Origin of the sequence: Enterobacter sp. JJBC (assembly GCF_036936505.1) — a bacterium.
Taxonomy (GTDB): domain Bacteria; phylum Pseudomonadota; class Gammaproteobacteria; order Enterobacterales; family Enterobacteriaceae; genus Enterobacter; species Enterobacter hormaechei_C.
Genome location: NZ_CP136935.1, coordinates 402,808 through 459,906, shown reverse-complemented (window position 1 = coordinate 459,906; position 57,099 = coordinate 402,808). Strand labels below are relative to the sequence as shown.

Sequence of the window (57,099 nt, the reverse complement as noted above, 5' to 3'; positions counted from 1 at the left end):
ATTACAGGCTGGGTTTCTGCTGGAGATGGTCCCGTACGCGTTATCTTCCCCTCACGGAGTGAACCACAATGGAAAAAATGCCTGACGGTACACCAGTCACATGGCAGCTTCTGTATGACGAACATGCTTTCACCCATGAGCACTATACAAGGCTGAATCAGTTGAGCACAGACACGCTACGTGAACTCATTCCTGAACTGGCCACCCATCATCCCGCGGTCAGCGTACTGCTGAGGAATAAGTGGCTGACGTCACCTGAGAACATCCTTGCACAGGTCTCCCACGAATATGAAGAAAGAACGCGGAACACGCAGGATTTTCGACGGGAATCAGATGCAAAGGCATGGCTCAATGAGCTTTCCGGAGCTGTTATTGCGCCAGTTGACAACGTAGTTCAGGAGCAGCTTGACCAGGCTGAGCAGTTTATTCTTTATCTTATTAGCGATCAGGAACGTCTGTCAGAAGTGACCGGAATGGGGGACGGCTGGTCATGGCATAGCGATCTTTATGCAGCTTTTTTCAGAACCGTGCTGAGGAATGCCAGGAACAGACCGGATTACTTAAGACGACGCATAACGGAAATGCTGAATGATCCCGACCTCGATTTTTCATTAATGGATATAAATTGGCGGGTAAATTTCCCGCTCGACAGTGAGCTAAAAGCAGTGTTACTGGAATTCGTTCGCTGATGCCAGTACACATAGATCATTACCTGGCACCAGACAGTTTAAAAAACACTCAAATATTTGCCTGTTTCGCACTTTTTTAGTAGCTTATTTCCACGATGGCAAATGATTCATCCGGGAGTACCTGATGGGAAATCTGAAAAGGAAACTGACGAGCATGCTTGGTTCAAAGCTAAAAGAAGCATTGACCAGTGATGCTAAACTCCTTAAGAAATCTGTACCGTTCTTGATTGGTGCAGCTGGTACTTGGTGCACAATATGGGAAGAGCAAAAAGAAGAAGAGGAAGAGGAACGTCTTAGCCGTCGGGAGTTGTATCACTTGGATGATGATAAGAGATATTAACCACGCTATATATTCATATAGCGTGGTTACAACTTCTTATTTCCCTTTTATTTTGCCAACCGTTTCATTTAAAGCAAACTTCCCTCCATTATTTGCATGAGTTTGAGCCTGCTGTGAACCTACCGACAACGCGGAACTAACCGCACTTCCCAGATTTACCCCAACCCAGCTCATCATCCCGACCCAGAATGCCGGAAACACCAGATACATCATCCCCAGCACCAGGTTCATCAGCCAGCCGTCATAGGTGGACGAAACAAAATCTTCCAGCGGGACACTGCTGCCCATTCCCTGCTCCGAAAGGCCGGTATACAGAATAGTGATAAGCCGATCGTCCAGCCACCCGGCAAGTTCCCACCAGAATGTAAGAAACATCAGGGCAAAGAGTGCGAACGAGATAGTGACAACCGATTTGGGTTCGTAAGCACTGAACATCAGCAGCACGGGGATCACAATGATAACCATCATTTCCAGCAGAGCCTGAATCATGGGCAGCGCCTGCTTAATGGCATCAAAACCGGGTAAAGCGATAACTTGCCCCATCGCCAGCCCAACGCCTGACAGTGCACGGGGGATCAAACCATTTGCTGTGCCGACAAAATCACTGCTGCCAATACGGTATGTTGTCCCGGATTCAGACTGGCCAACGTTTCGGGGACTCACGAGCCAGCGCAAAGCCACCTCTTCCCACTGCTGTCCGGGGAACTGACGCTGTAGTGATTTACGGGTAACGTCGCTGAAGCTGGCCAGTACCCGCTCGCGTAAACCTGAAGAACCAGCAGACCACCAGGTCTTGCACGATGGATAACCACCTGCCCCCGTATCAGGATAACCACTGTCCCGACCGCTGTCGTAGGGCCACTGGCTGCGGGGCGTCATGGCCGTGTAGTAGTCATAATATCCTGAGGTATTCAGGAAGTAGCTGCTGCCGATCCAGCCTACCGAATTGATAGTGGCATCGCTGAGCTGGCTGTTACTGTTTTTCAGCCTGAAATACGCTCTCGAATAGCACTGCTCTGCAAACTCCTGTACCTCCTGGCGCAGCACGGGGTCACGCAGCTTCGTGTTCTGCACGTCGAAGCGCATCTGCCGCAGATTGGTGCCGCACGGGATCGAGGCAATCATGGCCTGCGTCGTGCCCTTCGACATCATATGCAGGAGATACCACCACACCGGTACCATTGCCGTACGACCATCAAAATCATTGACGAGTCCCTTGTACCCTGAGTTTTGTGGCGTTGGCACACTGACGCCGCACTGTTTAGCGCGAGAGCTGTCGAACTTAATCGCACTGATATCAACCGGCAGCAGCGGAATGCAGCAAAACAGCATGACAAGGTATGACACATACAGCGCATGCTCAATGCGCGGAAGTGCAAGAAGCCCTTTATTCCCTTCGTCAGCCCCCTCTTCCCTCACTTTCAGCCAGACACCCAGCACCCTGAATACCAGCGGCAGGGCAAAAAGACCGGTATTCCCCAGTATCCCCCAGAGGGCATTATTCATTACCCATCCGAAAAGAACGAGAAAGTATTCCAGAAAACTGTTTGCGGTCATCCCCCTCTCCTTATACAGCCGTTGTCCACGCCACATACTCTGTGGCCAGCAGGAAAAACACCCCGAGCAGTTCCATGCGTATCAGCCGTGGACGTGCACCGGACCAGCGCGTAACTGCCTGTGGACGTACCTTCCCAGTCCAGGCTGCAGCGAGGACACCATAAAGAGTCAGTCGCCAGGCAAACAGCCCCCACCGGCTGTCATGCAACCAGCGTCGCGTGATGTGGCCATCAGGGTCATACGCCATAAAGACCGCAGCGATGGCAAACATACCAGCCGTCATCAGCAGGATAAGTAATACCAGGAAGAGAATGCGGCCTGTACGGCCGCTGAAAGAAAAGAACCGCATATCATTGCGCTCCGGAAGACTGGGGCTGGCCCATCTGACTGAAGCCCTGATCCTCATTACCGACTTTCTGCTGCAGACGGTTATCCTGATTTCTTGCACCCTGTCGCTCCAGTGCCGTCAGCAGGCTGTTATTACTGATGGATTTACGTAATTCCATTTCGTTACGCAGCGCCGTCAGTTCGCGGTCAAGTGCATCGATGCGGCGATCGCCTTCCGCAATGGCTTCTGGCTGCTCTGCTGCATTCGGCTCCGACTCACCGGTAGTGAGCATCCTGCGCATGGTAAGTGCGGTTTCAACGGTATCTGACATCGCCAGTTCCCCGGCAAGTCGCTGAACCAGGGCTGCTTTGTCCGGATCGTCACGTAAAGCCTGAATCACCCCACGGGTAACAACCAGACTGCCGGTTTTGAGGGCGGCGAGATTATCAGTGGAGGGCGGCACCTGGCCGTTAACCAGCTTAGTCAGCTGCTCCAGGTTCTCTTTTGTGGCATCTTCAAGGATCGGAGAAAAGCCCGTGCCGGCGACGGCGCTGCCCGGCTGATTGTCTGTACCACCACTGGTGCACTCGCTGGTTTCCCGGCAGGTCCGAATCGAGCGATCGCCAAGCACTTTTACGACGGCCGCTGCGGCTTCTTCAGAGGACTTATAGCGCTGGCAGGCGGTACCATTGCATCCCGACGTGCCGACACTGCTGTTACTGGTTATCGGTAAATTATTCATCATGTTATAACCGGCTTTGGCCAGATCCCGTGTGGGCTGAATTGCCGGTTGTCCCTTACCTCCTCGTTTCTGCCCGCCGACCCATGTCACGCCTTCTTCGCCCGTAGCTTTCTGCAGTTTCTGATCGCTGGAAACCGCATCACCACCACTTGTGGCCACAATATCCTTGTATTCCTCGTTGACGGCTGCCTGCTGCCATTTACTGCCCATGGTGTAATCAGCCAACTTCTTCGACATGGTCTGACAGTTCAGCATCGCTTTATCAAAACTCAGCCCGGCCTGCATCACTCCATTGGTGAGCATTTCATACAACCCCGGATTCGCACGCTGAATGGCCATTGCCGGCATACTCATGACGGCACCAGTGGCTCCCTGCATGACATTTCCCATCAGATCTTTAAACCCGCTGGTGATACCGTTCAGTTGATTGCCCACCGTGGTTTTGATATCGAAGTTACCGCACATCAGGTCACTGCTGAGGCCACCATTAATGCCAATCCGGGACATGTTGTTACGGCTGGGAGGTGGTGAAATTACTGAACCGCCCCCAATGGAGTAGAAGAGCCCGTCGCTGATCGCATTGCCGCTGACTGATGCGCCTGCTGAGGACAAAGAGAGATCCGCAGCCAGTGCCGGCAGCGCAGCGAAAACCAGTAAAAGACCTGCTTTTTTCATGTTGTGAACCTTTATGAGAAATCGGTGCTGGAGAGGAAGGTCTGACCACGACGTTTGCAACAGCTGTACGGTTGCCACAACGCCCAGGCATAGTTACCGTCTAGGGCAATATTGCCTCCGGCATCAGGAAATACGGCGCAGTTCTGTGAGAGTTGCGGAGAAAGTCGCTGCCATTTATGGTTTTTCGTACCGGTATTTTCTTTTACTGGCTCAGGTGGCCAGTAGCCCGGCGACTTCTGTCCCGTAAGCGGGTTATAGACGTGGAGCTGACCGGAGCGGGTGATGACATCAGCGACACGCTGAACCACCACGGCAGCAGATTTATAACTGTCGGTCTGCGTGACAAACCCGCTTCGCGGGTAGACATTGCCCCACATATCACCGGACGTGGTCTTCCCAATCTCCCGTTGACCGGGAATGAGTGCTTCGGGATACAGGGTTTCCGGGACCCCGGTTCGCCAGACCAGCGCATCGAGTGAGCTGTTAAAATAAGACATAAACGGTGTTGCAGCGCTGTCGCAGGAGTACCCGGGAACCATACCGCCAATGACTTTTGTAGCCGGATGGCCATAAGCATCGCCATAGTAGAAATGCAGGTTCTGCTTACGTTCGCCGGGAACCTTCATTTCCTGACGACCACCACCCGTACTCACGCCTGTCACACTTTCCAGAAGTGAACCTTCCGCTCTGCTGGCGGCATCACTCACTGCAGCCATCTCAGTCCAGGGGTTATCCCCCGGATTGAGATATGCCGAAACCACGGCTTCCGGAATGAAATGCGTCACTTTTACAGAAGTTTTAACCGTGCAACCAAAGGGGGTGCACAACAGCCAGTAGCAGATACCGCTGACACGCCAGCTGATACAGTCAGGGCTTGCCGCACTGGCCAGAAGACCCGCCGTGTTAACGCTGGCCATGGTACCGGAACAAATGAACAGCGTGGCGATCGCAAGCCGGCGAGGACGAAAGGTGACGGGCTTCATTGGTTCTTCTCCCTCCAGGCGGTGAGCTGCCGGGCTGCCTCTTTGACATCCAGCGTGCCGTAGACAACAAACTGGTCGTCAAAAACCACAGCAGGGTATTTTTCCAGCCCAACAGACCAGGCCCGGGTGACTCCGGCATAAGCATCGGCCAGTTGCTGCTGACGCTGCCGGAAATCAGGGGACGCGATCACGGCACGGGCCCGGTACTCTGCAAGAGCGGGATCGGCAGACAGTTCGCCAAAAATAGTTGCCTGTACGCGTTCAGGAGCATCGAGTTCAACGATGGAGACCTCAGTCCCCGGGTTAACGGTTACGGCATGAGAGGAGTCGGTATATATCACGGTGCCGGCACGGGCGCCGGCTGAAAGGAACAGTGCTGCGAAGCAGCAAAATGGAATTTTCATGAAAAACACTCCCTGAGTGTGAAAAACTCACTCAGGGTGCGTTCTGCTTACGGAATGGTCAGTAATTAATTCTGACGGGAAAAATGATAATTAATCGGGCACCGACTTTTCAGCTTCCGCGCGCCAGCGCAGATAATCTGTTTCACGCATAAAACCCGCCGCCGCGTTACGTTCAATCATCCAGCGTGTCTCACCTTCTTTCACCAGGGACAGCCAGTCTGCCGGCATAGTGGCAATGGCGGCTTCTGTATCATTCTTAGTGCTCAGGTTTTCCCATGCGTGCAGCGATCAGGCTTCCAGCGTTATGCGTAAACTAATCCATATAGTATTCGGGTTACTGAAGCCAAACACGCCGTACATCTCCGCACAATTGTAAAACCTGCGGTCTCTGGCTGACAGCCATTGAGTTGTCAGGTATGCGACAAAGTAAAATGTGGCGGCTTTCGTCTGGTCGTTGGCTACTAAGCAGTCAGAAAAATTGAATGGGAGGAAGGGTAGCAGAAATTATTTGCGCAGTTGCCGACGATACTTAAACCAGCCGTGAAAACTCAGGGCTGGTTTATGAAAAAACACTATAAATTCTTAGCGTTAGTCTCTGGTGTTAAGATATTTGTATCCCATTAAACCTTCAATGTAAAGCGACTGATGTTGCCAGCGAGGGGCATCAATTTTACCCTGTTTAAATGCTTCAACAAGCAGCTGGAGCTGTTCCGGTGAATCAATACCCAGTACGCATTTCATTTTATCGAAATACAATGTTGATGATGCTCTGGCAAAAACCTCAAATGCATGATGTGAATGTGTAGCGTATAACAATGTAGTCGGATACCAGCCAAAATAATCAGCCTTTTCATCCAGAAGTGTGCGAACGTAGAGGATAAAATCAGCCTGCATAACATAACGAAAATCAATCCCTGTGCCCGTTGCACGATCATGCAACATATCGGCGTGGAGAGACAAGCGGTTCGTCTTCAGACGGCGGTTTCTATACTCCAGAGACTCGAGGTACTGCCGGAAGACTTTGTATCCCGTACTCGAACCTTCAGAAGGCGTTTCAGTATTTTTTCCAGTATAGTATCGGGTTTTAAGGAATGCATCCAGCTCACTGAAACGTTCATTTTTTATTAATAGTGCAACAAAGTATAAAAAAAGCTCATTAAGAATAAATTTAAAATTATCAAAATCCACAGCCCGATATTGCATTACGTTTTCAGGACGATACATATAAGGGATCTGTTTTTCAAAAAAACGGTGAATTTTTGTGATATATTCTTCCGTAGGCGAATATTGTATAACCGCTGTGAATATAGATACAATTTCATTACGGTAAGGAGCAAATTGTTCAATACTTGCCACTATTTGATCGTCGAAATCATCACCTTCAGTGACAACTCTGAAAAGCTCGAGTTTTTCACCAAACAGTGTTAAGTATTCATCCAGAGCCCCCGGAGCAAAAGGTTTGTGTTCTTTCAATGCAGAGAGTGTGCGCCTTGCAGCCGCCGTTGTCGCCATAGTAATGGATTCAGTATCATTCAGAAACGCCGGTTTGGTCCCTAATTCGGGTCGCACAAAAAGCGGTTTGTCATAAACCCAGCGCAGTAATTTTTCAAAATTATCGGCATACAAGCTCTCATCGCTAAGGTCAATGTAAATTCTGGATTTATAGTAAACCGGGAGATAAGGTTTTCCTTGCTCATCACGTTCAGTGATTACAGCAACAAATTTATTTTGTTGCTGATTCTCGTAGACTTCGCGTGAAATAATTTGGGTTTCGGTACCAACACCGCCAGATCGACCATCGGCCCTTTCCGCATAAAGTTTGTCACTTACAATGACAACTTTCTGGATCTCAGGCTCTGTAACCATTTTCTCCATGAATGCCACAGCATCATGACCTTCTTTTAGATCCCATTTATCTAAGATCACGTGAATACCGGACTCGGTCAGTTCCTCCGCAAGCTTAACCACTTTTTGTTCGTGATCGGGACTGGACCAACTATAAGATATAAATAATTTGGGATTTGACATTTTCAATTGCCTTACGTTGAATTGATGGTCAATTACCTTCTGATTCTACCCCGATTTATACCCGATAAGGCAAGAGTAAAGTCTGGAACAAAGGACGGTACAGATTCAGGAAAAGACGAAAGATAAAACCATAGCTTGCAGATATCTGGATTGGCAAAATTAACACAGCCACATCGCGGGCTCTTTGCCGCCCGCACCCGCAGCCTCCGCTCTTGCCAGACAGCGGAAAACAATACCGCTGCCTGACAATAACGGAGGGATGTTCATTAACATCCGGTTTCACTGGTTATCCTGTCAATTTCCTTCAGTACCCACAGCATGTCTGTTGCATCCGGCACACAGATATTCCACCTCAGACCCGACCGGTACTCCTGTTCCCCCGGCCACATCGTATTGCCGGTGACCGTGATCAGGATATCCAGAGTTTTCCCGTGCACGTCGCAGAAGTGTACTGCCACGCAGCTGCGCCGCCCGACACGATGTGGATAAACCGACAGCAATACCGGATGCTTCAGTCGCTTTACTATCTCCCCCTGCAGCTGTTTGAGCGACGCACTGTCAGCCATGCCGACTGAAGCCGCCCCCACAGGCGGAACGGTAAAAATAACAGAGGCAATCAGAGCTTTGTCCGGTACAACCACCGGCGGTGCCATAGTCAGTTTTTTCATAGGGTCCCCTGTACAGTACTCATGCCACGCTTCTCATCGAGACGCCGTGCAACATGAAATGCAGCCTCAAGCTCCGGACAATTTAATTCATTCATAATGGCCCGTCTTTCCGCTTTTTCCTCTTTTTCGGTCATACCAAGTGCCAGATAGAGACTGGGGGGAACGGCACGAAACAACGCCTGAACTTTTCGGGACAAAATAACGCCCTCTGTATACTTCCTCGGAAGTTTTGTTGCAGACAGCAGCATCGCTTTCTGTTCGTCAGTGAGTGTCTTAAAACGGGCTATCTGCTCGACTTCATCTGGCGGCATAACAAGGCAGATCCACCATTCCGCCATGTTGAGCATTTTTTTCGCTGTATCAGGGAAATCCTCAAGGTTCTGTGTGAACAGCCATAACCATGCCCCGAGTTTACGCCACATTTTCACAATTTTGGTCGCATAGGGACCCAGCAGCGGGTTTGCCGTCACAATATGTGCTTCGTCGATGGGCACAATGATATCCCTGTCGCTGAACTGATCCCTTTCCGCGATATTGTTAATGGTGTTAAGCAGTGAGATAACAGCAACCGCCATCTGGGCTTCATAGCCCTCACGCGCCAGTGTCCCCAGATCCACGATCGTCACATCTGCTTCCGGCCATTGCGTCCCGGGACGGTTAAACAACTCGCCTTCGAACCCTTCAGTGAACATCCGGAGCGCTTCAGCCATCTCTTCGGCGCGCGCACGTCGTGCTGGCGTACGTTTCTCCCGGCCATCTTCACCTGTACTCACATCGCGGGCAATATTCTCAAGCGAAAACATTAAGTCTTCTGGTAACATCTGGCGTCCTTCGTCGAACGCCGAGCGAGCTGCAATCAATATTGCTTCGCGGATCATACCCCGGTCGGCACGGGTCATTCGTGCATCTTCCGCAGCCTCACCACCGGTTATCATCAGACGAGCCGCAATTTCCATTTCCCCCAGGATGTCACGTTCTTCATCCCTGTCCTCATCATCGTCATCGATGTCTGGAAGAGCCTCCTCGCTGGTGACAAGCGCTTCAGGCTTAACCTGTAAAAGCAGATGTGAGTCGGCAAATGGAGCCAGGGAAATCACCTTACCGGGCTTGATGCTGACCCGGTGTACAGACAGTCCCAGAGAAGAACAGTAATCCCCAAACAATCCAAAGCTGTTACCGGCCTCAAGCAAGAAAATTCTGGGTCTGTAGACAGCTATCATCTGCGCCAGTTTGTCGAGCGCAGTAGCAGACTTACCGGCTCCTGTCGGCCCAAAAAGCAGCAGATGCGCGTTCTGGGTACGGTCATCTTTATTGAGCGGATCAACGGAAAGGGGGCCACCACCACGATTCCAGAACGTAAGCCCCGGGTGACCCGACCCCGTGTCCCGACCATAAAGGGGGGCAAGACAGGCAAAATGCTGTACGAACATGAGACGCGTATACCAGTTGTGTTTATCCATGTGAGGGTTAAAGCACATAGGCAAGGCGCGGATGTAAGTGCTGAGCGGTCCAATATCGTGTTCCGGATTCACCGGTTCCAGTCCACAGTTCAGCAACTTACTACTGAGGTCGAGGTACCGTTTATCCAGTGTTTCGAGGTCCTGAGCCCTGATGAGCAGCGTGATGGCCGCGCGATAAAGCTTGTGCTTGTTTCCCAGAAAACTGCGAGCTGTCGCAGCATCTTCGCGGGCACGCAGGGAATCAACATTCTCACCCATTGAATTACGGCTCAGGCTCGCAAAACTCTCTTCAAGCCTGTCCTGGGGCTGAACCACCAGGGTCATGGCCAGAACCGTGCCTTCCGGCAGCAAATCCATAATGGCATTCACATTATCGCCACGTTTGACCTCCCCCGTCAGATGACCGGTAGAGGGTGCCGTACGCAGGCGGGCAACCGGAACAGCTTTATGAACCACATTATCAAACCACCACACACCCTTTTCTGAATCGCTTCGCGGACGGGTAAACCACAGGCTTTCACTGAAATCATTCAGCAGGGGCAGGTCCCCAGGGGCATGATCGGTGTGCCTGGCACAGCGATAGAGTGTTTTCCTGTCAACCCACTCTGGAGCCGGATTGAACCAGCGCAGCAGCCAGCTGTGGATCTGCTCTCCGTTCTGCTTTTCACACCGGATACCTGCACCACTCAGTGCAGCAGTCAGACGATCACAAACCTGCTTCAGCAGCACTTCCGGCTGCATGGGATCACGGTATGGCGTCTCAACCCAGCGGTAAACCACCATACGAGTCCTGCGAATTTGCCCCCTCCAGGGTGCTCCTGTGACCTCTTCGTCCACAAAGAGCCCCTGCTCAACGGCCACGTTCTGCAAATGACGCTCCTGTTCCGCCAGCCAGGCTTTGGTAAACGCGGTCCCCTGTGCACGTGGTCTGACGTAACCTCTAATGGTGTCCATATACGCTGAGAGATCGGCGTCATCCTGACAGAAAAACTGGACAACCCACTGGTGATCATCAAGCTCGGGCAGGCTGTCCTGCAGGGCATTCTCAGCAATATTACGCATTTCCTCCAGACGGGATTCCGGGCGTCCTTCCGTACCGACAGGAATGATCTCGTACACGGCACCGACAGAAACACCGTCATCGAGCAGGATGCATTCATGCTCAGGCAGGTATTCCCCCCAGGGGACATGATCAATGATTGAGGGTGCAGTGGAATACAGTCTCGCTTCATCTGAATGCGTCAGGCGACCTTCACGGGTCAGCGGTTCATGTCCACTGATGGAAAACGGGCCATCACCGTACTGATGAGTTTCCGGAGACGTCTGGCGTTTGCGAAAAAGAGAAAAAGCCATCACAGTTCCTCCGTTCGCTCGCCAGGCAATGCGTACTGCACCTGACTGTAGAATGGAAAGACGGTGCTGTAGCCCGGAACCGGCGTGTTACCGACCGCCAGATGCGGGAAGACGTACATCACCATGTCTGGATTTGGCAGACGCGGAAACGTCTGCTGAACTTCATTTTCCTGGGTGCGGCTGTAACTGTCCCTGACCTGTTGATTAATCTCACGCTCACTGTCTGTAACGGGTCGACGAAGTGTGGTTCGGCTTTCACTGGTGGCATGTGTTGCCGATGCACCGTCGTTCCACAGCTCAAGCATGGTGCTGTCACCTGGCGGCAACATTTCCTCTTTCGAGGTACTACAGCCCGTGAGCGCAAGCGGTAACACGACCAGCATCATTCTGGCCATATGATTAAGACTGGACATCCTGCGCCCCCACGTCATTGCTTGCTGACAGACACACCACTCACCGGGCAGGATATAACCCACACGGAACCCAAGATCATTGTTTTGCATCAGAATCCCCGTCAGTCCATACCCGTGCTGCTGCCAGCCAGGCTGAAATCGTCGTATTTGACCTTACGGCCTTTTTCCTCATAATCGATCGCCAGCTGGCGTGTGATGTGTAACGCCACCTTCTGGCCTGGCGGAACATAAATCGCATCAAATGTCTGGCCATAACGCGCTTTAACCCAGTCAACGGTCTCACGCATACCGCCCGATAATGCCTTACCCAGAACAGCCTGCCCAGCATCACCGGTGAGTGTTGATGTCACGCCACCGTATCCGTTTGTCTGGCTGGTATTCTGATTTTCCGCCACGGCATCGCCTGCTGCGCTGGCGGCAGCAAGTGCAGCGATGGTAGGCAGATAGGTCGAAGCATTGGATTTGCGTGTACCTGAAATACAGGGAACGCCGCTGTCATCCGAGAGCCAGCCGATACTGTTGTTATTCACTCCCTGGTTGCTCTGGTTACCACCACTACCGTTCTGCCCCTGCCCGTCAGAGGAAGGAAGCGTCCGGATGGTACCATCAGAAAAGACGAAAGTGATGCTCGTAATGGCACCGCGTACGCACGAAAGCGTCCAGTCTCCTGTGGCGATACCGGACACAATCGCTCCCTGGACATCAGGTAATTCAATGCCGTTTGCTGTCAGGTTGTCTTTCCCGATCATCACTTTAAAGGGGTACGGATCGGTTACCTTACCATCGACGGGGATACGCCCGAGCAGTGCAGTCATGGCGCGGCTGCCAACAAGTGTGGCGTTTTCCGGCAGTGTATAAACAGGATCGGCAGTTTTATCCGCACCGGAAACCGTATTCTGCACCGTAGTACTGACTGCTGATACCGCCGGTCTGGCAGCATCACCTGCGGGGCCAAAAGAGGTGGCAAAAGAAAAGCCGGTGGCATTATTGCCGTTTTTATCCGAAACCGGACGTCCGTTCGCATCCGTGGCAATGCCGTCTTTCGGCTCCACCCACGTCAACCCGTTAGCGTCTGTCAGGGGGACGCTCCCCGCTCCGCCAGCCAGACCATTGTCATAACCCAGCCCCACAGGAATATCACTGCCTACAGGGGCATTTTTATTCCCTGCAGGTGATCCGGAAGTGCCGTTTTTGAGCTGTTCCAGAAGCAGGTTTACCTGCGAACTCAAATCGGTAACCTGAGCGCTCAGTTGAGCGCGCTTTCGGGCTTCGTCTGACCTAACCTGCCCCACGGCCTGGTCGATTTGTTGATCAACACTGGCATTCTTGTTTTTCAGCGCCCTGTTTTCATCAGAGAGGGTTTTATTATCGCTTTCAAGATTGTCGAGCCGTCCCTGCACCTTACGGTAACTACCAACAAGCGTACGCAGTGTATCCTGAGCGGTGTCACCCTCTACCCCCAGTGCTTTGAGATCTTCTGGTGTCAGATCCTTCAGGGCTATGTTCGTGTTATTCGAAACGCCGTCTTTCTGACTCCTGTTGTCAGAACAGGATTTAATGCCAATAACGATGGCCCCCGTAATAACGACAGGAACAGCAATCTTCACAATCAGGTTTGAAGCAGGCTTTTTCATTGAGGTGATCTCCGGTTGCTTCGCTTACTCCCCTTGCCTGTTTCGGTTGTGGGTAATGGTGGTTCAGCAATAAAGGCACCTTCCGGGCGACCTGTTGTGACCAGATACAACACCGTTGTGTCTTCCGGTGTACCGGCACGCCCAAGCCATCGATGCTGGAAAGTCGCCGTGGTAAACTGGCCTTCAAGCACACGCGGATCGAGAATAACTTTTCCGGCTGACCGGTTACGCACCTGCAGCGAAATAACGCTGCTGCCCTGAAGACTCCATGCAGCCATCGGTGTCACACTCACGGGCTCAGAGGGCATAATGGTGGTGATCCTGGCGGGAAGTTTCAGGGAGACAGGGCTTATCCCCGGCACTGGCTCAACTGTTCTCAGAGGACCATACATGTTCTGAGCGGCATAACGCGTCAGCACAACGGGCAGTGGAGCACTGAGCTTTACAGGTTTCCGGTTTTCGGTTTTAGTCCCGGCAGACGGCTGACGACCGGTGCTGTCCCCGTTGCTGCTTACCGTTTGTTTGTCGCTCGCGGAAGCGGTAGCCACCTCTCCGTCGTAAACAATTTTCACCGGTTCCCGGACTGTTTTCCCGCCTGAAGCAGAAACATCAAGGATAATGATCTCCCCGTTTTCCACGTTCTGCAGTTCCAGTCTCGTCACCGGAAACGCCTCCTTTGCATTGAGATAAACAGCACCGCTGTTGCTCTGAATACGCAGCCTGCCATTGAGCGATGGCGGGAACCCCACCCGCACGTTTTTATTCACAAAAACGATACGTTCTTGGCCGACAGTCAGGGGAACCTGTAACGGAATACGCTCCCATTTCACCAGTTCAACAGCACGGACTGCCCCCGATACCAGCATAAGGAGCAGCATAATCAGTGAGAATTTTTTCAATTGATTGCCCCCGATTTTTGGTCTGGCTCAGGCATAACCGCTTCAAGTCTTTGTGGTGCGCTGTCATAACAATCCAGTGCAAGTCCAAACGGATTTCGTTCAGGATCACCTTCCCAGCGCACCACTTTCATGGGATAACGCGCGAGAGCGCGCTTGACGGGTTCAGTGTGAAAATATTCATCCGCGACCAGGTCCAGACGTACCACCCAATGTTCCTGATCAATGATGGTCACACTACGGTTGCTGTAACCACGACGGGGGATCTCATACACCACCCGCACGCGATCGCGCAGCTCGTCATTGTTCTTACGCATCTCCGCGTCCTTATTGAGAAAATCCTGACAGGACGGCGTCAGATACGGGCTCATCTGGGCAATTTTCGATGGATAGTCAGCTTCCCCGTTTTTCGGCCAGGCGTTCAGTTGCTGAAAGATGTAGAAAGCAAAGCTGTAAACCGTTGATGGCGGTACTTCCCACCATTTACGGGTACTGCCGGAGCGCAGGTCCGGCGGGTTGTGGATTGTCATTTCCGAGGGGGCCCGCATCCATCCCAAACCCGTAACAAGCATCCCCAGAAAAAGCAGAACACAGGCAATACGCAATGAGAAAATATGGTTATCACGGGCAGTGATACCGTTACGAAAACGACTCATGTTTTCCCTCCGCGCGTAAACGGAACAGGCTTCGTTCGTTTCAGCTCCCATGCCCTGCTGTCCAGGATCATGGTTCGGGACAAACGGGCGCGGCAGCGCATTTCCTCCAGACGTTGCCAGATATAATTCTCGGGTTTCCCACGCTTGTAGCCTGCAATCCAGTTGCCACCAAAAAAGATGACGATGAGCGGCATCAGCAGCATGCACGTCGGAAAAGCCAGCCAGCCGATAAAAGGAACCAGCGCCAGTGGTACTGCCACAGGGATCCCGGCAATCACTCCGGTGGTGGCCGCCAGTACAAATTCCCCGGAAGTAAAACCTTTCCACACCACGGGGGGATTGTTCAGTCTGTCAGGCAGGAATTCAATGACAGCCATAGTCCCTCCCTTACAGAATATCTGAAGCTTTAGTTGCGAGGTAAATCACTACCAGGATGAGGATGATGCCCACGACACCGTAGAGCAGGAAATCCGTCCAGGTTCCTTTTCCTTTGCGGATATCATGGAAGGAGGTGATGACGGCGTGTGCTACGGCAATAAATGCCCCCACGCATACCAGAAGACCGAGAGCAAGCCCCCCCATTTTGGCGTACCCCATAAAGGTGTTATAAGTGCCGCCTCCCCCACCTGAAGTTGGTTGCTCGATATTCGGCAGATCCGCTATGGCCTGACCTGCTGTGAGCAGTCCGGTAAGTAACAAAGCTCCCGTACGGGAAAAAGCAGAACGAAAATACCTGAGAATCGAAAATTTCATTAAATTGTCCTTTCAGTGGAAAAACAGAAACAGGGTCAGCAGATAAAGCAAAATCAGTCGAATCAGCAATTCATTGAACTGTCGAAACGTCACCGATTTACTGGACAGGCCACGGTAGGCCTGGACCAGAGCCCATGAGATGAAAAGAAGAATGACGATGGAAAGAGTACCCAGGATCAGCAAGTTCAGTTGCGCCGGCGTCAGACCACTGCCAGTGCCCGCACTCCAGCCATTTAACTGAGCGCCATTCATCGCCATGACGGTTCCTCCGCACGGTACTGACCTGAGACTGAAGATGAGGGGGATGTCGGCTGTGCCCGTGAAGGTTCCAGATAAGTGGAGATACCCTGTTTCATCGTTGAGATATCGCGGGTCGCCTGCTGGTAATCAAAGTAAAAGCGGGCATCCTGATTCTGGTTTGCCACGACGCGGGCACGATCAAGACCGGCCTGAACCTGGTCCAGCTGGCGCATGACGAGCGCCAGCTCATCTTTTTCTGATGCCTGGCACGGCAGAACGGGCAACAGTATTGCCAGGATGATTATGGTGTGACGCATTAGCGACTCTCCCGTATAACGTGTCGTCAGGAGATTGACGCAAAGAGAAGATGCTGGCAGCAGGAAAATATTTATGAAGGTCAGAAGATTAAATACCTAAAAATAAGCCAGAACAGGGTCGGGACACGATAAATACGCAAAAAAAAGCCCGCGACATCGTGCGGGCTCCGGGTAATTCCCGAAACGGGTACTTCCTGGGCTACAGGTATTTTTTAAACGACGCCGTGACGAGGGCCAGAACACCGCCAAGCAATAGCGCAGCAGGCAGCAATAACAGGTTTGGCCATACCTCTGTAGGCCAGGCCAGATACAACATGCAGGGCCCGTAGAGCGCAGGTTTTATAAAACGTTTGGCATGGTGGTAAACAAAGCTCGATTCATACCCGGCTCCGTAACGGCGTAAATCACGACGAACCAGCCCTTCCACAATGCCGGTGATTATCACAAGGCCGAACAGCGGCAGGCTTAAGAAAAGGATCATTACCCTGATGAAAAAAATCAGCGTGACCCAGAGCGTTGCCTGAAGGTACTCACCCAGCCAGCTAATCAGGGAACCGCCAAACCGGTTAATTACGGGAATAAGACCGTTCCCCTTCTGACCGGTCTCCCTGAACGACTGCAGCCAGTGGCTGAAACCGCTGTCGACAAACAACCACTGCCAGGCAATATGCACCCATCCCGATACCGTCTCCACCGGCGCGGCCATCAGCAAACTCCGGGTATAGCCTTCCGACAGCCAGTGGCTCTCCGCAACCATCACCCGATAGCTGTGCGCAGCCCCTTCTTCAGGCCAGAGTACGGCAATGCAGGCATATTCGAGAAGCAAACTGACCAGCAGTGACCCCAGAAGAATGCCGAGTAAACTGACGGGCAAATCCCAGAGCAACAGGCCAAATGGCCCGGATTGTTTTTGTCGGGGTGACGAACGGCGATTGTCCGTATCACCATCATGCTGAGACATCCTGCCCTCCTGAATATGCCGCGTCACCGCCTATCCACCAAGTCTCACCGGTGCGATAGTTCTGTTCCATATTGTCTGCCAGCTGCTTCAGGCTTGCCGGCATATACGGATCGTCGTTATCAGCCGGCAACGGCATCCTGATTTTCCATAACCGCCCACCTTCGAGTAGCGCAAATGCCTGCCCTTTCGGCAGGTTGATAACGTCTGCTGGGGTGATCATCGGAACTTTGACAAGGCTGACCTGGTCCTGGACATTGCTGTTAAAATCGGTCCCTTCTCCCGGCCGGGATACATCAGTGACACCTGATGTCAGCGTTTTCTGGTAGACGTCCACTTCAGGCAACTGGTCGGTCAGGAGCATGGCCGTATTTTTTTCACGCACGCGCAGCATAATCAGTGTGTTGAAGTTCCCCACGACCTGATTCGCTTTGGCACTGCTGCCAATGCGCGCCTCGATGTCAGAGAGCGTTTGTGTGTAGGCCGTCACCTGGAAGCCGGCGCCGCCCCCTTTGTTGATGAGAGGAATAAACTCATCCCCCATAAGCTCGTTAAATTCATCACAGTGAAGGTTGATCGCCACCTTAGAGGGTTTTCCCCCCTCTTCGTCGCCGAGGCCGAATTTGTAAATGTGCCCCCCTTCAGAGACGAGATCGGCAAACATGCTGTTGCCGACCGCTGCGGCGACAACCGGATCAGACAGCGCATCGAGACCGAGATACACCACGCCCCGCGATTTAATGATGTTGTGCCAGTCCAGTATCGGTCTCGGATCATTGAGGTCCGTATAATCAGGTGCCAGCAATGCGGCAGTTTTACCTGTGGTGAGTTTTTCAAGCAGAGGGAGCAGTGACGCAACAATTTTGTCGAAATAGGTTCGATCGTACTGCACAGCACTACGCAAACCGTCCAGCACCGGGTCCCACAACTTTTTTCCTTCGTCGCTGGCCAGTACCTGCTCGATAGCCCAGATCTTCATACCATTCGGCCTGCCTTGCATATGACGTGGCAGATCTTTCTCAGCAATGCCATTACCGAGGAGCGCCCCAACCGTACTCATCAGCTGAGGTGCCTTTTCGCTGAGCATGTTCTCAACGTAGGTTTCGTAGAGCTCGCCAATATTGGTTACGTAGCGAAGGATAAGACCGTAGTCAGGACGCTGGCCAAGCGCAACCAGGGCTCGGGTAATGATATTGACGAACCGCCAGGCAAATTCCCGGAAAGCGGCCGAGTTGCCCTCCCCTGAGAGTTGCCCGGCTACGCGCGATGCCACTTCGGAGATACGGCTGAACCGTCCAACGGCATTATAGCGTGCGCTGATATCCGGCCAGCCGAGATGGAACACCCAGAAATTGTCCTGTCGCCCTGCCCGGTGCGATTCGGCATACATTCGCCGCAGCAAATCAGCGTCACCTTTCGGATCAAAGACAATAACCACTTCATGGTCACCGGCAGCGCTTATACGGCGGATATCCTGTGTGATAAGTAACTCGGCAAGACGGGTTTTACCGACACGCGTCGTGCCAATGACCAGCATATGCCCCACGCGTTCACCGAGATCAAAGGTCACTGTCGTTTCATCTGGCTCCACACCATGATAAATGGGACTCCCCCCAACCGGTGGTAAAGGCCGAAACGGATTCAGCGCCGAATCGGTTCGTGTCAGCCGGCATAACCACGGCAGGCTGTACTCCATCTTTTTTTCCAGCTCACGCGCCATGCGATACAGTACCGAAGGTTGTACGTAAACCTCACACTCCGGACGTCGGGCTTCCAGCAGACGCTGCGTATGGCGGGGAGACCACTGAAAGCCCCTGCCCAGAAAGAGATGACGCCGGCTGACGGGGATCTGCTCGCTGGTCAGCACGTAACGCGGCAAACGGCGAATGTTGCGACGATAGCGGAGAATTTTCATACCTTCGGATGTGCGCTTCAGCGCCAGAACACCAAATCCCGCAGCCGTCACCCAGCTCACGGAGGGGGCAAGCGCGACAGCCCAGGGGGCAGTCAGACAAATAAACGTGGCACTTCCCGCCACTGAAGCAGAGTAGAGTTCAACCGCAGGGCGCAGGAGGGACTCCATAACGTAGCGGTTACTCATATACGTCCCCTGCCGGATTTCACCTGAAGTAAATCAGCGGCTTCAGACAATACCCCGGCTACAAAAACCAGATAAAACAGTTCGGGGAAAAGGGAAAATACCCTGAGAATGCCCTCTGAAATATGATGAAGCGTAAAGGCGGGTTTGATAAAAACGGTAACGGGTATTGTAATCAGTACGGCCAGAAAGAGGTAACTGAGGATCGCCAGTGGCCGGGAAATAAACAATCTGAAGGTTAAACGAATCAGCCAGGCAATGATTTCAAACGCCCTGCTCATTCTGAACATGACCACATGGTCATAAACAGCCGTAAGAAAGGATTCGGTAGAAATATTCATCAGGAATGTCTCTTATTTAATGGTCGCAGGATGTGTTCAACAGACTCTCCTGACAGCAGTTGCAGAAGGGAAGATCCGCTCACGAGTATAATTTCAGGGTATTCGCTGAAATGCTTAAAGCTGGTAAGCCCTGTTCGCCCGGTGTGAACGAACAGGCCATTGCATTTTTCTTTTCTGGCTAACTCGCCAAACTGGCGGACATGTTCCGGACGAACGGCACTGGCAAATCGTTTAGCCTGGACAAGCCACCTTTCCTGACCTGTCCAGAATTGCCCATCGATACCGCCATCCCCGCTGTAGCTGTGATTACGTCTGACCGGGATACCCCGACGCTCGATGGCGGTCAGGATCATCTCTTCGAAAACATAAGGATTAATCTTCCGTAAATACACAACCTGCTGCCCGGCTTTCAACTCTGGCAGTTTGAGCAATACGCGGTTAGCCGTCTGCCGGTATCGCTGATGCCTGCGGGCACGGGCACCTCTGGTTTTACGCAGCAGCAGAACCACTGCGACAAAAACGAAAGCCAACAGGAAAAACACCGTGATCATTGCGCTAATCCGTCCGCGGTAATCAGAACGGGATAATGAGTCAGCTTCAGTCGCTGGGCCAAATCCCCACCGCGAACGGGCACCATCTCTGTGCCGGGTATGAGTCCCCTCAGTGAGTCGAGTGCAGCTTCAGTCCTGACGTTCACGACCATTCCCGTGGCGCCCATCCGTTTCAGCTCTGCACCACGCTGCCGCAGCCAGGCACGGGACATATCATCATCGCCCACCACAAAAACAGGCGGTAATCCGGGTAACTGCAGGGGGCGAGAAGGCACCGCTCCCGGCGATAATTCGGGTGTACTTACAGGTAACATGTCAGAAATTGACAGCGATGCGGGAGGTTGTGGCAGGGACGACATATCGGATGCCGGCGAATCAGGGCCTGCATTAATGGCGTCAAAATACGGCTGGGCAGGCTCCCCGCCCAGATCGCCGACAACGGTCAGTGAAGCCAGACAACTGAACGAAGCGGCAAAAAGCGATACACAAAGAACGTGTTGTAAACAACTGCCGGTATTTTTTTTCATTGAGGCTCTACCCAGGTTAATGAGTGACTGGCCAGCACAACCGGCTCCCCGTCCGGGGCCTTAATTTCCGGTGTGATCTGGCGTAGCTTGCGGCTGACAATTGCCATATATTTCGCAGCGGGTTGTCCGCCCGCCGGGTGGTGATAACAACCTGCCGCGCGTATCCAGCTACCAGGCCGGGCGTCATAGCATGCACGGAGGATCCGGGCTGCTGCGCGCAGGTTTGTGTAAGGCTCAAACGCTTCACGAAACGACGGAAAAAAATGCCCGTTCCAGCCCAGATTGACCTGTGCCACGCCGACATCAATGCGCCTGAGCGGATAGCGCTGCATAAACCCCAGCAGTGCCTCGAAGGCCTCTTCGCGGGTTTCATAGTGATACCCTTTCCCGGCGACGTTAATGGTCCAGGGCCAGGGTCTGGCACCCCAGACGGTTTTGCGTGTGCTTTCCGCCATTGCAAGAGCGTAGAGGGATTCAGCAGGTACGCGCTCTGCTGCAGCAATTTCCCGATATGCAGGAGGGATCGCCTGACTACTGCTGTTGAATGTTGTGGCCGCCATACAACCGCTGCTGGCAAACCATAAACCACAGGCCAGTTTCAGAATGCGGCGATTTGCCATCCCTCTTCCCCCTGCTGCAGAACGACCGGCATCTGTCCTTGCCCGTAGCGTTGCCATAAACCACGATCGTGATTAAGAGTGATTTGTCGGCTTCGCACTTTATCGACGGGAATACCATGGCTGATTGCCCAGGCCCTGATGTTTTCATCGCTGCCATCACTGCCGACAAGATAAATATCAACCGGACGGTTGTCGGCGATAACAGCGGCAAGCCGTGCATCGCAGCGTGAACAGGATCCTTTGACAAACAACGCCAGCCGCCCCTGAGTGTCATGAGCAATACCCGCAGCATTCCCCATATTCACGGCCAGCGTTTCAGGGTACAGACGTAACCAGGCAGCATTAATTTCGCGCTGAAATGCGAGTTCTTTCTCTGCACGGGCGTATTCATGCCTGACCCACAATTCAGCCAGCCGGCGGCGTTCAGCCGAATTGTCCGTCTCAACGCCCAGGGTTGTCAGCGGATCCAGACCAGGCGACATAATGCCTCTCGCCCCTTTCATTAGCGACTGATAACGCCCCCAGTCCGTGTCTGAAAGTCCCCATTGCTGAGCCTGCTGCTGTGTCTGAACCGGGTTTGTTGAGGATGACTGCAGGCTCTGATTTGATGATGTAGTGACAGTTGATGCCGCACCACACAGTGGCAGGAGTAATGCCCCTGTCATCATCATTTTTCTCACCTGATGCTTCATATGGCTGCTCTCTTATTGAACCTGTAAACTTTGTTCGGCACCGTTTACGCTGAAAACAGCGTTACCATCCCGGATTGTCCGGAGCGTCCAGCCCTGCATTCCGTCTCCCGGAGAAAGCAACCGCATCGCTGAGATTTGCGTATTTCCGCGGGGAATAACGACGACGAACATCTGGCCACCACGGCGTTCAATACCGGTCAGTACAAACGGTGCTTCAACCGCTGCGCGCCTGACTGACCGCTCAGGCTTTTTTGCGTTCTGGCCTGTCACGGGATTGGCTGGTATTTTTCCCTTTGTAACCGGCTGCTGTGCCTGCTTCCGGGTATTCTGAGCGTTATTGCTTTCAGCTTTGAGCATCCCGGTCACCCGCTCTTCCAGTTGAGAAAGCCGGGTATTCATGGCATCAATGCGTTCCGAGTGACCGTCCAGCGCTGTACGCTGCGCCTGTTCTTCAGAAGAAACGTCATTCAGGGTTCCGGAAAAGGCAGAGAGGTTGTCCTGATAAGCGGCCATCTTATTTGTGGCGGATAACAGCCCGGACGAGAGGGACTCAATCTGTGTACCGTATTTCACGCTTTTCTTTTCAAGCGTTGATACGGTTCCGGACAGCTGGCTAATCTGTCCGCTGCGGAACGCAGCATCGAGGGAGTTAACCCGGATACTCAGATCAGAGATTTTCCCTGCCATAATGACAATCGTGGTCACAGAGCCGAAAAGAGAAGCAATGAGCAAGCCCAGACCTGCAGTCCGTGCGATTTTTTTCAGGTTAAAAGGCATCCGCCGATGAGCATCAGATTTAGCCGGCGCAACGTCCAGAGACGTTGCCTCCGGACTTTCAGGTATGACGTTTTCGGGGATGATTTGACTGACTGACATTTCAAAATCCTTATAGCTGCGCAGAACAGCCATAAGGTGCAAAAAACGTCATTCGATGGCGATGATTAACTCATCAGTCGTTTCTGAAGATTTCACCCGCACCAAAAAGCGACAGAAATACATTGTACGGGTTCCGGTTTACCAGTCGGTCGTATTTCTCATTAAGGGAACGCTTCCAGGCTGAAACGGACACTGACTTCGCATTCTCTGGACAGGGAAGACGGCAAGCACTGGCTTTACCCGTAAACCATTCACTAACCCGGAAGAGCGTATCCGCCGACGATAAACCAGCACAGCAGTGCAACCGCTGCAATAAAAATGGCAAAGGGGAACAGGTAACCGATTTTCACGTCTGTTGTCTCCGTTTTAAGTTCAGAAAAACCGGGCAGCACCCGCCCGGTAACGCTTCAGTCACACAGGATAAATACGGATGTCATGCGACAGATCCGGCATAAACCGTCCGGCATCAATAACGATATGCCAGACACCATCATCCGGGGTGGTGATACGTGCCGGCAATACCGCAAAATATCCGCCATGATGACAACGGTGTTTTCCCCCCCGACGATAGCGTTCAAACTCCGCCGCCTCCATCACCAGAATGATACAGGGGTGACTGGCATGCACCTCCACAATATCTCCGGCCCTCAGGTGCAGTTCTTTGTGTAAAAAATCCATTGTCATTCCTTGTTGTTATCACACTGGCAACAGAGGAGAACACGCTGTCAGCCAGGCATCCGAACGACACTACCCAGCGACGTCATCTGCCCGAGTGTCCGGCGCCTCAGATACTGCCAGGTTTCCCGGCAAAACTGCTGCCACATCAGGGACAGTTCATCTGCTTTGGTATCCGAACTTTTCTGGCTTTCATTCTGAAAGGCCTGGATGATTTCCCCTGCACTAATACTGTCGGGATGCCGGGCCAGCAGGTAACCCCCTCCAGGACCACGGATGGACGCCACTATTTCCTTCTGTCGCAGCACTGCAAGCAGTTGCTCCAGATAGGACACCGATATGCCCAGTTTTTGATGCATTTCGGCGGTGGTGAACCAGGCCGCGATTTAAAAGGTCATCAATGGCGGATTAATAGTCGCTGAAGCACATTTAAGACCTGTAAAACACTCCTGCATCAGGCTTCACAGGTTCATCCCCGCAGTCCATCCTTTTGCAGAAAAGGATTTATCAGCACGCGATGCGGGTCGCGAACACTGATTTCACCGGGAGGCGGAAGCCTTTTCCCGGCACGCGCCGCCAGTGCCTGAATGAGCAGGAGGTCAGAAGCAGCACGCAACAAAGCCTCATCACGACTGCCAGCAGTGATGGCAGGGTGTTCCAGATCACTGAACTGCACAGAGAATCTGCCGTTGGATTCAATTATTTCTGCCGGGTAGGGAACAAACAGTGTCGCCAGTTTCTGTGCCTGGCGGCGGCGCGCATCCAGTTTACTCACCAGTTGAGTCGCACGTAGATGTGTATAACGTTTAAGCATACTCATACTTTTATGGCCTGAAATCGCCGCCACTTCCATAACATTCAATGTGCCCAGTTCAAATAACCGGCTGATCGCCTCATGACGCAGATCGTGAAAATGCAGATCATATATTTCCAGCTCCGCCATCAGTACCCGCCATGCACTTTTAAAACCATTCGAAGTATAAGTAAAAATCGGGCCCGACATCGGCCCGGCAAACTCTCTCAGCACTTGCCTCGCTTTCCAGGACAACGGTACATCACGGGCGGAGCCATTTTTCGTCAGCGGCAGGTGAGCTATCCCCAGATGCAGATCCACATATTCCCAGCGCAGTGACAGAATTTCTCCCTGCCGCATGGCAGTCTCCAGAGCCAGCTGGAAAATGGCAAGAAGCTGCGAATTTTTTGGGCGGAGGGCACGTGTAATTCGGCGTTCCTCTGTAGAGGTCAGACGCCGCGTACGACCAGGAGACGCTGCCGGTTTACGGACATGCTCGACAGGGTTGTGTGAGCAGGTGCCCCACTCGATACGCGCCAGATTATACAGCGACGAAAGCAGTGCCAGTTCAAGCCTGACCGTACTGGCGCTGACTGAACGTCCGGTACGTTCGCTGATGGTATTGAGCCGCATATCACGGTAGTCAGCAATATCCACAGAAGTGACCTCATCCATGCACTTCAGTGCCAGCGCCGAACGTTTTATCACATTGATGCGGTAGAACTCCTGCAGATGTCCCCGTTTGCTGACGGAAATCGTGCAGTAATATTTATCCAGCGCTTTCCCTAAAGGTAATTTTTTAATACGTATTTTCACTGTATATCTCCCGGAACCAGAAAGGGAAATTAACACAGCAAGAATGAAACAAAGTGAAAGTAAAACAGGGGCATAGTAGAGCAAGCCGCACCGGTGCCACATCCCCCTCTTGTGCAACGAAGATTACCGCAATGGAGACGCCGATGAGTTTTACAGGGAAACGACAAAGAACTCGCCGGGTTTTATGATTTTACCGCCCCGCTCTCCGGCAAGCCGGGCAAGGGTAAAGAACTCATCCGCGTTGATATCAAACGCCAGTTCAATTTTGCGTACAGCCGCATCCTGAATTATCTGAATGGCTTCTGCAGCACTTTTAATTTGCCGGGTTGTCATTACTGTTTCCTTTTAACAATGGCATGTTTGTTCGCGCTCAATGTTACAGGAGCAAACCGCCCGAAAAATGACACTTTTATGACACCGGCATGTACTGTTCTGTCAATCCGGTGTGTGGCGTACTCTTGGTAGCAAACCCCGTTTAACCCAGTACACATACACAAAGTACAACAGTTCACATAGCTACTATGACATCGGTTCCCAAGATTTTTGCACGTCCCAATATGGTAACGAAAACGATCGTGACGACAGCTGGCGCGGTGTAGAATCACCTGGAGATGGCACATGGCGGATAAACGTCAAAGACGCAAGTGAAACAGCTATGTGCTTTGACTGGCAATTCAATCAAGGCAGCTAACCCAGCAGGTTTGTGTGGAGCTACCATTATATCCCACCATGTTGAGATACCAAGTTGGGCTGCCATCTGACTGTGGGTAAACACGGCATGTCCCGTTATCCCCGGCACTCATAAGCCCTGAAACCATGCACAGTTTATGTGCTCCAGCCAACTGTTGCGTGACCCCGGATGTGCTTTTGGTCGTGAATTCACCCAACTGAACGTATGTGCCTACATCTCCCCCTTTCCACACACCGGATTGACAGTTTAATCAGTAGTGCAGTTTACAATAGCCTGGAAACACGCTTCTCCTTTTGAATTATTGGGCAAAACTATGTAGAAACGGTTGTTAACCGGGTCGAGAGCCATTGAATCCGGTGAGTTATGATTTGAACCATCAGACCAACTTTTTAAAGCATATGAACCACCAATCGCCACTGTACCGGACGGGCAATAAGCATAGGTAACCGATTTGTTCGTGCATGTTGTCTCTCCAAACACTGTTTGCATTTTGATTTTTGAAGTGCCTTTCCACACACCGGATTGACAGTCAGTAATCGAGTATAATTTTTATACAGCTACAGTATCCATTTGGAGCCTGACCTGGCTGAATAACAGGGCAATTATCGTCAGTTCTGGGGGTATAACCTACGTAATCATCTGAACGCCCTTTATCGAACGATGTTCTTCTGCAGTAGTACCCCGAATGTCCCTTACCGGGGCTAATCCACACACCGGATTGACAGGAAAGTATGGCACCAGCAGCATCGCGGCTTACAAGACCATTCGACGGACAAACTGCGCCTGCAGTATTAACACCGTCAAGCTGTAAAACCTCCCCTGTAGACAGTATTCCATCGGCCCGTACGCTTCCGCCACGAACTTGTCCCCCGGTATAAATATTTTTGTTATTAACCGCCCGTACCCAGTCATTATCCGACATGTAAAATCCGCCCTGATAGGTTTCATTGAGCCACCCCTTACTGCCCCGGGTTATCATCCAGCCGTTATTACTGCGGATATCATTACTGGCCGTCATCCCGCCATTCGCGGTCACATTACCGGCAGCCGCCACATTACCGCCTGCAGAGACATTTCCACTGGCAGTGACATTCCCGCTGAAATTACCGGTCTGCCCGTTCACCGTTGCAGCATTATTGATATTATTGCTCCCCATATCGATACTGGTATGCATCCGGTTCAGATCAGGTTTACCCGTTACGGCAAAACGGTACAGACGGTCTGAATCCTGGCGGGCTTCATTCAGGGCATCCGTGGTGAGCAGCGTCGCGATATGTCCGGTCGTGGAGGTGATACCAAATGCCGTCAACGGAAGTGTCCAGCTCTGATTGGCCCCCGTAACAGTCGTATTGCTACCCCAGATATATGCTCCAAGTCCTGAACTGATTGATACAGAGATGTCGCGTACTCCCATGTAGGGGAGAGAGGTACCGCCCTGACTGACAATAAGTCCCTGCAACTGATCGGTGTTGGTTGCATTTCGGACCAGCGCAGCACGCAGCTGCTGGCCAGATGAAATGGTTTCGCTGAACCCCGATTCGAGAAAACCGGTATTTTTCAGCATATCCGCAGTCACAATAACAGGCTTTGTCGTTGTCGCTGAATTCAGCAACGTATCGTAGTATTTTCCCGTATAGGCCCGAACGGCCTGTGTAAACCGGGTAACCTGCCGGGCGCTCACCTGCCAGTCCTGACGGGCAAAGTATTCGTCCCATCGCTGCACACCCCAGATAACAACACTTATCAGGATGACAAGTGCCGCGCCGGTGGACGCAAGAGCCCAGCCACGATCCTTATGGGGTACCGGAATTACAGTTTCAACAGTCATGGTTCACCACATTACATCAGTTTGATAAAGCGGGATCAGCATCGCGCCCAGCGCGCTGTATCCGAGCCAGGGTCCCATGGGACCACCGGTACGACGGGACAACATCAGCCAGATAAAAAAGCCACCGGCCCCCATAACCGTGACATACAACGCAGGCAACAGACTCAGCCAGGCGCCCAGCGCACCACCCAGCCAGACATCCCCGAGTCCCAGAGTCTCCTTCCCCGTCAGACAGTAGCCGGCACATCGCCACATCATCAGGCAGCCCCAGACGACAAGAGCCGCACCGGCATGACGTAACAGGGTGCCCTCTGCACCGGCAACAAGCAGACCCGCCGCCATGAAACTGAGCGTCATATCTCTCGGCAGATAGCCAGTCAGTTGATCGGTGAGCGTGAGGCGGAAAACAAAGACACAAAAAAGCAGAGCGCAGCACGTTGGCCATAATCCGGCCCCGGCAAACCAGTACAACGACATCACCCCCGTGTGGCTCACAATCCAGAGGGTTTCCGTCATTGAAGAGTGGCATGCATCCTCTCCGCTCAACTGTGCCAGCCCGGCACGCAATTCATCCCTGACCAGCCACAGTAGCGCAAAAAAGAGGGGTGTTATCGCTGCCGTCATCAGTGTTTCTGCAGTAAACATGGATCTCACATCACGATCCCCCTTCTCTCCCGGAGAAGCCGTACGTAAATCCGGTATATGCGATCCGCATAGGCTTCCCTTGTTTCATGCCGGTCCTTACGAAAACCCGCGTTATAGGAACCAAGGCAATTCCACGAAATGCCACAAACCTGAAAATGTCCGGCCAGGATCCAGGTCCCGATCTGCACATTGAGGCATGGACGTGTGAGCAACTCCTGCGCGCTGTTGATATAGCCCTTTTTAATCAGTCCCGGGATATGGGTGGAATTGATCTGCATCAGGCCATAATCCGTACTCACAACATTCCCGGTTTTGGGGTTACGGTTGGCATGCGTGATACCAGGCCGTTTACTGCTTTCCCCAATCGTTATGGCCTCAATCAAAAGCGGATCGACATGGTACTTTTGTCCCGCTGCGTCATAGCAGAACGCCCTGACGCAGAAAGAAAAGGGAAGCAGCAGTAATAAAACCAGGCGCAACATAACTTACCCGTTAACCTGGAATTTCATTGTGTTGGTCCCGGCACTGCCACTGTTTTTGGTGCACTCCTTACCCGCCTCTTCCGAAGTTACGGTACCGTCAGTATGCTGGGTGCTGTTAATCGCAACTTCACTGAAGATGCCCCCGTTCCCGAACTGTTGTGCCAGCGAAATACAGTCCTTCATGGGCACTTTGTTCGTGGTGATGGAGAAGCCGGAATTCATCCCCGCGCCGCTTGATACCGGTGCCAGAACAACCTGACCACCCCAGGCATTCCACAGAGTGGCTGTACCGGAATCTGGATCACCTACCACGCGCATATTGCCCGGGGCAAACCCGCGCTGAATAAAGTTGCCCGTCATAGTGGCACCACTGGTAAAGTTATAACCCGTACGCCCTCCCATATAACCCTTTGTTTTGGTTGCCATATCGGAGATATTGGTTGCTTCTGAACCACCATTGAACAGCGCCCACAGTCCCCAGATAAGACCAACCACAACAACAAGGCCAAGGATCCCCAGAATGCCGGAACCACCCTGATCTGCGGTTCCCCACCCTCTGTCCGGATAAGGCCTAACGCGCCCCGTATCCCGGTTACGTAAAACGGTCAACAAATGAGACATAAAAATTTCCTTATGATTAATGCATTGGCATGCGGGACATTTCCTGGATCTCAAAGGCCATTGAGCCCATGAGACCAAAGAAGAGTAAAATGAGAAGCATGGACAGACCGCGGGCGGTATTCGCCCGCAGTTTTACACGAGCAGTAATGTCCTCAAGCGCGCGGTCGGCGTAGCGGCTGATAAGTACAGAAGCGCCCTCCCCTTTCCCCAGCAGAGAGAGATAGTTGGCAGACTGTCGGCTGGGGAAGTTATAGCCACTGTTACGCAGTGCACGTCCGAGAGAGTTACCCCGGTTGATCCCGTCAATCGTTGCGTCAAGACGTTCACGCAGCCAGGGCGATGCAGTTTTACGCAGGGTCTTCAGCACCTCTATCTCAGGAAGACCTGCTTCGAGCAGGGCGGCGACGTTCATTAGAAATACAGCCCCCTGCAGATCGGAATAGAGAGACCAGGGCATAAACCGGTCAGCAAACTGACGAAACCGGCCAGTCCAGCGGGGAAGTGACCAGAGGACAACAGCGAGGAGCACGATGAAGGATACCCCACATACAAGCCCCCACTGATTTGTGAACTCAGCCATGCTGTTCATGCCCCCCAGAGCGCCGGACCATGTCGCTGGATCGGACATTTGGCTTAGCGTTGGCACAATTTTTACAGTGTTAATCACCATCATTGCACCGAAGAGGACAACAAACAGCGCCGGATAAGTTGAGGCAAAAATCACCTGCTGCAGAATGCGTCCACGCACATCTATCAGCCGTTCAGACTGTTCCAGCGCGACAGACAGCGTTTTACCTTTGCGACCTGCACCCAGTAATGCGGCTTCTTCTGCCGGTATCCAGCGTGCCAGCACATCCTGAAGTTGCTGCCCGGGGCGGTTGTCCCGGAGCGCCTGCAGGCAGTCTTCGACCAGCTCCGAATAAGGATGCCACTGTCGGCCAAAATCGGTATACACATCGCCGATCATACGAAAGGCTTCAGCATCCGCTTTGCCGTTCTCCAGCAGGAAACGTAACACTTCATAAAATGGCTTACGTCGCTTGCCGGTAAAGGAAAGGCGTAAAAAATGATAGCGGACACGCTGAATAACATTCATCGCCCGTGAGGGGCGGAAACAGTTCTCAGACACTGGCCACCTCCATTGCAAGCAATTCATCTTCATCAAGAGGCACTTCAACATCCCCCATCAGTGGATCGACAAGCCCTTCATTCAGCCGGATCAGAAGGTGGATACGACGACTGATACCGCCGTTATTAAGCCAGTACTGACGTGCTGCCGCAGTTCCCTGAGAGAGCCAGAGAGACATAAAACGCGCGTCGGTCGGGATAATTTCTACTATCGCGGTCCGGCCGGTTATCCCCCGGCTTATCACACGACCTGTCAGCTCAATGGTTCTGCAACAATGTTCACACCCTTCAGGATTGTGAAATCGCAGATTCCCGGGAGTGCATACACCAGGTTCTGTGCAATATTTTTCCAGATAGACGCGCGTTTCCACCGGTAACTGCGGTGCCATCTGCGCCCAGGTCAGACTACAGTGAGGACACAGGGTCGGCACGAGACGCTGGCTCACAAGTCCTCTCACCAGTTCCGCATCGGCGATCAAACGTCTGTCAGCCCCCATGACTTCCATTCGGGGTAAAGCGCCCGCAGCGCTGTTGCTGTGCAGGGTATCGAACACAAGGTGTCCGGCATGTGCCGCATGAATGGCAGCGATGAGCGCATTTATCTCCTGCATCTCCCCCAGCAGGATCGCATCAGGATCAGAGCGCACTACCGCAGCATTGCTCTTGTCCCAGTCACCGTTAATGACAGGGGTCTGGATAGCGCCGGCGATTCGCCCTTCAACAGGGTTTTCCACTGTCAGCAGGCGTTTACGGTGCCGGGTACGCACAAGCCACATATTGCTGAAAATGCGAAGGGTGGTACTTTTACCGGACCCGGTTGGCCCGGTGAGTAAGACCAGTCCGTTGGGAAAACGAATAATGTGTTTAGCAAGAGCAATCTGCTCAGGTAAGAACCCCTGCTGCTCAAGTGTTGGTACCCGATCGCTGTCATCCACTATGGTTCGCAGCGCAACGTAAATCCCATCGGCTGTCGTCATATGCTGGTAGCGCGCACCAAACAATCCCGCTGCGCGCACGAATTTAGCGTCAACACGTCCAGCCTGCATGTCGCTGTCGTTGAACGTTGCAGGGATCCGGATATCACACATCGACATAAAGAGGGTCTGAATGAGCGAATCCCCCTCCTCACTCGTCAGCTCGTCAATCACTTCCAGTTCGCCATGTATGCGCATTTCGATGCGCGCCAGGCCAATACTGCGCATAATCGTAATATGGATATCTGACGATCCCAGTTGCTGGGCCAGCGCAAAATACCCCACCATACGCTTCTGCACATCGCTCCATGCTTCATCAACTGCAGCACTGACCAGCTGTGCCGACTGAGTGAGCCGAAATTTTTCACGGCGAGCCTTAAGATCACCGAGCGACACAAACTCCGGTTTCGCATAAGGAAAACGCCGGGTCTGATCCATCACCCACCGCTGGATACGTACATCAGTACGGCGGTTTTTGTCGATGACCAGCGAGATCTGTCCGGCGGACTGTTCCACCAGGACAAACTCTTCAATTTCTGCATATGCACTCATTGCCGCTTCCTCAGAATGTCAGATCGCTTCCGTCGCTGAGGCGAACGGCCTCTCCGCTTATGGACGTCACTTTCCCCTTCATGCCCGGTACGACATCCCCTTTTTTAATTTCCGTCACGCCCCCACCCGGCAGGGTGACGCGCGCACGGAGGGCACCGGGTTTCCCGTAGATTTCCTGCAGGCGAACCCGCTCCAGTGAACGACTGACGGAAGAGATCTCCGGAGTTTGAGTCTGAGAAACAACCACAGCAGATGCCTGGGGATAACTGACAGGAGCCCCTTCCGCCAGGTTGCTTCTCGTCTCAACGGATGATTCCGCCTGACGTAACTGTTGCTTCAGGCGTGCCGTCTGAACCTGCTGCTCAAGCACCATATTGCGGGCCTGAGCCAGCTCAAGCTCTCCGCTGGTAACGTTGTCAGGAATGACTGGCCTGACGGTCATCCTTTCATCAGCAAATGCCTGACTCATCAGTGCCAGCAGGGTCAGACCGCATGGCAACAGCCAGCGAAGTGCATTATTTTTTTGCATACAGGCTCCCGCGCAGGGTGTAGTTATAAAGCCCCTGTGGGCTTACGGTGTAAGAAATGGAACTGAGACGAACGCCCCTGGCGTCCATCCCCTCAAGCAGCAGTTCTGGCATAAGCCCGGTTGAAAGCGTAAAGGTGTATTCCTGCCAGTCGGTTTTCGGTTGTTCGCTTTTCGTACCGGGCAGCGCTTCAGGTTGCTTCACCTCACTCAGCTGAACCGGGACATTTTTACGCTGCATGTGGGAGATGAAACTTTTCAGGCGTTCATTTGCCGGACGAAGCGGTTCATCCTGCAGCGAGTTCGCGTCAGGTAAGCCAAAATGAATAAAGACGTTTCCGTTCTTTCCACCGTCAACAAAATCAAACGTTGCCGGATGCCCGTACAGCTGGACGACCCGCCGGTCAAAGTTTTCAATGGTACTACCCTGAGCCGCTTCGTAATGCAGCCGAAGCCCCTGCTGCTGCTCATCACATTCCCCCACTGAAACACGCCATCCCACAATTGACATCCGGGACTCACTACGGGTAGCCCAGCACGCCTTCAGAAATACCGGGACCGTAAACCGTGTCACCCACGGACCGGGAAGCTTCTCTGGTTGTACTGCCTCTTCGGGTTTGATGACATTGACGACCTTTCGGCTCGCCTCGATAGCCGCATCCCGGGCTGCCTGTGAAGATTCGTTCTGGATCCACAGGCCTGTAGCCACCAGGGCTGCCACAATGGCAATAACGGTTAAAGGTCTGCGCAGGGATACTTCATTCAGACGGGCACGGGCCATAGTCTGAGCAGACAGACCCTCTACCAGCATTTTCCAGCTGATATTCTGCTGGTGATCCGCAACGCAACTCCAGCCCTCCTCACCGGGATCGTTGAACGTCAGAAAATGGTTACGGGCCGTGCACACTTCCTGAAGCGTGCCGGTCACATCTGCCATCACGGTAAGCTCGTCGCGGACCGTTGCCAGAAAGACCCATTTGTTATTGTCTTCATCAAGACGGTACAGACCATGGCTGCTGCCACCGATAGCACTCTGGAATACAGATGCCAGTGAATACAACTTAACCCCGCGACGAGTTTTTTCGGGGCTGACCAGCCCTGTCACTTTGCCGGTCCCCTTACCACTGGTTACCCAGTGCGTATCGTTGAGACGCAGACGGGTAAGGAGGTCTGTTGCTCCGGATTGCGTCCAGTGCATGCCGGCAACCCAGCCAGTACGACCATCCAGTACCAGAACGCCAGCGGTGCGTTCCCCCTGCGGTAACCGCTTTCTGCTTTTTCTGTAGATCATGGCATCAGCACCGGTGTGATAAGAATAACCAACGTTGAACGCTTACTGGCACCGGTACGTCCACCGCCTAAACCAAAGAAATCAGCAGAACCCATCCCCTGTTTATCCGCCGAGTTAGAGACCTGATCGGCACCGGTGACCATGATGGTTTCGCCTGAACGCATATTGAATTTCTGGGTAATCGCCTCTTTGGAATAAGCGGCCAGATCATTACGGGTATTGCCGTCCGCGCTGATGAACTTCTCAATCTTAGGTGGGGTGTCATAGCTGAATGCGAACTGCAGCTGTACGTCGCCATTATCCTGAATGGAAGGCACAGCCGTCATGAACAGACCCGTCGTGAGGGTCGTGGTGGTCATTGTCGAGGTCACCCCGACATTGGCCGTTGCCGTCGATGCACTGCTGGTGATCATCCCCTGCTGGTTTGAAAGCTGGTACGGCACCGGTGTGAAATTCGTTGTCAGGCGGGTCTGTCGGGTCACAACACTAACGTCCCCCTGTTCAGACAGCGCCTTAACAATCAGATTGCTGCCTGCAAAATGCCCTGCCTTTCCGGTTGCGGTGTCAAGAACCGATACCCCCATCGACCCCGCACCGGTGGATGCAGCATTGAAGGTGCCTTTGACATTGATCCCGTAGTTCCGAAGGGAGTTCGTAACAAGGTCAAGATCCATTCCCAGCTCATGATTAACCGACTGAGTGACGGTTAAAATCTGGAAATTCAGCTGAACCTGACGATTGAGAATTTTGTTTTCATATTCAACAAAACTTGCCACGCGATTATGCACTTCCGGTGTGTCGGTAACCGTCAGCGTGCCACTGGAAGAGGACAGGAAGAATCGCCCGACGTTTGGCGTAAGAATTTGCGCGATGGTTTTGCGTATATCATCAAAAATTTCACTGCTGAGCCCGTATGCTGTTTTTTGCTCGGTGCTGACTTCGCCTGAGCTGGAAGAGCCATCACTGCCAAGTTGCGTACCTGACCCCGAATTGATCGAGGCAGAACTGTCGATCCTGGTGTTCATAAACGACAGCTGGTACATACGGGTATCAAAGCGATAGAAGAGAATTCCACCATTTTCCATACGCCAGGAAAGCCCGTACCGGCTTTCTGCCACATCAAGCAGCCCCCGCAGTTGAGCATCCCATTTGATACCTGCCATGATACCGGCACCAGAGTTCGCGACAGGTGACGGGTTACCGTTCCGGCCATTTATGGCAGCAAGAGAAACGCGCCCGTTATCATCAGGGGCTGGCAGGGAGCCGGATACCTGCCGTGTTGCACCATCACCGGCGCTGCCTGTCGACAATGATGCAAGGGCATCAGGTGTGAACGACACCCTTATGCCGCAGACAGAGGTAATGCGCTGTGCCAGCTCAGGAAGAGTCACACCATCAGGACGATTGATCAGAATGGGACAGTCAGGCACGTTTCTGTCATCAGATACTGCCGACGAAAGCCCGATGGGTTTCAGATCAACCCAGGGTTTTTCAGTCCAGGTCACCAGCTGTGGCGGGCGGGCCGTTTTACTGTCAATAATCCGTGTTGCAGTATCACCTTCCGCGCGCGCCTGCTTTTCGATTTTATTAATTTCATGCCAGGCACAGCCGGAGAGCAGAACAAGGGATATCGCCATTGCGGTTGCGCGTAAACGAGGCAGTAAGGATGTCATCCGGCCTTCCTTCAGTTGAGATAAACGATGTTTCCTTCCGACATCCCGGCCGGTAAGGAGAGATTCATATCGGAGCCATCCGCCATGAGCAGATGACCGCCGGTAACAGAAAGGACCAGCGCAGAGCCTGATGACAGACGATTGAGCGCAGATCGCAGACCGGGTTGTTCAGGTGTCCATATCCAGAGCCGGCCACCGCCGATCGCCGCACGAATGCGGGTATCCGGAGCCGGTGAAAAGCTGAACTGTGAGAGATTCAGCCTGCCGTCAGGGAGGTTGTGGCTGTAACGCCAGTCGTTGACCATGCTGGCTGTGCGCAACATATCGTCAGCCAGCAGCTCTGCCGCAGCACTATCCTGTTGTGCCTGCTGTTCAGAGATATCCACCGAGGTGATGCTGTTCGTCACCAGCATCACCAGCATTGCGATGGCCACAATGGCGTATCCCATGTTATTGCCCGCCCTGAAGCGGTTTATCGTTGACGTATACCAGGCACTGGAGACGGTTTGCTGACGCGTAAAGCGGTTTTTCTGCCGGGCGATACAGCTCAAACAGCTGCACCACAACTGACTCGAAATTCCCCCGCAGGGTAAGAGGAGCCTCGATACGATAATTCACGGAGGTTGGCCAGATGACGACCCATGTCGGGCTGCTGCCACTTTCGCAGTGAACAGAAGCGGCCCATTGCGACAACGTGTCCTTTAACGTGGTTCCGGCCAGCGCAGTCCAGACCTGTCCATCAGGTAACGATGTCAGCGGGGCCCCCGGAGTGAAAACAGACTTTTCACTGACAGTAGCAACGGAACCCGGCATCGGGGTATGCCGTGTTGTTTTAACCTGAGGAGTACTGTCAGCTTTCGAAACGCCCAACGCAGCTTTATTCAGAGGGGCTGATTTAGCCATCATGGTCGCCGGTGCAGGTGCCAGCGCTGTGGAAGGATGTACCTTACCGGAGGAAGCACGGACGGCGATGCCTGCCTGAGTTTTCTGCGCCGGAGCCGGTAACTGCTGCTCAGAAGACTCACTGGCAGAAAATGGGTTACGTGGTGTGCCGGGAACCGCAGGCGCTGTCACCTTAACAGCAGAAGATGAAGCGGCTTCTGACACACTCGAATTACCCGGACGTGCGGGAGGCAGCGGGTAACTGTTAGTTCCGGTTACGGCAGGTTGCGAAGTACCCGTCAATAGTGAACCCGTGACAGGGTATTTCCCCGCGTCCTGGCTGGCTGAAGTGCCCTGCGCGGCAACAGATGTTGCAGGCGCAAGGTGGCGGTATTCATCACGCAGCACAAAACAGATTTCTCTGTTCAGGTCATCGACCCGCATACGCCAGGCCGGGCCAGCCAGGATCTGTAACGCATCACCAAGCTTAACGGGGCCAATTGAGCGCTGCACAGCCGGAAGCGGCTTGATGAACAGTTCCGAATAGACGCCGGGCTCGCCTGAACACAGCGAGTATCCGGATCCAAGCATCACATAACGCATACCTTCCCCGATGGTATTCACCACCTGTGCCGGCATCCGGATGTCGATAATCTGACTGAGCGGATCACGCTGCGCATCAACAGGGCGCGTGCTGGCAAGGGTGTAGCGATCGTAACGAACGACTTCAGGGGAACGGTTCTGATAAAGATCCTGAACACGCAGCGAGCCCTGCAACCTGCTCACGGGTACAGAGCGAGAATTAAAATCGGTGCAACCGGCTGCAAGCAGGCAGAGCGTGATGGCTCCAGGCCGATGCCATGTCTGCAGGTTTATTTTTACCATCAGGATCCCCCAGGATTAGTCCGAAACAAGTCGGATATTCTGGCGGGGATGCCTTTTCGGACAATGCAAAACTATTACTGCGAACTGAAGAAAATGTCTCCGTAGGGCAACGACAATAAGACCTGGAATGCCCGTTTCATGGACTTTCGCCATTTTCGGATGTCAGCGCGGGGATCAGGCCATAAAAAAGCGCCAGATTAACCGGCGCATTCGTCTGCAATGAAGAGATTATCAGGCAACGCGATGTGGAACATAGGTCACAGTCACCACAAACATCGGACGGTTTTGCCCTGACACCGGACAATCATGAAACCATCATATTTTGTAGAATAACGTGTTAGCGGCAACCGGTGACTCAACAAAGCCAAAGTATTCGTAGAACGCTTTAGCCTGCTCATTGATCGCATGTACCATGATAGCCTTGATCCCGACCTGATCTGCCAGATTCGAGACGCGTATCACCGCGTCATTCAGCAGCCATTTTCCAAAGTTATGCCCCTGAGTACAGACATCGACTGCAAGGCGCCCCAGTAAGACAACCGGTACAGGATCTGGCATATTCTGGCGCAGGCTACGCCCCAAATCGACATGACTCACAGAGCCCGTCGCGATGGAATAATACCCCACTACACGCAGGGTACCTTCCAGGCAGATCACGAAAGTGCGTGAAGCATTCAGATGCTGATTCTTCATCGCACGCCGGCGAAGCCAGTCATCAAGTACCTCATTCCCACAATCGAACGGTTCAAGAACATGCTGTTCTGTCAGTAAAGCAGGCGCAGTGACATTTATTTCCATTCAGGTTTCACATCCATCAGCCGCTGACGACCTTCAACATTCTGTACAGGCGCTTCCAGCTGCTTAATGAATGCCTGGTAACGGGCGTCATCAAGAACGAACACGCGTTGATCCAGGATTATGTTCTGCGCCTCGTGCACAGCCTTCTCAATGATGAAGTCAGTACGATTTTTGTTAACCAGACTGGCGGCATAATCAATCACTGCACGCTCTTCATCAGTGGCCCGGATATTTATTTGCTTGTCACGAACAGATTTACGGGCTGTAGTTTGCATGTTCCCTCCACATGGTAACAGATTGCTATACACTCATAATAGCTTACATGGTAGCAAGTTGCTATACATTAGCATCCTGCAGAGAGAGGTATGTTGCGGTGCATTTTCCTCTGCCAGCAGTTCAACAGAAGTAAAAAAAGCGCCAGTCAAACTGGCGCACTTGTGAAACCGTATCAGGAAATGGCGTAGATCGCTTTTCGGCAGATCCCATATCCATGCCCCAGAAACGGTATGTCATCGTCAAAATCCATTGGAGGTTCATTTGCAGGATTGTGTGGTGCTGTGGGTTGCTGCGCCTGAGACTGTCCCCGGTTTCCCTGAGGCTGGGCAGACTGTTGACCGCTTCCGGAACCTGCAGGGGTATTACGACCACCCAGCATCTGCATCGTCCCGTTTACGCCCACCACAACCTCTGTTGTCCAGCGTTCTGTCCCACCATTGTCGGTCCATTTGCGGGTTCGCAGATGGCCTTCAAGATAAACCTGTGAACCCTTTTTCAGATATTCACCAGCGACTTCGGCGAGTTTGCCAAACAACACAACACGGTGCCATTCCGTATTTTCCTTCATTTCACCGCTTTGTTTATCGCGCCAGGATTCTGACGTTGCAATGCTCAGCCCGGTAACTGCGGTGCTATTTGGCATGTAACGCACTTCGGGGTCCTGACCGAGATGGCCAACGAGAATAACTTTATTAATTCCGCGACTTGCCATGACGTAATCTCCTGTACCTAATCATATTCGCGCTGCGTCCATTCCTCTTTCTCAAGAGCAATGTCAGCCTGCAGACTGGTTTTGTAATATTCGACCGATTCACGGGACACGGGACCCATTTCGTTCGCGGCACCGATATAAAAACCGCGCTGGCTGGACAAAACCTAGATGTGTAGCTCAAACCCGGCTTCTGCTGCTAATAAACTGAATGGATGCTCCATGTGAAAACTCCGTTACGTTATCGGGAGAGGTAAATCCCCCGAAAGAGATTTACCGGATTTGAGAAAAAAAGAATCAGAACGAGTTCGGATCGTAATCCCTGGTTGCTGCAGAACCCTGTTCAGGGGTTTGAGAAGCATTTGGTACGGTGTAAACGACGTCCTGGCCTTTCTTAATGAACTCAACCTTAATCAGTCGGGCTTTCAGAGAAGGTCTGGATTCGCCAGCATGTTCACCAGACTGAAGGGTAAACACATCAGCTTTAAGGCCGCTCAGCACAAAGCCCAGCAGGACTTTTTCTTCTTCATCCACGGCCTTCTGGCAGCGATTGATGAGTTTTGTCGCTTCAGGACCCGCAACAGTGACATCGAAACGGGTGTAAGACGCGTTGTCAACTGGACCGGTGAGGGCATTGATAACGGCGCAGGTAAATTCACCGTTTGGCCCCTGTACACGACGAATCGAGCTCAGGTAGCCGATACCGGTGACATTGAGATTGAAATACTCTTTTTTCTGGCTGGCAGAAGAAGAGGTGGTGGAAGAAGCAGTAGCAGTGGTGGTGGTAGCTGTCATGATGTTATCTCCGGAGTGAAAACTAAACAGGTAGCGGAGAAACATCTGTCCCTGACGGGATAATGTTTCCCGCAGGGAAGTCAGCAGAACTATGCCGACTGGCTGTATGTGTGAAATGGACCTCAACTCGCCGGGAGCGCCTGTTCTCAGAGGTTAAACAGGTTTAACAAAACCACCCGAAGGCGCCACTCGCAGGTTTATGTGGCATTGGCATGTGATTACCCGAAGGCGCCTGTCTCAAATCACTCAGGCATTGGCAGTTGTCGGTGACAACAATTAGCCTCTTTATCATTTATTCAGACGCAGCGAATGTCAACGCCAGCGCGTATAAAAATTCATCAATACCAGCAAATAAAAAAGCGGCACCTTTCGGTACCGCCTGTGAGGTCTGCACCACAGACCTGAGGTTGAACTGCTGACGCAGTTGCTCCGGGGGTGTGTTCAGGACCCGGCACGGTTTCACGGAGTTTTGTGCCTTCATGGCTCACGTTCAGGTGTGGACGTAGCCATACAGACTGTATCCTGCCAGCACTGCATTAGGTGCTGACAGAACCCGCAGTCACGGGGTGCGGCTTCAGAGCCGTGGCAACAATACCAAAGGCATACTGTCCCCGCAATGAGGGACAGGCATTTAATTGTTCCCGGATTTTGCAGACTTAGATCTGCGCGTACTTTTACGTTTTCCCGTCTCGCTATTGATGATCCCTTTACAATCCGGATAACGATGACAACCCCAGAAATCACCCTTCTGCCCTTTTCTCAGGCGGGTTTTACCCCCACACAAAGGACAGGGCGGTGTGGGCGGGACTCTGATATTCACCCGCTGTTGTCCCCCCAGACTGACAAGTTTGCGCGTCCATTCGACCTGACGTTGCAAAAAATCATTCAGGATAAGGCGTCCTGCAGCCACTTCATCCAGAGCCTGCTCCCACAGAGCAGTCATTCCGGGGTCAGTGAGTTGCGATGGCAGGGCGTCAATGACGTCAGCACCCAGTTCACTCGCACGCAGCTGTTTGCCCTTACGCACGATAAACCCACGGTTCAGCAATTGCTCAACAATACCTGCCCGGGTGGCTTCAGTTCCCAGCCCGGCGTTGTCCTTAAGCACCTTGCGAAGTGCGATATCAGTAACAAACACTGACGCGTTCATCATCGCGCCGATAAGCGTTGCAAAAGTATAGTGCGCCGGCGGACGGGTCATTTGTTGCACAACCTCTGCACCACTCACCCCACACCGTTCCCCCTTACCAAGAGGAGGAAGTTCAATACTGGCATCATCATCCCCGGCACTCTCGTCTTCATCCTTACCGAACAGAGCTTTCCAGCCCTTTATCACCTCTGTCCTTCCGGTGGTGCGGAACAGTTGCCCACCAATATCAAACTGCAGCCGGGTAATGTCTGATTCATGCAACGGGAGAAACTGGGCCAGATAGTTACGGCGAATGAGCATATAAACACGTCGCTCAGCTTCACTCAGCGCAGACAACTGAAACGCATTTCGCGTGGGGATAATACCGTGGTGTGCAGTAATTTTTTTATCGTCCCAGATACGCGAAACAAATGAGGTATCAAGACCTGAAAGGAGAGAAGAACATTCCGGATCAGAGCGTTTAATGGCGGAAAGAACTGCAGGGATTTCCTCACGCATTGACTCCGGCAGGTAACCACAATCGGTGCGTGGATAGGTTGTAGCCTTGTGCTTCTCATAGAGACTCTGTGCAGTATCGAGCACCTGCTGAGGCGACATATCCCACAACTGACCACATGCCTGCTGTAATGTGCCAAGCGAGAAAGCCAGCGGCGCAGCGGCTTTTTCACACTTCGTCTCACATTCTGCGACGGTCGCGACTCCAGCCTGCCGACAAAGCTGCGTCACCTGCTGCGCAATATTGTGATGTATGCAGCGCTTTTCCTCGTCTGTATAGACCTTTGCAGGCACCCATTGTGCCGGAAACGTTTTTCCGCCCGCACTGAGCAGCACCTTCACCTGCCAGAAGGGCTTAGGTGCGAATGTCGCGATCTCCCGATCACGACGTACAACTAACGCCAGAGTCGGGGTCTGCACTCGCCCCACAGAAATCACGCCATCAAATCCAGCCTGTGCGGCAAGCAGAGTATACAGGCGTGACAGATTCATTCCGATGAGCCAGTCGGCACGCGCGCGGCCAAGCCCCGCATGATACATTCCCAGCGTTTCAGAACCCGGTCGCAGATCCTGCAGGGCTGCACGGATACTCATCTCATCAAGGGCTGATAACCAGAGTCGCTGTACCGGACCGTCCCACCGACAATATTCCAGCAGCTCACGTGCAATCACTTCGCCTTCTCTGTCCGCATCCGTGGAGATAACGACATCATCAACCTGGCGCAGCAGACGTTCAATCACCCTGAACTGAGCCTGCGTTTCCTTTTTGACGCTCACCTGCCAGGGGGAGGGCAAAATGGGCAGAGCAGAGAGAGACCATGGTTTACCATACTGTGTACCGTATGCCTCCGGCGGAGCGGTCTCCAGCAGATGTCCTACGGCCCAGGTAACTGTAACGCCCGGACCAGTCAGAAAGCCGTCACCACGTTTTGTGGCACCCAGAACATTTGCCAGATCCCTCCCCTGTGAGGGCTTTTCACAGATAAAAAGCCGCATCATGATCCCCTGGTCAGGCCGCCTGATAACGCATACGAAGCAGACTGACGCTCGATTCGTTGACTGGTGGTGAGAACGCTGAGCGCTTTTCTCCAAGAAGAACTGACTGGTCAGGCTCCCCTGCAGCCTCACAGGCTTGTTTCCATGTGTTGTTATTTTCCACAGCATCGAACCGGGTTGCATCAATGCGGCGATACGACAGGACAAATCCGTAGACCTGGCGGATTAACCGTCCACCTTCACCAAGATACTGGTCACGTCGGGAACGCGTAATTAATCCATAGTGCGACGCCTGCAGAGCCTTTTTCGCACACTGATCGAAACCAACCAGCAGAAACACACATCGGTAACCCAGGGGCGTTCGGGTGAATACCTGAATATCAAGTGGCTCAACGGATGCCACTTCGGTAAGCGTAATGCCTGGAGGCAACGCAGACATCTCAGTATCCAGTTGCTGTATCAAGGCAGTCATTGCATCTGAGGCCGCTTTAATCTTCCCTTCCAGATTAAGCATAGCCTCGTCAGCCCAGGGATTATTTCGCAATGAATCCTGGTTAATGAGCGTCGCCCGGTGGAAAAACTGAGGCATACCGATGATGCCATGCCTGGCCGGTTTTTCCCCGTCTTGTTTTTCGGGCTGGCGACCCTGCCAGAGCCCAATTGCGTAGTTCGTATGTAGTGCGATCGTCATTTCAGACTGGAGCGAACCGGTTCGTTTCTCGTTTTTTTCTGCCATCGTTGCCACCTGCATTCAGTTAAGATGAGCTGGCATAGTCCTGAAACACCGGTGCCCTCAACAATGTGAAACTCATAATTCCACCCATCAAATTGCAGGATGTTCATTTTTTGTTCTTGTCGCACCCCGCAACAAGGCCATTTTTCAACCAGAAAAATACTTACCCAACAAGACGCAGATAGCCAAATCCGTTACCTGATTATTTTTTGCACTTGCTGCGCCCCGCAGCAAGGTTATTTTTCAACCAGAAAAAATACCTACCCAATAAGACGACTGATAGTCAAATCCGTTACCTGATTATTTTTTGTTCTTGCCGCGCCCCGCAGCAAGTTTTTTTTTCAACCAGAAAAAAAATACCTACCCAACAAGACAACTGATAGTCAAATCCGTTGCCTGATTATTTTTTGTTCTTGCTGCGCCCCGCAGAAAGGTTATTTTTCAACCAGAAAAAATACCTGCCCAACAAGACGACTGATAGTCAAATCCGTTACCTGATTATTTTTTGTTCTTGCTGCGCCCCGCAGCAAGGTTGCTTTTGTACGATTATTTTCGTTGAGTAACCGGATTGCGAGTAGCAGCCTGCTCTAAAATTAACCAGTATTATTTCACTTCCCAACCTTCTGCCGGATAGCTGCGATCATCGCCCTGACCTGCTCCTGAGAAGGGCGGTTCGCCGGCGGAACGGGGAAGCTGACAGACGGTACTGTGCGTACATCAGCCGGACAGGAAGCTTTCCCTCCAGAACCGGAAGGTACCGTATCCTCCGAAAGTTTCAGCTCACCGCTTCGGGCCCTTCGCAGCATGGAGAACAGCCAGCCCACCGGATTGTTGAGCCTGCCGCGGGTCTGCTGCTCACGCAGCATGTCACCCAGAGCCTTTGCCATCGTCTCCGGCAGCGAAGCCATCTGCGTACTCAGCATCTGCCGGTCTTCGCTGTTCAGACCGTTCAGAAAATCGTCCGGCAGGAAATGCTCACCACCCGGTACGTACGTTTTTTTATTCACACTGTGTGTGAAAGAACGTACGTTACAGTCCGAATTCCGGACTCCGGTGTAAGCCGTTGATTTTGTACTGAGTCCGTTTTCAGGACTCTGTGATATATCAGCCTTAAGGGCACTGAGTCTGTTTTCCGGACTCGGTAAATTCGGGTTGTTTTTTATGCGTTTTTTACTGAGTCCTGATTCCGGACCCGGTTGTACGGCCTGTCGCTGACGGGCCATTTGTTCTGGTGTGGCCGGAGCACTCAGCCGGTGTTCAATAATGGCCAGGCGGCTGTGACGGTGGCGCATTCCCGGGTCCTGCAGGATGTCATTCACTACCGCCAGGGCGGTCATACGGACGGCTTTATTCCTGCTCAGGCAACTTTCTTCAACAAGCGCCAGCCAGCCCGGATCAAACGTTTCAGCATCCCGGTAGCCCAGCGGCTCATCATGCTGTGCATAGATATTGCCCCGCACGCGGCCACGGTCGTCACGTACACGCTTACACAGACTGAGCCAGCCGGTAAGACGTAACATGATCAGGACGCGGCTAACCGTATCTCTGGATGCCTTATCCGAATGTGCCGATGCCAGCTGAACCTGCAGCTCATCATAGGTCGGGAACACCGCACCTTCGTTCTGCCAGGCATACAACCGGATCATCACCCAGGCTGTTTTATCCAGTGGTGAAAGACGCGTATCAAGAAACAACTGGCGGGGAAACGCATCATGCACATTTCCCATAAAGAGAAGCCCGCTGCGCTCCTGACTTACATCCCCCGTATCAACACGGCGTTCGAGATTCCGCTGCATCCTGGACAGTGTGTGAGCAACGATACTGTCTGTCGGAATGGTCATTTTCTGCTCTCCTCTTCAGCCTGAGACAGCACAATGCCGGGATAAACCCGGCATTGTGTGGTCACCAGCAGTATTCCGTTACCGCCGTATTTCACGGTTATAAGTCTCATGGTCCATCAGCCACCATTGCTGGCCACCATCCTTACTGAGGATGCGCCAGAACGGCCCCACATCTATCTTGAGATAGCCATTCCCGTTAATGGCCAGGCGGCGAAATACCTTCCTGCCACAGCATACGGCGCTGAACAGCCGCTGTGCCCGACGGCGGACTGCAGGGGAAACCTGCTGACGTGAAGAAAAGTCGGTCATCTGCATCATGCCTCCTTACGCCGTGGTGAATCGGTCCTGCGGGATGGAGAGGTCTCCCGACACCACTGACAGACTCTGCTCCAGACCGCCGTCAGTGACAGTTCAAGCTGTTCTGCAGCAAGCATCATCGCCTCCAGCGCCTGATGTGAGTCCGGGGAGGTTAGCCCGGCGGCTTTCCACTCCGTCCACAGAGCAGCGTCCTGGGATTCCGTCAGCGACTGAGTACGGCCCTGGCGCGACTCAATCCCCATGAGACGTCGGCGTGCACTGACCTCTGACGGGGACAACCCGAAATATTTATCAATCAGTTCCATTGAGCCACCAAGCTCCAGGGCACGGTCAATCATCAGCATGCGCTTCTGTTCAATACGTGCCTGATTCAGCATCAGCCAGAAATTCTCATGATTCAGTTTCACATCCAGCACGGATACATGGGACTGGCTCAGGTAGTGCAGTTCATCAAGGTTAAGCTGACTCAGCGCACGGATTTCCTCCACCGACATACCCAGTGACTCGCAACGGCGGATATTGCCGTTTTTGATATCCATCAGCAGCGATGAAAGAATGGCCGTCGTGGCCTGTGAAAGACTGAGCTGGCTCATAAGATTCCTCCCGGGCTGGCAACAAGCAGAACATCAAAAAACCAGCCCGACAGGCAGGCACTCCATAAAATAATGTCAGTCATGTGTACGGCCTCCCGTCGTAACCTGCTGTTGAGCCTGCGAACCACTCAGGCCATGATGAATATCGGTATCCCGACCGGCTAACCAGCCCGCCACACGCGCGGCTTTGTCGCCACGACATTTACCGGCCGTCCGGACACTAACCATCCCCAGCGTGTCGCCGGTGTGACGCCGGACCAGCCAGTTTTTGAGCATGACATTCTCACTTTCTGAAGGCGCAAATGACTGTAGTACCTGCCAGACACCAGACACCCACCCTTCCCGAAACTGATCGGCCCTGCGGCGGAGCGTGTTCTTAAGGATACGGCGCTTCCGGTACCCGGCGATCTGTACATCAGTGTCTGCACGGAGTTGCCGCTGTAAAACGGTATAGATATAAAGCGCCACCTCCGCTCTCTCGCTGAAACCATAAAAATGCAGTGATCGGCGAACACGTTTAACGCCGCTGCAACTGGTGTGAACATGCCAGCCAAACCAGCAGCGGCAGCCGGTTGCCATGCAAACAACCGTGGCAAGTGAATTGAGCCATGCAGGTACTTTTTCTGCATTACTGGTCAGGCTCTCACAGACTGACTCCCGGATGTCATGCAGTGAAAGCATGTCCGGTGTCAGGCCATGACGCTGCATCAGACGCTGAGCCAGTGCTACTGCGCGGGCCGCCTCATGTGGATTACTGTTCCGGGTGCCCAGCGCCATCAGGTGCCGGATACGTGCTATCACCTTTGCATTGTCAGACATGACGTCTCCCCCTGTTGCCGGAAGCACGATGAACGCTCTGCTTCTCCTCCACATCCTGACAGCCGGCACACAACGCAACGCCTGGCACAGCCAGTTGACGGGCGACGGGAATATCAGCGCCACAGCATTCACAGGTTTCTTTTGACGGGCGTGACGAGTGCACTTTTGCCCGGATAGCATCAATACCGCGCTGGGTGAAAACAGCAGTACTGGCCTGAGCCATTTCATCATTCAGGTCATCAGACATTTTCCCCTCCCTTCGCAGCCAGACGCTGTAGTTCGCGCAGACGACGGATCACACGTATTAGGCGCATTATTTTAACGACCGTGACATCATCGAAAACAGCCGTATCTGCGGGGTCCTGAGAACCAAAAAAATTCAGGCAGAACATAAACATGTTGAACTGTTTATTCGGGAGTGAGCCAGAGAGCCCCGACAGAAAAAGGGTAAATTCACTGGCGGTTTCAGAAATGGTGAAGCCTGATGAAAGTGGGTCTTTATCCTCATGAACACCGTCTGCACAGCCCATCGCTTCCGCGATTTCGAAAGTCAGGCGATAAGACATATCCTGCAGGTGTTCGATGTCGTCCTGTAACGCCGGGATATGCCAGATATCACTGACTGGCTCCAGGCCTGTTGCGGCGAAAGCCACTGAACTGACATAAACAGTGGAGGATTCACCCTGTTCGCCAAATGCAGAGCGAAGCGTGCTGGCGTCAGCATCTGACTTAAGTAACCACTCTCCACCGTTTGCCGTGTTATCAGCCTGACCGGTAATCACCGGATGACCGCCAAAGAGGTCGTTCTGCACCTCACAGCGTGACTCACTTCCGGCTGACAAACTGTCGGGAAGCTCAGCACTTTCCGGCAGTTGAGGTGCCGGTTCCGGGCGTCCGGAGGTCGTCAGCGTACCGCTACGCAGGCCAGTAACAGGAGCCTCAGAGGAATTATCTGCCGGCAGAGACGTAACCGGGGGCGTTGTGCGCTCCCGGGTACCTGACTGTTCCGATGCGGGAGTCAGCGCCGGCAACGGAGGTGGCTCACCAAACTGCTCACGGCGTTTTTGCTCGCGAGGATCAAGTTCAATCAGCCAGCGATCATAATTCAGACTGGGATGCGGTAGCGCCTTAACCAGCTGACCAATAAATTCATCCCTGAATACGTCAAGTGCATAACTGTCAGGTTCGTCAAAGCACCTGCACGTTGCGCCAAAGACATCATCCAGTGTGCAGTCAGGTTTTACGTCACCACTGAATGATTTCCAGACCTTCATGGCTGAAGAGCGAAGACTGAGGAGTGGAGTTGCCTGCCCACGGCTCATGCCGCTTTCAAGTAACCGGGGCATATGGGGATACAGATAATTAAGCGTATCCTCCATTCTGCTTACGCTGGAATTATCAATAGGGTAACCTTCCTTACCCAGCAACTCAGAAAGCTCTCGCAAGGTAACACTTCGGCCCAGTTGCTCTTCATAAATTACACGCGCTTTATGGACTCCGAATGCCTTTTCAATATAGGTAAGATCCCCCCTGACCTCATTTTCGGCCAGATGACCAACGAGACATTTGAGCCGCCCAGGCCAGGGTTTGAAAATGGTGTGAACACGGAAGTACCGTTCATCACCCGTTTCCTGCCAGAGTTCGCAGAGGATCTGATAACGAGTATTACCTCCATCACTGAAAATGTAGACATCGTCACCGTCGGGATCTCGGGTCACTTTAGGAATAGAGTCCAGTCCACGTGCACGAACGGAGGCTTTAATTTCCTCAAATCGTGGATTGCGCCCTTTACGTGGGTTGTCCGGATTCGGGCGTAACTGATCGAGGGTGAGCACCATCGCCATTTCACTTACCGGTTGGGCAACGACAGGAGTGTGATCGACAGGCTGTACCGGGGATTTGCCCCGCTGCAACATGGCTGCACCGATGTTAAGTTTGCTGACATTACTCATGCATACCTCCCGCTCTCAGGAGTCGCAGAGAAACGGGTATACCGACCTTCATATTGCAGGCGGATCGTACCTGTAGGCCCCTGGCGCTGTTTGCTGATAATAATTTCAGCGACCCCCTTATCATCTGTATTTTCGTGATAGACTTCATCACGATAGATAAAGACGATAACGTCTGCATCCTGCTCCAGTGCACCAGAATCACGCAAATCGCCATTGTTAGGCCGCTTATCTGCACGACTTTCCAGCTGGCGATTCAGCTGTGAAAGGGCCACAACCGGACAACCCATTTCTTTCGCCAACGCTTTCAGTGAGCGCGATATTTCGGCAATTTCTTGCGTGCGGTTTTCCTGGTCCGGACAACGCATGAGCTGCAGGTAATCAAGACCAATGACGGAAGGGTGACCATAACGACGGGCATTACGACGGGCACGAATTCTGAGCATGGCTGGAGTCAAAGAACCGGTATCATCAATGATGAGGCGATCTTTAAGATCTCCCATCAAAAGCGCAGATGCATTTGAAACGCGCGCCCAGTCCTCATCATCCATCAGGCCACTTTTAAGACGTGTGAGGTCAACATTGCCAAGTGAAGCGACCATACGCATCAGGATCTGATCTGTTGGCTGCTCAAGACTGTAAAACTGTGCCAGTAAATCCACTTTTTTCAGAAGTGAATTAAGGAGCATACTGATCAGAAATGCCGTTTTCCCCATAGAAGGACGTGCAGCGATGAGCACCAGATCACCGGACTGCAGGCCGCTGGTCATGGCGTCAAAATCATCAAAACCAGTAGGCGTACCGGTAATACCATCAGGCACATTGCAGCGACGCTCCAGTTCCACCAGGAGCTTTTCCATACCATCAAGCAGCGTGACAGCCTGCTGTGGTTCTGAACGTTCTGCCAGACGGGTAATTTTCTGCTCAGCAGTCTCCATTACCGCCCCGATATCGACTCCGGGCACCTTAACAGTTTCAGCTATCTCTGTACCAATTGCGGCCAGTTGTCGCCCCTGGCTGTACCTGCCAACAATGTCACAGTAAGCAACGATATTGGCCGCACTCGGGGTGTTTTTAGAAAGTTCGGCTAGATAGGCAAAACCACCCAGTTGATCAAGCGCATCCTTACCGCGACTTTCAATGCTCTCAGCAAGCGTAATCAGGTCAATCGGACGCCCCGCTGCAACCAGACGCGACATCTCATGAAAGATGACGCGGTGAACCTTAAGATAAAAATCATCCATGGTGAGACGGAGCGCGACTTCATCCCAGCACTCATTATCCAGCATCAGGCCACCAATAACGCTCTGCTCAGCATCCTGCGAAAATAGTCCTGGTACATTTCTGCGGTTGTCTGACGTCATTCCTCGTCCCCCGCATTTGCTAACGCATCGAAACTTTCTTTCCATTCAGGGAACAGTTCGCAGGCCAGGTTATACATAGAGGTAAATGCGGAATCGCTTTTACGGCTGGTTTTTTTCTCAAGGCGATGGACTGGCACCCCTTTAACATGCCCCATGACATAGACGGTAAGGTCATAGATACGAGTCGTCAGCAGGTCGATATGGATTTTATCGGCATGGATGCTATAGCGTTTTTCTTCAACGATTTTTTCGACTTCAGCAAGTGTTTCAACTGAAAGCTTGTCATAGTCCATGCAGTTGATGAGTAATTTTGTATTCGGGAGCTGAATACCAAAAGTGCTATATGGGAGCAGCTCTTCCATCAATGCGACAGTACCACGCATAAACTCCCTGATATCTGGAAGGATCGGTTTCGCTACACCAACCATAGAGCCGGTAGAGGCCAGGATAATCAGCTCAGACATCACAGATCGTGAGCCTTGTGAATCGACAATAATCACGCCATATGGACTAAAGAGAGGGTGTGAAAGTGCATTTCGCAGCCGAACCCTGCCATCAGGCGCATTCAGCATTGCAGTAGGAAGAAAATTTCGGGGGTCGTTGGAAACAATAACGTCCAGGTTCTCAATCGACGTGCGGGAGATAATATTTTCTGGTGCAGAAAGATCAGCCGTCTGCATCAACAGTTCGTAAAGACCACAGGGGGCTTCGTAAACCAAAGGAAAGATACTGCTGGCAGTTGGCTGCGCGTGGTCACCATCGAGCAGGAGGGTTTTTATCCCTGCATCGGCCAGGAAACCGGCAAGATTGGCTGACTGAGTAGACTTACCCTCTCCGCCTTTTGTTGAAACGACAGGAATCACACGAGGTTTAACACTCGATGATGGATAACCGATTGTTTGTGAATGCATTTTGGCACCTGAATATTATCAGGATGCGGCTTAACAAATACAGATCATTAGCACATAGAATTTAACATTCTGACACGGGGATTGAAAATCCCCGTGTCCTTGGTTCGATTCCGAGTCCGGGCACCACTATTTAAAGAACCCAGCCTATGGCTGGGTTTTTGCTTTTCTGTCCCCGCTACGCATTGAATTTTCCCTTCTGTCAGGTAATAGTGATTTTTTTTCCTGACAATGAAAATGATATGACCTTATCTGCTTTAAAAGTCGGGTCACTGCTCCTGCTGTTGATCCTGTTTTATACCGGCCTGTTCACGAGCGATCGCATCACCTGGCTGATGGAGGTGACGCCCGTCATTATCATCATCCCACTTCTGCTTGCCATGCACAGGCGATACCCCCTGACTCCCCTTCTCTATACCCTGGTTTTCTTCCACGCCATCATTCTGATGGTTGGTGGTATGTACACCTATGCAAAGGTTCCGGTTGGTTTTGAGGTTCAGGAGATGCTCGGGCTTAGCCGAAATCCGTATGACAAGCTCGGTCACTTCTTCCAAGGGCTGGTTCCCGCACTGGCAGCGCGAGAAATTCTGCTGCGCGGTGGGTATGTTCGTGGACATAAGATGACGGGATTTCTGGTGTGCTGTGTTGCTCTGGCCATTAGCGCCACCTATGAACTCATTGAGTGGTGGGCTGCTTTGGCGATGGGACAGGGTGCGGATGATTTTCTGGGGACGCAGGGCGATCCATGGGATACCCAGTCTGATATGTTTTGCGCGCTGCTTGGTGCGTTAACGACGGTACTGATCCTTGGGCGTTTCCATCAGCGGCAATTGCGTCGTTTGAATGTGGATAGTGCGCTCTGAGTTGCCGGGTGACGGCTTCGCCTTACCCGGCCTGCCGTTTTTCAACAAATAAACGCAAAAAGGCCATCCTTGCGGATGGCCTCTTCACTTGTTTGATGCCTGGCAGTTCCCTACTCTCACATGGGGAGACCCCACACTACCATCGGCGCTACGGCGTTTCACTTCTGAGTTCGGCATGGGGTCAGGTGGGACCACCGCGCTAAAGCCGCCAGGCAAATTCTGTTTAATCTGTATCAGGCTGAAAATCGTGTCTGTCTCTTCGCCAAAACACCTTCGGCGTTGTAAGGTTAAGCCTCACGGTTCATTAGTATCGGTTAGCTCAACGCATCGCTGCGCTTACACACCCGACCTATCAACGTCGTCGTCTTCAACGTTCCTTCAGGAGACTTAAAGTCTCAGGGAGAACTCATCTCGGGGCAAGTTTCGTGCTTAGATGCTTTCAGCACTTATCTCTTCCGCATTTAGCTACCGGGCAGTGCCATTGGCATGACAACCCGAACACCAGTGATGCGTCCACTCCGGTCCTCTCGTACTAGGAGCAGCCCCCCTCAATTCTCCAGCGCCCACGGCAGATAGGGACCGAACTGTCTCACGACGTTCTAAACCCAGCTCGCGTACCACTTTAAATGGCGAACAGCCATACCCTTGGGACCTACTTCAGCCCCAGGATGTGATGAGCCGACATCGAGGTGCCAAACACCGCCGTCGATATGAACTCTTGGGCGGTATCAGCCTGTTATCCCCGGAGTACCTTTTATCCGTTGAGCGATGGCCCTTCCATTCAGAACCACCGGATCACTATGACCTGCTTTCGCACCTGCTCGCGCCGTCACGCTCGCAGTCAAGCTGGCTTATGCCATTGCACTAACCTCCTGATGTCCGACCAGGATTAGCCAACCTTCGTGCTCCTCCGTTACTCTTTGGGAGGAGACCGCCCCAGTCAAACTACCCACCAGACACTGTCCGCAACCCGGATCACGGGTCTACGTTAGAACACCAGCCATTAAAGGGTGGTATTTCAAGGATGGCTCCACGCAGACTGGCGTCCACGCTTCAAAGCCTCCCACCTATCCTACACATCAAGGACCAGTGTTCAGTGTCAAGCTATAGTAAAGGTTCACGGGGTCTTTCCGTCTTGCCGCGGGTACACTGCATCTTCACAGCGAGTTCAATTTCACTGAGTCTCGGGTGGAGACAGCCTGGCCATCATTACGCCATTCGTGCAGGTCGGAACTTACCCGACAAGGAATTTCGCTACCTTAGGACCGTTATAGTTACGGCCGCCGTTTACCGGGGCTTCGATCAAGAGCTTCGCGTTGCCGCTGACCCCATCAATTAACCTTCCGGCACCGGGCAGGCGTCACACCGTATACGTCCACTTTCGTGTTTGCACAGTGCTGTGTTTTTAATAAACAGTTGCAGCCAGCTGGTATCTTCGACTGATTTCAGCTCCGTCCGCAGGGACTTCACCTACATATCAGCGTGCCTTCTCCCGAAGTTACGGCACCATTTTGCCTAGTTCCTTCACCCGAGTTCTCTCAAGCGCCTTGGTATTCTCTACCTGACCACCTGTGTCGGTTTGGGGTACGATTTCGTGTTACCTGATGCTTAGAGGCTTTTCCTGGAAGCAGGGCATTTATCACTTCAGCACCGTAGTGCCTCGTCATCACACCTCAGCGTTAACAAGGTACCGGATTTACCTGGAACCTCCGCCTACATGCTTAAACCGGGACAACCGTCGCCCGGCTGACATAGCCTTCTCCGTCCCCCCTTCGCAGTAACACCAAGTACAGGAATATTAACCTGTTTCCCATCGACTACGCCTTTCGGCCTCGCCTTAGGGGTCGACTCACCCTGCCCCGATTAACGTTGGACAGGAACCCTTGGTCTTCCGGCGAGCGGGCTTTTCACCCGCTTTATCGTTACTTATGTCAGCATTCGCACTTCTGATACCTCCAGCATGCCTCACAGCACACCTTCAACGGCTTACAGAACGCTCCCCTACCCAACAACGCATAAGCGTCGCTGCCGCAGCTTCGGTGCATGGTTTAGCCCCGTTACATCTTCCGCGCAGGCCGACTCGACCAGTGAGCTATTACGCTTTCTTTAAATGATGGCTGCTTCTAAGCCAACATCCTGGCTGTCTGTGCCTTCCCACATCGTTTCCCACTTAACCATGACTTTGGGACCTTAGCTGGCGGTCTGGGTTGTTTCCCTCTTCACGACGGACGTTAGCACCCGCCGTGTGTCTCCCGTGATAACATTCTTCGGTATTCGTAGTTTGCATCGGGTTGGTAAGCCGGGATGGCCCCCTAGCCGAAACAGTGCTCTACCCCCGAAGATGAGTTCACGAGGCGCTACCTAAATAGCTTTCGGGGAGAACCAGCTATCTCCCGGTTTGATTGGCCTTTCACCCCCAGCCACAGGTCATCCGCTAATTTTTCAACATTAGTCGGTTCGGTCCTCCAGTTAGTGTTACCCAACCTTCAACCTGCCCATGGCTAGATCACCGGGTTTCGGGTCTATACCCTGCAACTTAACGCCCAGTTAAGACTCGGTTTCCCTTCGGCTCCCCTATACGGTTAACCTTGCTACAGAATATAAGTCGCTGACCCATTATACAAAAGGTACGCAGTCACCCCATAAAGAGGCTCCCACTGCTTGTACGTACACGGTTTCAGGTTCTTTTTCACTCCCCTCGCCGGGGTTCTTTTCGCCTTTCCCTCACGGTACTGGTTCACTATCGGTCAGTCAGGAGTATTTAGCCTTGGAGGATGGTCCCCCCATATTCAGACAGGATACCACGTGTCCCGCCCTACTCTTCGAGTTCACAGCATGTGCATTTTCGTGTACGGGACTATCACCCTGTACCGTCGGACTTTCCAGACCGTTCCACTAACACACAAGCTGATTCAGACTCCGGGCTGCTCCCCGTTCGCTCGCCGCTACTGGGGGAATCTCGGTTGATTTCTTTTCCTCGGGGTACTTAGATGTTTCAGTTCCCCCGGTTCGCCTCGTTAACCTATGTATTCAGTTAACGATAGTGTGTCGGAACACACTGGGTTTCCCCATTCGGACATCGCCGGGTCAAAGGTTCATATCACCTCGCCGGCGCTTTTCGCAGATTAGCACGTCCTTCATCGCCTCTGACTGCCAGGGCATCCACCGTGTACGCTTAGTCGCTTAACCTCACAACCCGAAGATGTTTCACTTCTGATTGCGAAAATTTGAGAGACTCGAACACACATGAGCTGTGTGTCGTTTCAATTTTCAGCTTGATCCAGATTTTTAAAGAGCAAATATCTCAAAAGTGACTCGCAAGTCAGTTTTGAGATATGGCGGCAGGTGACTTTCACTCACGAACCAGCAAGTGGCGTCCCCTAGGGGATTCGAACCCCTGTTACCGCCGTGAAAGGGCGGTGTCCTGGGCCTCTAGACGAAGGGGACGTACAGTCTCAATCGCAAGACGCCTTGCTATTTACTTTTCATCAGACAATCTGTGTGGACACTACAAAGGCAGGTTCTTTAAGGTAAGGAGGTGATCCAACCGCAGGTTCCCCTACGGTTACCTTGTTACGACTTCACCCCAGTCATGAATCACAAAGTGGTAAGCGCCCTCCCGAAGGTTAAGCTACCTACTTCTTTTGCAACCCACTCCCATGGTGTGACGGGCGGTGTGTACAAGGCCCGGGAACGTATTCACCGTGGCATTCTGATCCACGATTACTAGCGATTCCGACTTCATGGAGTCGAGTTGCAGACTCCAATCCGGACTACGACGCACTTTATGAGGTCCGCTTGCTCTCGCGAGGTCGCTTCTCTTTGTATGCGCCATTGTAGCACGTGTGTAGCCCTACTCGTAAGGGCCATGATGACTTGACGTCATCCCCACCTTCCTCCAGTTTATCACTGGCAGTCTCCTTTGAGTTCCCGGCCGGACCGCTGGCAACAAAGGATAAGGGTTGCGCTCGTTGCGGGACTTAACCCAACATTTCACAACACGAGCTGACGACAGCCATGCAGCACCTGTCTCAGAGTTCCCGAAGGCACCAAAGCATCTCTGCTAAGTTCTCTGGATGTCAAGAGTAGGTAAGGTTCTTCGCGTTGCATCGAATTAAACCACATGCTCCACCGCTTGTGCGGGCCCCCGTCAATTCATTTGAGTTTTAACCTTGCGGCCGTACTCCCCAGGCGGTCGACTTAACGCGTTAGCTCCGGAAGCCACGCCTCAAGGGCACAACCTCCAAGTCGACATCGTTTACGGCGTGGACTACCAGGGTATCTAATCCTGTTTGCTCCCCACGCTTTCGCACCTGAGCGTCAGTCTTTGTCCAGGGGGCCGCCTTCGCCACCGGTATTCCTCCAGATCTCTACGCATTTCACCGCTACACCTGGAATTCTACCCCCCTCTACAAGACTCTAGCCTGCCAGTTTCGAATGCAGTTCCCAGGTTGAGCCCGGGGATTTCACATCCGACTTGACAGACCGCCTGCGTGCGCTTTACGCCCAGTAATTCCGATTAACGCTTGCACCCTCCGTATTACCGCGGCTGCTGGCACGGAGTTAGCCGGTGCTTCTTCTGCGGGTAACGTCAATTGCTGAGGTTATTAACCTCAACACCTTCCTCCCCGCTGAAAGTACTTTACAACCCGAAGGCCTTCTTCATACACGCGGCATGGCTGCATCAGGCTTGCGCCCATTGTGCAATATTCCCCACTGCTGCCTCCCGTAGGAGTCTGGACCGTGTCTCAGTTCCAGTGTGGCTGGTCATCCTCTCAGACCAGCTAGGGATCGTCGCCTAGGTGAGCCGTTACCCCACCTACTAGCTAATCCCATCTGGGCACATCCGATGGCAAGAGGCCCGAAGGTCCCCCTCTTTGGTCTTGCGACGTTATGCGGTATTAGCTACCGTTTCCAGTAGTTATCCCCCTCCATCAGGCAGTTTCCCAGACATTACTCACCCGTCCGCCACTCGTCAGCGAAGCAGCAAGCTGCTTCCTGTTACCGTTCGACTTGCATGTGTTAGGCCTGCCGCCAGCGTTCAATCTGAGCCATGATCAAACTCTTCAATTTAAAAGTTTGATGCTCAATGAATTAAACTTCGTAATGAATTACGTGTTCACTCGTTGAGACTTGGTATTCATTTATCGTCCGAGGACGTTAAGAATCCATGTCACTTTGAGTGCCCACACAGATTGTCTGATAAATTGTTAAAGAGCAGTTGCGACGCG

At 52.6% G+C, this 57,099-nt stretch carries 58 protein-coding genes, 1 tRNA gene, 3 rRNA genes and 2 pseudogenes (1 of these 64 only partly in view); 4 read left to right on the top strand and 60 right to left on the bottom strand.

Features of this window, described 5'->3' with window-relative positions:
* The 3 genes from RY075_RS02245 to RY075_RS02235 all read left to right on the top strand — a co-directional run.
* Positions 1-62: the 3' end of a plasmid pRiA4b ORF-3 family protein gene (locus tag RY075_RS02245; RefSeq protein ID WP_338628058.1), read on the top strand. 547 nt of this gene lie to the left of the window's left edge; the window shows 62 of its 609 coding nt (coding positions 548-609); its start codon lies off the left edge, out of view; it ends in the stop codon at positions 60-62.
* 6 nt (positions 63-68) lie between these two features.
* Positions 69-689 (top strand): hypothetical protein, encoded by a 621-nt coding sequence (locus RY075_RS02240; protein ID WP_338628057.1) that lies wholly within the window; start codon positions 69-71, stop codon positions 687-689.
* A 124-nt stretch (positions 690-813) separates the two neighbouring features.
* Positions 814-1,029 (top strand): hypothetical protein, encoded by a 216-nt coding sequence (locus RY075_RS02235; protein ID WP_338628056.1) that lies wholly within the window; start codon positions 814-816, stop codon positions 1,027-1,029.
* A 36-nt stretch (positions 1,030-1,065) separates the two neighbouring features.
* Here the strand turns inward: RY075_RS02235 and RY075_RS02230 are convergent, their stop codons facing one another.
* From RY075_RS02230 to RY075_RS01955, 56 genes and pseudogenes are all read right to left on the bottom strand, one after another.
* Positions 1,066-2,586, bottom strand: a complete 1,521-nt coding sequence (locus tag RY075_RS02230) for a conjugal transfer protein TraG N-terminal domain-containing protein (protein ID WP_338628055.1) — start codon at positions 2,584-2,586, stop codon at positions 1,066-1,068.
* A gap of 10 nt (positions 2,587-2,596) precedes the next feature.
* Positions 2,597-2,935, bottom strand: a complete 339-nt coding sequence (locus RY075_RS02225) for a hypothetical protein (RefSeq protein ID WP_139569508.1) — start codon at positions 2,933-2,935, stop codon at positions 2,597-2,599.
* A 1-nt stretch (position 2,936) separates the two neighbouring features.
* Positions 2,937-4,331, bottom strand: a complete 1,395-nt coding sequence (locus RY075_RS02220) for an integrating conjugative element protein (RefSeq protein ID WP_338628053.1) — start codon at positions 4,329-4,331, stop codon at positions 2,937-2,939.
* A gap of 11 nt (positions 4,332-4,342) precedes the next feature.
* The gene (locus tag RY075_RS02215) at positions 4,343-5,314 is read right to left on the bottom strand and encodes a TIGR03756 family integrating conjugative element protein (protein WP_338628052.1); all 972 of its coding nucleotides are present in this window, start codon (positions 5,312-5,314) and stop codon (positions 4,343-4,345) included.
* Positions 5,311-5,718, bottom strand: coding sequence for a TIGR03757 family integrating conjugative element protein (locus tag RY075_RS02210; protein WP_338628051.1), 408 nt, complete (start codon positions 5,716-5,718; stop codon positions 5,311-5,313). The genes RY075_RS02215 and RY075_RS02210 overlap by 4 nt, the downstream gene beginning before the upstream one ends.
* Positions 5,719-5,808: 90 nt before the next feature.
* Complete coding sequence (locus tag RY075_RS02205) at positions 5,809-5,946, bottom strand: hypothetical protein (protein ID WP_338628049.1); 138 nt, start codon at positions 5,944-5,946, stop codon at positions 5,809-5,811.
* A 360-nt stretch (positions 5,947-6,306) separates the two neighbouring features.
* The gene (locus RY075_RS02200) at positions 6,307-7,746 is read right to left on the bottom strand and encodes an SEFIR domain-containing protein (RefSeq protein ID WP_338628047.1); all 1,440 of its coding nucleotides are present in this window, start codon (positions 7,744-7,746) and stop codon (positions 6,307-6,309) included.
* Positions 7,747-8,012: 266 nt separating this feature from the next.
* Entirely contained in the window at positions 8,013-8,414 is a 402-nt protein-coding gene (locus tag RY075_RS02195) for a hypothetical protein (protein ID WP_139569503.1), read from the bottom strand.
* Positions 8,411-11,227 carry a conjugative transfer ATPase gene (locus RY075_RS02190; protein WP_338628046.1) on the bottom strand — a complete coding sequence of 939 codons (2,817 nt, stop codon included), beginning with the start codon at positions 11,225-11,227 and terminating at the stop codon, positions 8,411-8,413. The genes RY075_RS02195 and RY075_RS02190 overlap by 4 nt, the downstream gene beginning before the upstream one ends.
* The gene (locus RY075_RS02185) at positions 11,227-11,640 is read right to left on the bottom strand and encodes a TIGR03751 family conjugal transfer lipoprotein (RefSeq protein WP_139569510.1); all 414 of its coding nucleotides are present in this window, start codon (positions 11,638-11,640) and stop codon (positions 11,227-11,229) included. The genes RY075_RS02190 and RY075_RS02185 overlap by 1 nt, the downstream gene beginning before the upstream one ends.
* 101 nt (positions 11,641-11,741) lie before the next feature.
* Positions 11,742-13,274: a TIGR03752 family integrating conjugative element protein gene (locus RY075_RS02180; protein ID WP_338628045.1), complete on the bottom strand. Its 1,533-nt coding sequence runs from the start codon at positions 13,272-13,274 to the stop codon at positions 11,742-11,744.
* Positions 13,271-14,173: a TIGR03749 family integrating conjugative element protein gene (locus tag RY075_RS02175; protein WP_338628044.1), complete on the bottom strand. Its 903-nt coding sequence runs from the start codon at positions 14,171-14,173 to the stop codon at positions 13,271-13,273. The genes RY075_RS02180 and RY075_RS02175 overlap by 4 nt, the downstream gene beginning before the upstream one ends.
* A complete protein-coding gene (locus tag RY075_RS02170; RefSeq protein ID WP_338628043.1) occupies positions 14,170-14,826 on the bottom strand; it encodes a TIGR03746 family integrating conjugative element protein in 657 nt (218 codons plus the stop codon). The genes RY075_RS02175 and RY075_RS02170 overlap by 4 nt, the downstream gene beginning before the upstream one ends.
* Positions 14,823-15,203 carry a TIGR03750 family conjugal transfer protein gene (locus RY075_RS02165; protein ID WP_338628042.1) on the bottom strand — a complete coding sequence of 127 codons (381 nt, stop codon included), beginning with the start codon at positions 15,201-15,203 and terminating at the stop codon, positions 14,823-14,825. The genes RY075_RS02170 and RY075_RS02165 overlap by 4 nt, the downstream gene beginning before the upstream one ends.
* A 10-nt stretch (positions 15,204-15,213) precedes the next feature.
* The gene (locus RY075_RS02160) at positions 15,214-15,579 is read right to left on the bottom strand and encodes a TIGR03745 family integrating conjugative element membrane protein (RefSeq protein ID WP_139569497.1); all 366 of its coding nucleotides are present in this window, start codon (positions 15,577-15,579) and stop codon (positions 15,214-15,216) included.
* A gap of 12 nt (positions 15,580-15,591) precedes the next feature.
* Positions 15,592-15,837 (bottom strand): TIGR03758 family integrating conjugative element protein, encoded by a 246-nt coding sequence (locus RY075_RS02155; RefSeq protein ID WP_338628040.1) that lies wholly within the window; start codon positions 15,835-15,837, stop codon positions 15,592-15,594.
* Positions 15,828-16,136 (bottom strand): RAQPRD family integrative conjugative element protein, encoded by a 309-nt coding sequence (locus tag RY075_RS02150; protein WP_139569495.1) that lies wholly within the window; start codon positions 16,134-16,136, stop codon positions 15,828-15,830. Before RY075_RS02150 ends, RY075_RS02155 begins: the two co-directional genes overlap by 10 nt.
* A gap of 199 nt (positions 16,137-16,335) precedes the next feature.
* Positions 16,336-17,097 carry a TIGR03747 family integrating conjugative element membrane protein gene (locus RY075_RS02145; RefSeq protein WP_338628038.1) on the bottom strand — a complete coding sequence of 254 codons (762 nt, stop codon included), beginning with the start codon at positions 17,095-17,097 and terminating at the stop codon, positions 16,336-16,338.
* Positions 17,084-19,195 (bottom strand): type IV conjugative transfer system coupling protein TraD, encoded by a 2,112-nt coding sequence (gene traD / locus RY075_RS02140; protein WP_338628037.1) that lies wholly within the window; start codon positions 19,193-19,195, stop codon positions 17,084-17,086. Before traD ends, RY075_RS02145 begins: the two co-directional genes overlap by 14 nt.
* A complete protein-coding gene (locus RY075_RS02135; protein WP_338628035.1) occupies positions 19,192-19,533 on the bottom strand; it encodes a hypothetical protein in 342 nt (113 codons plus the stop codon). Before RY075_RS02135 ends, traD begins: the two co-directional genes overlap by 4 nt.
* A complete protein-coding gene (locus RY075_RS02130; RefSeq protein WP_338628034.1) occupies positions 19,533-20,084 on the bottom strand; it encodes a restriction endonuclease in 552 nt (183 codons plus the stop codon). The genes RY075_RS02135 and RY075_RS02130 overlap by 1 nt, the downstream gene beginning before the upstream one ends.
* Entirely contained in the window at positions 20,081-20,611 is a 531-nt protein-coding gene (locus tag RY075_RS02125) for an integrating conjugative element protein (protein WP_338628032.1), read from the bottom strand. The genes RY075_RS02130 and RY075_RS02125 overlap by 4 nt, the downstream gene beginning before the upstream one ends.
* A complete protein-coding gene (locus tag RY075_RS02120; RefSeq protein WP_338628630.1) occupies positions 20,608-21,171 on the bottom strand; it encodes a lytic transglycosylase domain-containing protein in 564 nt (187 codons plus the stop codon). The genes RY075_RS02125 and RY075_RS02120 overlap by 4 nt, the downstream gene beginning before the upstream one ends.
* A gap of 38 nt (positions 21,172-21,209) precedes the next feature.
* A complete protein-coding gene (locus RY075_RS02115; protein ID WP_338628629.1) occupies positions 21,210-21,896 on the bottom strand; it encodes a TIGR03759 family integrating conjugative element protein in 687 nt (228 codons plus the stop codon).
* A 39-nt stretch (positions 21,897-21,935) separates the two neighbouring features.
* Complete coding sequence (locus RY075_RS02110; RefSeq protein ID WP_338628031.1) at positions 21,936-22,832, bottom strand: plasmid transfer protein; 897 nt, start codon at positions 22,830-22,832, stop codon at positions 21,936-21,938.
* Positions 22,833-23,053: 221 nt separating this feature from the next.
* Entirely contained in the window at positions 23,054-23,149 is a 96-nt protein-coding gene (locus RY075_RS02105) for a YoaK family small membrane protein (protein ID WP_338628030.1), read from the bottom strand.
* Positions 23,150-23,210: 61 nt separating this feature from the next.
* Positions 23,211-23,477, bottom strand: a complete 267-nt coding sequence (locus RY075_RS02100) for a DUF1883 domain-containing protein (RefSeq protein ID WP_338628029.1) — start codon at positions 23,475-23,477, stop codon at positions 23,211-23,213.
* A gap of 47 nt (positions 23,478-23,524) precedes the next feature.
* Positions 23,525-23,839: pseudogene (locus tag RY075_RS02095) on the bottom strand (Rrf2 family transcriptional regulator); the annotation flags it as partial.
* 104 nt (positions 23,840-23,943) lie between these two features.
* Positions 23,944-25,083 (bottom strand): site-specific integrase, encoded by a 1,140-nt coding sequence (locus RY075_RS02090; protein ID WP_338628028.1) that lies wholly within the window; start codon positions 25,081-25,083, stop codon positions 23,944-23,946.
* 150 nt (positions 25,084-25,233) lie between these two features.
* Positions 25,234-25,416 (bottom strand): hypothetical protein, encoded by a 183-nt coding sequence (locus RY075_RS02085; RefSeq protein ID WP_338628026.1) that lies wholly within the window; start codon positions 25,414-25,416, stop codon positions 25,234-25,236.
* A gap of 887 nt (positions 25,417-26,303) precedes the next feature.
* Entirely contained in the window at positions 26,304-27,602 is a 1,299-nt protein-coding gene (pilV, locus tag RY075_RS02080) for a shufflon system plasmid conjugative transfer pilus tip adhesin PilV (protein WP_338628024.1), read from the bottom strand.
* 3 nt (positions 27,603-27,605) lie between these two features.
* Positions 27,606-28,226 (bottom strand): A24 family peptidase, encoded by a 621-nt coding sequence (locus tag RY075_RS02075; protein ID WP_338628022.1) that lies wholly within the window; start codon positions 28,224-28,226, stop codon positions 27,606-27,608.
* 26 nt (positions 28,227-28,252) lie between these two features.
* Positions 28,253-28,729, bottom strand: a complete 477-nt coding sequence (locus RY075_RS02070) for a lytic transglycosylase domain-containing protein (RefSeq protein ID WP_338628020.1) — start codon at positions 28,727-28,729, stop codon at positions 28,253-28,255.
* Between the two features lie 3 nt (positions 28,730-28,732).
* Positions 28,733-29,350, bottom strand: a complete 618-nt coding sequence (locus RY075_RS02065) for a type 4 pilus major pilin (protein WP_338628018.1) — start codon at positions 29,348-29,350, stop codon at positions 28,733-28,735.
* Positions 29,351-29,366: 16 nt separating this feature from the next.
* Positions 29,367-30,479 carry a type II secretion system F family protein gene (locus RY075_RS02060; RefSeq protein WP_338628016.1) on the bottom strand — a complete coding sequence of 371 codons (1,113 nt, stop codon included), beginning with the start codon at positions 30,477-30,479 and terminating at the stop codon, positions 29,367-29,369.
* The gene (locus RY075_RS02055; RefSeq protein WP_139569396.1) at positions 30,472-32,004 is read right to left on the bottom strand and encodes an ATPase, T2SS/T4P/T4SS family; all 1,533 of its coding nucleotides are present in this window, start codon (positions 32,002-32,004) and stop codon (positions 30,472-30,474) included. The genes RY075_RS02060 and RY075_RS02055 overlap by 8 nt, the downstream gene beginning before the upstream one ends.
* Positions 32,005-32,014: 10 nt before the next feature.
* A complete protein-coding gene (pilP, locus tag RY075_RS02050; protein WP_338628013.1) occupies positions 32,015-32,533 on the bottom strand; it encodes a type IV pilus biogenesis protein PilP in 519 nt (172 codons plus the stop codon).
* Complete coding sequence (gene pilO2, locus RY075_RS02045) at positions 32,520-33,821, bottom strand: type 4b pilus protein PilO2 (protein ID WP_139569394.1); 1,302 nt, start codon at positions 33,819-33,821, stop codon at positions 32,520-32,522. Before pilO2 ends, pilP begins: the two co-directional genes overlap by 14 nt.
* The gene (locus tag RY075_RS02040; protein WP_180344362.1) at positions 33,818-35,494 is read right to left on the bottom strand and encodes a PilN family type IVB pilus formation outer membrane protein; all 1,677 of its coding nucleotides are present in this window, start codon (positions 35,492-35,494) and stop codon (positions 33,818-33,820) included. The genes pilO2 and RY075_RS02040 overlap by 4 nt, the downstream gene beginning before the upstream one ends.
* An 11-nt stretch (positions 35,495-35,505) precedes the next feature.
* A complete protein-coding gene (gene pilM / locus RY075_RS02035) occupies positions 35,506-35,943 on the bottom strand; it encodes a type IV pilus biogenesis protein PilM (protein WP_338628011.1) in 438 nt (145 codons plus the stop codon).
* A gap of 1 nt (position 35,944) precedes the next feature.
* Positions 35,945-37,261, bottom strand: a complete 1,317-nt coding sequence (locus RY075_RS02030; protein ID WP_338628010.1) for a TcpQ domain-containing protein — start codon at positions 37,259-37,261, stop codon at positions 35,945-35,947.
* 315 nt (positions 37,262-37,576) lie between these two features.
* Positions 37,577-38,059, bottom strand: a complete 483-nt coding sequence (locus RY075_RS02025) for a GNAT family N-acetyltransferase (RefSeq protein ID WP_139569391.1) — start codon at positions 38,057-38,059, stop codon at positions 37,577-37,579.
* On the bottom strand, positions 38,050-38,334 hold the full coding sequence (locus RY075_RS02020) for a DUF1778 domain-containing protein (protein ID WP_139569390.1): 285 nt from the start codon (positions 38,332-38,334) through the stop codon (positions 38,050-38,052). Before RY075_RS02020 ends, RY075_RS02025 begins: the two co-directional genes overlap by 10 nt.
* Positions 38,335-38,507: 173 nt before the next feature.
* A complete protein-coding gene (locus RY075_RS02015; RefSeq protein WP_338628007.1) occupies positions 38,508-39,047 on the bottom strand; it encodes a single-stranded DNA-binding protein in 540 nt (179 codons plus the stop codon).
* 17 nt (positions 39,048-39,064) lie between these two features.
* Positions 39,065-39,268, bottom strand: a pseudogene (locus RY075_RS02010) (hypothetical protein).
* A 73-nt stretch (positions 39,269-39,341) separates the two neighbouring features.
* Positions 39,342-39,839 carry an STY4534 family ICE replication protein gene (locus RY075_RS02005; RefSeq protein ID WP_338628006.1) on the bottom strand — a complete coding sequence of 166 codons (498 nt, stop codon included), beginning with the start codon at positions 39,837-39,839 and terminating at the stop codon, positions 39,342-39,344.
* 631 nt (positions 39,840-40,470) lie between these two features.
* Positions 40,471-42,480 (bottom strand): DNA topoisomerase III, encoded by a 2,010-nt coding sequence (locus RY075_RS02000; RefSeq protein ID WP_338628628.1) that lies wholly within the window; start codon positions 42,478-42,480, stop codon positions 40,471-40,473.
* A gap of 13 nt (positions 42,481-42,493) precedes the next feature.
* Positions 42,494-43,216 carry a TIGR03761 family integrating conjugative element protein gene (locus RY075_RS01995; RefSeq protein ID WP_338628004.1) on the bottom strand — a complete coding sequence of 241 codons (723 nt, stop codon included), beginning with the start codon at positions 43,214-43,216 and terminating at the stop codon, positions 42,494-42,496.
* Positions 43,217-43,821: 605 nt separating this feature from the next.
* Positions 43,822-45,054, bottom strand: coding sequence for an STY4528 family pathogenicity island replication protein (locus RY075_RS01990; RefSeq protein ID WP_338628003.1), 1,233 nt, complete (start codon positions 45,052-45,054; stop codon positions 43,822-43,824).
* A 78-nt stretch (positions 45,055-45,132) separates the two neighbouring features.
* Complete coding sequence (locus RY075_RS01985) at positions 45,133-45,369, bottom strand: hypothetical protein (RefSeq protein ID WP_338628627.1); 237 nt, start codon at positions 45,367-45,369, stop codon at positions 45,133-45,135.
* Entirely contained in the window at positions 45,369-45,965 is a 597-nt protein-coding gene (locus tag RY075_RS01980) for a DUF2857 domain-containing protein (RefSeq protein WP_338628002.1), read from the bottom strand. Before RY075_RS01980 ends, RY075_RS01985 begins: the two co-directional genes overlap by 1 nt.
* 75 nt (positions 45,966-46,040) lie before the next feature.
* Positions 46,041-46,784, bottom strand: a complete 744-nt coding sequence (locus RY075_RS01975) for a DUF2786 domain-containing protein (protein WP_338628001.1) — start codon at positions 46,782-46,784, stop codon at positions 46,041-46,043.
* Entirely contained in the window at positions 46,777-47,031 is a 255-nt protein-coding gene (locus RY075_RS01970; RefSeq protein WP_338627999.1) for a TraR/DksA C4-type zinc finger protein, read from the bottom strand. The genes RY075_RS01975 and RY075_RS01970 overlap by 8 nt, the downstream gene beginning before the upstream one ends.
* Positions 47,024-48,736 carry a ParB family protein gene (locus RY075_RS01965; protein ID WP_338627997.1) on the bottom strand — a complete coding sequence of 571 codons (1,713 nt, stop codon included), beginning with the start codon at positions 48,734-48,736 and terminating at the stop codon, positions 47,024-47,026. Before RY075_RS01965 ends, RY075_RS01970 begins: the two co-directional genes overlap by 8 nt.
* Entirely contained in the window at positions 48,733-50,097 is a 1,365-nt protein-coding gene (gene dnaB-PI, locus RY075_RS01960) for an SPI-7-type island replicative DNA helicase (RefSeq protein WP_338627995.1), read from the bottom strand. The genes RY075_RS01965 and dnaB-PI overlap by 4 nt, the downstream gene beginning before the upstream one ends.
* Positions 50,094-51,008, bottom strand: a complete 915-nt coding sequence (locus RY075_RS01955) for an AAA family ATPase (protein ID WP_338627994.1) — start codon at positions 51,006-51,008, stop codon at positions 50,094-50,096. The genes dnaB-PI and RY075_RS01955 overlap by 4 nt, the downstream gene beginning before the upstream one ends.
* A 239-nt stretch (positions 51,009-51,247) precedes the next feature.
* Between RY075_RS01955 and RY075_RS01950 the strand changes: the two genes are divergently transcribed.
* Complete coding sequence (locus RY075_RS01950) at positions 51,248-51,868, top strand: DUF2238 domain-containing protein (protein ID WP_109949103.1); 621 nt, start codon at positions 51,248-51,250, stop codon at positions 51,866-51,868.
* A 97-nt stretch (positions 51,869-51,965) separates the two neighbouring features.
* Here RY075_RS01950 and rrf read toward each other — a convergent pair.
* The 4 genes from rrf to RY075_RS01930 form a co-directional block, all read right to left on the bottom strand.
* Positions 51,966-52,081 (bottom strand): 5S ribosomal RNA (gene rrf / locus RY075_RS01945).
* A gap of 70 nt (positions 52,082-52,151) precedes the next feature.
* Positions 52,152-55,057, bottom strand: a 23S ribosomal RNA gene (locus RY075_RS01940).
* Positions 55,058-55,239: 182 nt separating this feature from the next.
* Positions 55,240-55,315 (bottom strand) — tRNA-Glu (locus RY075_RS01935).
* Positions 55,316-55,399: 84 nt separating this feature from the next.
* A 16S ribosomal RNA gene (locus tag RY075_RS01930) occupies positions 55,400-56,941 on the bottom strand.
* The 16S, 23S and 5S rRNA genes sit together here with 1 tRNA gene alongside, the layout of an rRNA operon.
* Positions 56,942-57,099 lie beyond the last annotated feature (158 nt).

What these genes read in the sequence shown, in the direction of transcription:
- RY075_RS02195 (WP_139569503.1), bottom strand. Translation starts at nt 8,414, where the DNA reads ATGAAAAAACTGACTATGGCACCGCCGGTGGTTGTACCGGACAAAGCT.
- RY075_RS02235 (WP_338628056.1), top strand. Translation starts at nt 814, where the DNA reads ATGGGAAATCTGAAAAGGAAACTGACGAGCATGCTTGGTTCAAAGCTA.
- dnaB-PI (WP_338627995.1), bottom strand. Translation starts at nt 50,097, where the DNA reads ATGACGTCAGACAACCGCAGAAATGTACCAGGACTATTTTCGCAGGAT.
- pilM (WP_338628011.1), bottom strand. Translation starts at nt 35,943, where the DNA reads ATGGGATACGCCATTGTGGCCATCGCAATGCTGGTGATGCTGGTGACG.
- RY075_RS02155 (WP_338628040.1), bottom strand. Translation starts at nt 15,837, where the DNA reads ATGGCGATGAATGGCGCTCAGTTAAATGGCTGGAGTGCGGGCACTGGC.
- RY075_RS01985 (WP_338628627.1), bottom strand. Translation starts at nt 45,369, where the DNA reads ATGCAGATGACCGACTTTTCTTCACGTCAGCAGGTTTCCCCTGCAGTC.
- RY075_RS02025 (WP_139569391.1), bottom strand. Translation starts at nt 38,059, where the DNA reads ATGGAAATAAATGTCACTGCGCCTGCTTTACTGACAGAACAGCATGTT.
- RY075_RS02165 (WP_338628042.1), bottom strand. Translation starts at nt 15,203, where the DNA reads ATGGCTGTCATTGAATTCCTGCCTGACAGACTGAACAATCCCCCCGTG.
- RY075_RS02110 (WP_338628031.1), bottom strand. Translation starts at nt 22,832, where the DNA reads ATGGCTGTTCTGCGCAGCTATAAGGATTTTGAAATGTCAGTCAGTCAA.
- RY075_RS02185 (WP_139569510.1), bottom strand. Translation starts at nt 11,640, where the DNA reads ATGTCCAGTCTTAATCATATGGCCAGAATGATGCTGGTCGTGTTACCG.
- traD (WP_338628037.1), bottom strand. Translation starts at nt 19,195, where the DNA reads ATGAGTAACCGCTACGTTATGGAGTCCCTCCTGCGCCCTGCGGTTGAA.
- RY075_RS02170 (WP_338628043.1), bottom strand. Translation starts at nt 14,826, where the DNA reads ATGAGTCGTTTTCGTAACGGTATCACTGCCCGTGATAACCATATTTTC.
- RY075_RS01975 (WP_338628001.1), bottom strand. Translation starts at nt 46,784, where the DNA reads ATGTCTGACAATGCAAAGGTGATAGCACGTATCCGGCACCTGATGGCG.
- RY075_RS02075 (WP_338628022.1), bottom strand. Translation starts at nt 28,226, where the DNA reads ATGACGGCAGCGATAACACCCCTCTTTTTTGCGCTACTGTGGCTGGTC.
- RY075_RS02145 (WP_338628038.1), bottom strand. Translation starts at nt 17,097, where the DNA reads ATGTCTCAGCATGATGGTGATACGGACAATCGCCGTTCGTCACCCCGA.
- RY075_RS02055 (WP_139569396.1), bottom strand. Translation starts at nt 32,004, where the DNA reads ATGAGTGCATATGCAGAAATTGAAGAGTTTGTCCTGGTGGAACAGTCC.
- RY075_RS02240 (WP_338628057.1), top strand. Translation starts at nt 69, where the DNA reads ATGGAAAAAATGCCTGACGGTACACCAGTCACATGGCAGCTTCTGTAT.
- RY075_RS02030 (WP_338628010.1), bottom strand. Translation starts at nt 37,261, where the DNA reads ATGGTAAAAATAAACCTGCAGACATGGCATCGGCCTGGAGCCATCACG.
- RY075_RS02225 (WP_139569508.1), bottom strand. Translation starts at nt 2,935, where the DNA reads ATGCGGTTCTTTTCTTTCAGCGGCCGTACAGGCCGCATTCTCTTCCTG.
- RY075_RS01970 (WP_338627999.1), bottom strand. Translation starts at nt 47,031, where the DNA reads ATGTCTGATGACCTGAATGATGAAATGGCTCAGGCCAGTACTGCTGTT.
- RY075_RS02180 (WP_338628045.1), bottom strand. Translation starts at nt 13,274, where the DNA reads ATGAAAAAGCCTGCTTCAAACCTGATTGTGAAGATTGCTGTTCCTGTC.
- RY075_RS02120 (WP_338628630.1), bottom strand. Translation starts at nt 21,171, where the DNA reads ATGGCGGCCACAACATTCAACAGCAGTAGTCAGGCGATCCCTCCTGCA.
- RY075_RS02135 (WP_338628035.1), bottom strand. Translation starts at nt 19,533, where the DNA reads ATGAATATTTCTACCGAATCCTTTCTTACGGCTGTTTATGACCATGTG.
- RY075_RS02210 (WP_338628051.1), bottom strand. Translation starts at nt 5,718, where the DNA reads ATGAAAATTCCATTTTGCTGCTTCGCAGCACTGTTCCTTTCAGCCGGC.
- RY075_RS02230 (WP_338628055.1), bottom strand. Translation starts at nt 2,586, where the DNA reads ATGACCGCAAACAGTTTTCTGGAATACTTTCTCGTTCTTTTCGGATGG.
- RY075_RS02215 (WP_338628052.1), bottom strand. Translation starts at nt 5,314, where the DNA reads ATGAAGCCCGTCACCTTTCGTCCTCGCCGGCTTGCGATCGCCACGCTG.
- RY075_RS02000 (WP_338628628.1), bottom strand. Translation starts at nt 42,480, where the DNA reads ATGCGGCTTTTTATCTGTGAAAAGCCCTCACAGGGGAGGGATCTGGCA.
- RY075_RS01995 (WP_338628004.1), bottom strand. Translation starts at nt 43,216, where the DNA reads ATGGCAGAAAAAAACGAGAAACGAACCGGTTCGCTCCAGTCTGAAATG.
- RY075_RS02125 (WP_338628032.1), bottom strand. Translation starts at nt 20,611, where the DNA reads ATGAAAAAAAATACCGGCAGTTGTTTACAACACGTTCTTTGTGTATCG.
- RY075_RS02115 (WP_338628629.1), bottom strand. Translation starts at nt 21,896, where the DNA reads ATGACAGGGGCATTACTCCTGCCACTGTGTGGTGCGGCATCAACTGTC.
- RY075_RS02150 (WP_139569495.1), bottom strand. Translation starts at nt 16,136, where the DNA reads ATGCGTCACACCATAATCATCCTGGCAATACTGTTGCCCGTTCTGCCG.
- RY075_RS02205 (WP_338628049.1), bottom strand. Translation starts at nt 5,946, where the DNA reads ATGCCGGCAGACTGGCTGTCCCTGGTGAAAGAAGGTGAGACACGCTGG.
- RY075_RS02100 (WP_338628029.1), bottom strand. Translation starts at nt 23,477, where the DNA reads ATGGATTTTTTACACAAAGAACTGCACCTGAGGGCCGGAGATATTGTG.
- RY075_RS02085 (WP_338628026.1), bottom strand. Translation starts at nt 25,416, where the DNA reads ATGACAACCCGGCAAATTAAAAGTGCTGCAGAAGCCATTCAGATAATT.
- pilV (WP_338628024.1), bottom strand. Translation starts at nt 27,602, where the DNA reads ATGACTGTTGAAACTGTAATTCCGGTACCCCATAAGGATCGTGGCTGG.
- pilO2 (WP_139569394.1), bottom strand. Translation starts at nt 33,821, where the DNA reads ATGATCTACAGAAAAAGCAGAAAGCGGTTACCGCAGGGGGAACGCACC.
- RY075_RS02160 (WP_139569497.1), bottom strand. Translation starts at nt 15,579, where the DNA reads ATGAAATTTTCGATTCTCAGGTATTTTCGTTCTGCTTTTTCCCGTACG.
- RY075_RS01950 (WP_109949103.1), top strand. Translation starts at nt 51,248, where the DNA reads ATGACCTTATCTGCTTTAAAAGTCGGGTCACTGCTCCTGCTGTTGATC.
- RY075_RS02065 (WP_338628018.1), bottom strand. Translation starts at nt 29,350, where the DNA reads ATGTCTCATTTGTTGACCGTTTTACGTAACCGGGATACGGGGCGCGTT.
- pilP (WP_338628013.1), bottom strand. Translation starts at nt 32,533, where the DNA reads ATGCAAAAAAATAATGCACTTCGCTGGCTGTTGCCATGCGGTCTGACC.
- RY075_RS02070 (WP_338628020.1), bottom strand. Translation starts at nt 28,729, where the DNA reads ATGTTGCGCCTGGTTTTATTACTGCTGCTTCCCTTTTCTTTCTGCGTC.
- RY075_RS02200 (WP_338628047.1), bottom strand. Translation starts at nt 7,746, where the DNA reads ATGTCAAATCCCAAATTATTTATATCTTATAGTTGGTCCAGTCCCGAT.
- RY075_RS02020 (WP_139569390.1), bottom strand. Translation starts at nt 38,334, where the DNA reads ATGCAAACTACAGCCCGTAAATCTGTTCGTGACAAGCAAATAAATATC.
- RY075_RS02190 (WP_338628046.1), bottom strand. Translation starts at nt 11,227, where the DNA reads ATGGCTTTTTCTCTTTTTCGCAAACGCCAGACGTCTCCGGAAACTCAT.
- RY075_RS01955 (WP_338627994.1), bottom strand. Translation starts at nt 51,008, where the DNA reads ATGCATTCACAAACAATCGGTTATCCATCATCGAGTGTTAAACCTCGT.
- RY075_RS02220 (WP_338628053.1), bottom strand. Translation starts at nt 4,331, where the DNA reads ATGAAAAAAGCAGGTCTTTTACTGGTTTTCGCTGCGCTGCCGGCACTG.
- RY075_RS02040 (WP_180344362.1), bottom strand. Translation starts at nt 35,494, where the DNA reads ATGACATCCTTACTGCCTCGTTTACGCGCAACCGCAATGGCGATATCC.
- RY075_RS01990 (WP_338628003.1), bottom strand. Translation starts at nt 45,054, where the DNA reads ATGACCATTCCGACAGACAGTATCGTTGCTCACACACTGTCCAGGATG.
- RY075_RS02015 (WP_338628007.1), bottom strand. Translation starts at nt 39,047, where the DNA reads ATGGCAAGTCGCGGAATTAATAAAGTTATTCTCGTTGGCCATCTCGGT.
- RY075_RS01980 (WP_338628002.1), bottom strand. Translation starts at nt 45,965, where the DNA reads ATGAGCCAGCTCAGTCTTTCACAGGCCACGACGGCCATTCTTTCATCG.
- RY075_RS01965 (WP_338627997.1), bottom strand. Translation starts at nt 48,736, where the DNA reads ATGAGTAATGTCAGCAAACTTAACATCGGTGCAGCCATGTTGCAGCGG.
- RY075_RS02005 (WP_338628006.1), bottom strand. Translation starts at nt 39,839, where the DNA reads ATGACAGCTACCACCACCACTGCTACTGCTTCTTCCACCACCTCTTCT.
- RY075_RS02130 (WP_338628034.1), bottom strand. Translation starts at nt 20,084, where the DNA reads ATGATCACGGTGTTTTTCCTGTTGGCTTTCGTTTTTGTCGCAGTGGTT.